54 protein-coding genes (2 of these 54 cut by a window edge) are annotated in these 54680 nt (G+C 69.5%); 25 read left to right on the top strand and 29 right to left on the bottom strand.

What is annotated here, in order from left to right:
* A protein-coding gene (locus tag FBZ83_RS27475) for an MMPL family transporter (RefSeq protein WP_145689960.1) crosses the window boundary here: on the top strand, nucleotides 1-1723 show its 3' portion. It extends 965 nt beyond the left edge of the window; the window shows 1723 of its 2688 coding nt (coding positions 966-2688); its start codon lies off the left edge, out of view; it ends in the stop codon at nucleotides 1721-1723.
* Here the strand turns inward: FBZ83_RS27475 and FBZ83_RS27470 are convergent.
* Both FBZ83_RS27470 and FBZ83_RS27465 read right to left on the bottom strand, forming a co-directional pair.
* Nucleotides 1635-2651, bottom strand: a complete 1017-nt coding sequence (locus tag FBZ83_RS27470) for a hypothetical protein (protein WP_145689959.1) — start codon at nucleotides 2649-2651, stop codon at nucleotides 1635-1637. The genes FBZ83_RS27475 and FBZ83_RS27470 overlap by 89 nt on opposite strands.
* Before the next feature lie 113 nt (nucleotides 2652-2764).
* Nucleotides 2765-3859 carry a sulfotransferase family protein gene (locus FBZ83_RS27465; protein ID WP_145689958.1) on the bottom strand — a complete coding sequence of 365 codons (1095 nt, stop codon included), beginning with the start codon at nucleotides 3857-3859 and terminating at the stop codon, nucleotides 2765-2767.
* Between the two features lie 171 nt (nucleotides 3860-4030).
* On the opposite strand from FBZ83_RS27465, the gene FBZ83_RS27460 reads away from it, so the two are divergent.
* On the top strand, nucleotides 4031-4696 hold the full coding sequence (locus tag FBZ83_RS27460; RefSeq protein ID WP_247888503.1) for an ABC transporter substrate-binding protein: 666 nt from the start codon (nucleotides 4031-4033) through the stop codon (nucleotides 4694-4696).
* A gap of 18 nt (nucleotides 4697-4714) precedes the next feature.
* On the top strand, nucleotides 4715-5680 hold the full coding sequence (locus tag FBZ83_RS27455) for an NAD-dependent epimerase/dehydratase family protein (RefSeq protein ID WP_145689957.1): 966 nt from the start codon (nucleotides 4715-4717) through the stop codon (nucleotides 5678-5680).
* A gap of 78 nt (nucleotides 5681-5758) precedes the next feature.
* Here the strand turns inward: FBZ83_RS27455 and cueR are convergent, their stop codons facing one another.
* From cueR to FBZ83_RS27440, 3 genes are all read right to left on the bottom strand, one after another.
* Nucleotides 5759-6178 carry a Cu(I)-responsive transcriptional regulator gene (gene cueR / locus FBZ83_RS27450; RefSeq protein ID WP_186466206.1) on the bottom strand — a complete coding sequence of 140 codons (420 nt, stop codon included), beginning with the start codon at nucleotides 6176-6178 and terminating at the stop codon, nucleotides 5759-5761.
* An 11-nt stretch (nucleotides 6179-6189) separates the two neighbouring features.
* Nucleotides 6190-8589, bottom strand: coding sequence for a heavy metal translocating P-type ATPase (locus FBZ83_RS27445; protein ID WP_145689955.1), 2400 nt, complete (start codon nucleotides 8587-8589; stop codon nucleotides 6190-6192).
* Between the two features lie 310 nt (nucleotides 8590-8899).
* Nucleotides 8900-9106: a heavy-metal-associated domain-containing protein gene (locus FBZ83_RS27440; protein WP_145689954.1), complete on the bottom strand. Its 207-nt coding sequence runs from the start codon at nucleotides 9104-9106 to the stop codon at nucleotides 8900-8902.
* A gap of 162 nt (nucleotides 9107-9268) precedes the next feature.
* Here FBZ83_RS27440 and FBZ83_RS27435 point away from each other — a divergent pair, with 162 nt between their 5' ends.
* Nucleotides 9269-10108 (top strand): TIGR02587 family membrane protein, encoded by an 840-nt coding sequence (locus tag FBZ83_RS27435; RefSeq protein ID WP_014198258.1) that lies wholly within the window; start codon nucleotides 9269-9271, stop codon nucleotides 10106-10108.
* 14 nt (nucleotides 10109-10122) lie between these two features.
* Nucleotides 10123-10560 carry a hypothetical protein gene (locus FBZ83_RS27430; protein ID WP_145689953.1) on the top strand — a complete coding sequence of 146 codons (438 nt, stop codon included), beginning with the start codon at nucleotides 10123-10125 and terminating at the stop codon, nucleotides 10558-10560.
* Between the two features lie 278 nt (nucleotides 10561-10838).
* Here FBZ83_RS27430 and FBZ83_RS27425 read toward each other — a convergent pair whose 3' ends face one another.
* Nucleotides 10839-11537: a pirin family protein gene (locus FBZ83_RS27425; RefSeq protein ID WP_145689952.1), complete on the bottom strand. Its 699-nt coding sequence runs from the start codon at nucleotides 11535-11537 to the stop codon at nucleotides 10839-10841.
* Between the two features lie 168 nt (nucleotides 11538-11705).
* Here FBZ83_RS27425 and FBZ83_RS27420 point away from each other — a divergent pair, with 168 nt between their 5' ends.
* Together FBZ83_RS27420 and FBZ83_RS27415 are read left to right on the top strand one after the other, a co-directional pair.
* Nucleotides 11706-12350 (top strand): trimeric intracellular cation channel family protein, encoded by a 645-nt coding sequence (locus FBZ83_RS27420; RefSeq protein ID WP_145689951.1) that lies wholly within the window; start codon nucleotides 11706-11708, stop codon nucleotides 12348-12350.
* A gap of 43 nt (nucleotides 12351-12393) precedes the next feature.
* Entirely contained in the window at nucleotides 12394-12672 is a 279-nt protein-coding gene (locus FBZ83_RS27415) for a GNAT family N-acetyltransferase (protein ID WP_035678432.1), read from the top strand.
* Nucleotides 12673-12675: 3 nt separating this feature from the next.
* Here the strand turns inward: FBZ83_RS27415 and FBZ83_RS27410 are convergent, their stop codons facing one another.
* The 5 genes from FBZ83_RS27410 to FBZ83_RS27390 form a co-directional block, all read right to left on the bottom strand.
* Nucleotides 12676-13104 carry a carboxymuconolactone decarboxylase family protein gene (locus FBZ83_RS27410; protein WP_145689950.1) on the bottom strand — a complete coding sequence of 143 codons (429 nt, stop codon included), beginning with the start codon at nucleotides 13102-13104 and terminating at the stop codon, nucleotides 12676-12678.
* Entirely contained in the window at nucleotides 13055-13468 is a 414-nt protein-coding gene (locus FBZ83_RS27405) for a MerR family transcriptional regulator (protein ID WP_145689949.1), read from the bottom strand. The genes FBZ83_RS27410 and FBZ83_RS27405 overlap by 50 nt, the downstream gene beginning before the upstream one ends.
* A 91-nt stretch (nucleotides 13469-13559) precedes the next feature.
* On the bottom strand, nucleotides 13560-14264 hold the full coding sequence (locus FBZ83_RS27400; protein ID WP_040134500.1) for an ABC transporter ATP-binding protein: 705 nt from the start codon (nucleotides 14262-14264) through the stop codon (nucleotides 13560-13562).
* Between the two features lie 92 nt (nucleotides 14265-14356).
* The gene (locus tag FBZ83_RS27395; RefSeq protein WP_145689948.1) at nucleotides 14357-15100 is read right to left on the bottom strand and encodes a sulfite exporter TauE/SafE family protein; all 744 of its coding nucleotides are present in this window, start codon (nucleotides 15098-15100) and stop codon (nucleotides 14357-14359) included.
* A gap of 185 nt (nucleotides 15101-15285) precedes the next feature.
* Nucleotides 15286-16902, bottom strand: coding sequence for an acyl-CoA synthetase (locus FBZ83_RS27390; protein ID WP_145689947.1), 1617 nt, complete (start codon nucleotides 16900-16902; stop codon nucleotides 15286-15288).
* Nucleotides 16903-17054: 152 nt separating this feature from the next.
* On the opposite strand from FBZ83_RS27390, the gene FBZ83_RS27385 reads away from it, so the two are divergent.
* The 3 genes from FBZ83_RS27385 (at nucleotide 17055) to FBZ83_RS27375 (ending at nucleotide 20180) form a co-directional block, all read left to right on the top strand.
* Nucleotides 17055-17612 (top strand): RT0821/Lpp0805 family surface protein, encoded by a 558-nt coding sequence (locus FBZ83_RS27385; protein WP_137104767.1) that lies wholly within the window; start codon nucleotides 17055-17057, stop codon nucleotides 17610-17612.
* A 45-nt stretch (nucleotides 17613-17657) separates the two neighbouring features.
* Nucleotides 17658-19820: a tetratricopeptide repeat protein gene (locus tag FBZ83_RS27380; RefSeq protein ID WP_145689946.1), complete on the top strand. Its 2163-nt coding sequence runs from the start codon at nucleotides 17658-17660 to the stop codon at nucleotides 19818-19820.
* A 114-nt stretch (nucleotides 19821-19934) separates the two neighbouring features.
* Nucleotides 19935-20180 (top strand): hypothetical protein, encoded by a 246-nt coding sequence (locus FBZ83_RS27375; protein ID WP_145679279.1) that lies wholly within the window; start codon nucleotides 19935-19937, stop codon nucleotides 20178-20180.
* Nucleotide 20181: 1 nt separating this feature from the next.
* Here FBZ83_RS27375 and FBZ83_RS27370 read toward each other — a convergent pair whose 3' ends face one another.
* Entirely contained in the window at nucleotides 20182-21882 is a 1701-nt protein-coding gene (locus FBZ83_RS27370) for a tetratricopeptide repeat protein (protein WP_145689945.1), read from the bottom strand.
* Nucleotides 21883-21962: 80 nt separating this feature from the next.
* Here FBZ83_RS27370 and FBZ83_RS27365 point away from each other — a divergent pair, with 80 nt between their 5' ends.
* On the top strand, nucleotides 21963-22727 hold the full coding sequence (locus tag FBZ83_RS27365) for a glycosyltransferase family 2 protein (RefSeq protein ID WP_145689944.1): 765 nt from the start codon (nucleotides 21963-21965) through the stop codon (nucleotides 22725-22727).
* Here the strand turns inward: FBZ83_RS27365 and FBZ83_RS27360 are convergent.
* The 6 genes from FBZ83_RS27360 to FBZ83_RS27335 form a co-directional block, all read right to left on the bottom strand.
* Nucleotides 22718-22951, bottom strand: coding sequence for a hypothetical protein (locus FBZ83_RS27360; protein ID WP_035678364.1), 234 nt, complete (start codon nucleotides 22949-22951; stop codon nucleotides 22718-22720). The two genes, FBZ83_RS27365 and FBZ83_RS27360, sit on opposite strands and share 10 nt — an antisense overlap.
* 280 nt (nucleotides 22952-23231) lie before the next feature.
* Nucleotides 23232-23438: a DUF1656 domain-containing protein gene (locus FBZ83_RS27355; RefSeq protein ID WP_014198238.1), complete on the bottom strand. Its 207-nt coding sequence runs from the start codon at nucleotides 23436-23438 to the stop codon at nucleotides 23232-23234.
* Nucleotides 23435-25537 carry an FUSC family protein gene (locus FBZ83_RS27350; protein WP_145689943.1) on the bottom strand — a complete coding sequence of 701 codons (2103 nt, stop codon included), beginning with the start codon at nucleotides 25535-25537 and terminating at the stop codon, nucleotides 23435-23437. The genes FBZ83_RS27355 and FBZ83_RS27350 overlap by 4 nt, the downstream gene beginning before the upstream one ends.
* Nucleotides 25534-26439 carry an efflux RND transporter periplasmic adaptor subunit gene (locus tag FBZ83_RS27345; protein ID WP_145689942.1) on the bottom strand — a complete coding sequence of 302 codons (906 nt, stop codon included), beginning with the start codon at nucleotides 26437-26439 and terminating at the stop codon, nucleotides 25534-25536. Before FBZ83_RS27345 ends, FBZ83_RS27350 begins: the two co-directional genes overlap by 4 nt.
* A 279-nt stretch (nucleotides 26440-26718) precedes the next feature.
* Nucleotides 26719-27195: a MarR family winged helix-turn-helix transcriptional regulator gene (locus FBZ83_RS27340; protein WP_145689941.1), complete on the bottom strand. Its 477-nt coding sequence runs from the start codon at nucleotides 27193-27195 to the stop codon at nucleotides 26719-26721.
* Nucleotides 27196-27252: 57 nt separating this feature from the next.
* Nucleotides 27253-28152 carry a LysR substrate-binding domain-containing protein gene (locus FBZ83_RS27335; RefSeq protein ID WP_145689940.1) on the bottom strand — a complete coding sequence of 300 codons (900 nt, stop codon included), beginning with the start codon at nucleotides 28150-28152 and terminating at the stop codon, nucleotides 27253-27255.
* Between the two features lie 129 nt (nucleotides 28153-28281).
* Here FBZ83_RS27335 and FBZ83_RS27330 point away from each other — a divergent pair, with 129 nt between their 5' ends.
* Both FBZ83_RS27330 and FBZ83_RS27325 read left to right on the top strand, forming a co-directional pair.
* On the top strand, nucleotides 28282-29475 hold the full coding sequence (locus tag FBZ83_RS27330) for an MFS transporter (RefSeq protein WP_145689939.1): 1194 nt from the start codon (nucleotides 28282-28284) through the stop codon (nucleotides 29473-29475).
* A gap of 39 nt (nucleotides 29476-29514) precedes the next feature.
* Nucleotides 29515-30339 carry an aldo/keto reductase gene (locus FBZ83_RS27325; protein ID WP_145689938.1) on the top strand — a complete coding sequence of 275 codons (825 nt, stop codon included), beginning with the start codon at nucleotides 29515-29517 and terminating at the stop codon, nucleotides 30337-30339.
* Between the two features lie 46 nt (nucleotides 30340-30385).
* Here the strand turns inward: FBZ83_RS27325 and FBZ83_RS27320 are convergent, their stop codons facing one another.
* Together FBZ83_RS27320 and FBZ83_RS27315 are read right to left on the bottom strand one after the other, a co-directional pair.
* Nucleotides 30386-32167, bottom strand: coding sequence for an SLC13 family permease (locus tag FBZ83_RS27320; protein WP_145689937.1), 1782 nt, complete (start codon nucleotides 32165-32167; stop codon nucleotides 30386-30388).
* 33 nt (nucleotides 32168-32200) lie between these two features.
* On the bottom strand, nucleotides 32201-34219 hold the full coding sequence (locus FBZ83_RS27315) for an AsmA family protein (RefSeq protein ID WP_145689936.1): 2019 nt from the start codon (nucleotides 34217-34219) through the stop codon (nucleotides 32201-32203).
* A gap of 189 nt (nucleotides 34220-34408) precedes the next feature.
* Between FBZ83_RS27315 and FBZ83_RS27310 the strand changes: the two genes are divergently transcribed.
* The 3 genes from FBZ83_RS27310 to FBZ83_RS27300 are packed head-to-tail and all read left to right on the top strand — an operon-like array spanning nucleotide 34409 to nucleotide 37225.
* Nucleotides 34409-35512 carry a hypothetical protein gene (locus tag FBZ83_RS27310; protein WP_145689935.1) on the top strand — a complete coding sequence of 368 codons (1104 nt, stop codon included), beginning with the start codon at nucleotides 34409-34411 and terminating at the stop codon, nucleotides 35510-35512.
* A 3-nt stretch (nucleotides 35513-35515) separates the two neighbouring features.
* Nucleotides 35516-36826, top strand: coding sequence for a hypothetical protein (locus FBZ83_RS27305; protein WP_145689934.1), 1311 nt, complete (start codon nucleotides 35516-35518; stop codon nucleotides 36824-36826).
* An 18-nt stretch (nucleotides 36827-36844) separates the two neighbouring features.
* Nucleotides 36845-37225 (top strand): hypothetical protein, encoded by a 381-nt coding sequence (locus tag FBZ83_RS27300; protein WP_145689933.1) that lies wholly within the window; start codon nucleotides 36845-36847, stop codon nucleotides 37223-37225.
* A gap of 9 nt (nucleotides 37226-37234) precedes the next feature.
* Here FBZ83_RS27300 and FBZ83_RS27295 read toward each other — a convergent pair whose 3' ends face one another.
* From FBZ83_RS27295 to FBZ83_RS27285, 3 genes are all read right to left on the bottom strand, one after another.
* Nucleotides 37235-38161: a DMT family transporter gene (locus FBZ83_RS27295; RefSeq protein WP_145689932.1), complete on the bottom strand. Its 927-nt coding sequence runs from the start codon at nucleotides 38159-38161 to the stop codon at nucleotides 37235-37237.
* Nucleotides 38162-38246: 85 nt separating this feature from the next.
* Nucleotides 38247-39449, bottom strand: a complete 1203-nt coding sequence (locus FBZ83_RS27290) for a CaiB/BaiF CoA transferase family protein (protein WP_145689931.1) — start codon at nucleotides 39447-39449, stop codon at nucleotides 38247-38249.
* 185 nt (nucleotides 39450-39634) lie between these two features.
* Nucleotides 39635-40837: an acyl-CoA dehydrogenase gene (locus tag FBZ83_RS27285; RefSeq protein WP_145689930.1), complete on the bottom strand. Its 1203-nt coding sequence runs from the start codon at nucleotides 40835-40837 to the stop codon at nucleotides 39635-39637.
* A 107-nt stretch (nucleotides 40838-40944) separates the two neighbouring features.
* Between FBZ83_RS27285 and FBZ83_RS27280 the strand changes: the two genes are divergently transcribed.
* The 5 genes from FBZ83_RS27280 to FBZ83_RS27260 all read left to right on the top strand — a co-directional run bounded on the left by FBZ83_RS27280 (nucleotide 40945) and on the right by FBZ83_RS27260 (nucleotide 46664).
* Nucleotides 40945-41862, top strand: a complete 918-nt coding sequence (locus tag FBZ83_RS27280) for a LysR substrate-binding domain-containing protein (RefSeq protein ID WP_145689929.1) — start codon at nucleotides 40945-40947, stop codon at nucleotides 41860-41862.
* Nucleotides 41863-42163: 301 nt separating this feature from the next.
* A complete protein-coding gene (locus FBZ83_RS27275; protein ID WP_244947760.1) occupies nucleotides 42164-43261 on the top strand; it encodes an ABC transporter ATP-binding protein in 1098 nt (365 codons plus the stop codon).
* 96 nt (nucleotides 43262-43357) lie between these two features.
* Nucleotides 43358-44404: an ABC transporter substrate-binding protein gene (locus tag FBZ83_RS27270; protein WP_145679243.1), complete on the top strand. Its 1047-nt coding sequence runs from the start codon at nucleotides 43358-43360 to the stop codon at nucleotides 44402-44404.
* Nucleotides 44405-44574: 170 nt separating this feature from the next.
* Entirely contained in the window at nucleotides 44575-45837 is a 1263-nt protein-coding gene (locus FBZ83_RS27265; RefSeq protein ID WP_145689928.1) for an ABC transporter permease, read from the top strand.
* Complete coding sequence (locus FBZ83_RS27260) at nucleotides 45834-46664, top strand: ABC transporter permease (protein ID WP_186466205.1); 831 nt, start codon at nucleotides 45834-45836, stop codon at nucleotides 46662-46664. Before FBZ83_RS27265 ends, FBZ83_RS27260 begins: the two co-directional genes overlap by 4 nt.
* 158 nt (nucleotides 46665-46822) lie before the next feature.
* On the opposite strand, the gene FBZ83_RS27255 is transcribed toward FBZ83_RS27260, so the two are convergent.
* Entirely contained in the window at nucleotides 46823-47407 is a 585-nt protein-coding gene (locus FBZ83_RS27255) for a cupin domain-containing protein (RefSeq protein WP_014198218.1), read from the bottom strand.
* Nucleotides 47408-47547: 140 nt separating this feature from the next.
* Between FBZ83_RS27255 and gabD the strand changes: the two genes are divergently transcribed.
* The 3 genes from gabD (at nucleotide 47548) to FBZ83_RS27240 (ending at nucleotide 51353) form a co-directional block, all read left to right on the top strand.
* A complete protein-coding gene (gene gabD / locus FBZ83_RS27250) occupies nucleotides 47548-49008 on the top strand; it encodes an NADP-dependent succinate-semialdehyde dehydrogenase (protein WP_186466204.1) in 1461 nt (486 codons plus the stop codon).
* 28 nt (nucleotides 49009-49036) lie between these two features.
* Nucleotides 49037-50323: a 4-aminobutyrate--2-oxoglutarate transaminase gene (gabT, locus tag FBZ83_RS27245; RefSeq protein ID WP_145689927.1), complete on the top strand. Its 1287-nt coding sequence runs from the start codon at nucleotides 49037-49039 to the stop codon at nucleotides 50321-50323.
* A 145-nt stretch (nucleotides 50324-50468) separates the two neighbouring features.
* Nucleotides 50469-51353: a hypothetical protein gene (locus FBZ83_RS27240; protein ID WP_145689926.1), complete on the top strand. Its 885-nt coding sequence runs from the start codon at nucleotides 50469-50471 to the stop codon at nucleotides 51351-51353.
* A gap of 9 nt (nucleotides 51354-51362) precedes the next feature.
* Here the strand turns inward: FBZ83_RS27240 and FBZ83_RS27235 are convergent, their stop codons facing one another.
* From FBZ83_RS27235 to FBZ83_RS32425, 5 genes are all read right to left on the bottom strand, one after another.
* Complete coding sequence (locus FBZ83_RS27235; RefSeq protein ID WP_145689925.1) at nucleotides 51363-51728, bottom strand: DUF1428 domain-containing protein; 366 nt, start codon at nucleotides 51726-51728, stop codon at nucleotides 51363-51365.
* Between the two features lie 42 nt (nucleotides 51729-51770).
* Nucleotides 51771-52205 (bottom strand): VOC family protein, encoded by a 435-nt coding sequence (locus FBZ83_RS27230; RefSeq protein ID WP_145689924.1) that lies wholly within the window; start codon nucleotides 52203-52205, stop codon nucleotides 51771-51773.
* Between the two features lie 34 nt (nucleotides 52206-52239).
* Nucleotides 52240-52704, bottom strand: coding sequence for an SRPBCC family protein (locus FBZ83_RS27225; RefSeq protein WP_145689923.1), 465 nt, complete (start codon nucleotides 52702-52704; stop codon nucleotides 52240-52242).
* Nucleotides 52691-53341 carry a TetR/AcrR family transcriptional regulator gene (locus FBZ83_RS27220; RefSeq protein ID WP_145689922.1) on the bottom strand — a complete coding sequence of 217 codons (651 nt, stop codon included), beginning with the start codon at nucleotides 53339-53341 and terminating at the stop codon, nucleotides 52691-52693. Before FBZ83_RS27220 ends, FBZ83_RS27225 begins: the two co-directional genes overlap by 14 nt.
* Before the next feature lie 121 nt (nucleotides 53342-53462).
* Complete coding sequence (locus FBZ83_RS32425) at nucleotides 53463-54101, bottom strand: calcium-binding protein (protein ID WP_282186916.1); 639 nt, start codon at nucleotides 54099-54101, stop codon at nucleotides 53463-53465.
* Between the two features lie 276 nt (nucleotides 54102-54377).
* Between FBZ83_RS32425 and FBZ83_RS32115 the strand changes: the two genes are divergently transcribed.
* Nucleotides 54378-54680, top strand: the 5' end (the start) of a protein-coding gene (locus FBZ83_RS32115; protein WP_247888502.1) for a hypothetical protein. 456 nt of this gene lie beyond the right edge of the window; only the first 303 of its 759 coding nucleotides appear in the window; its start codon is at nucleotides 54378-54380; the stop codon falls past the right edge of the window.

Below are 54680 nucleotides of genomic sequence, written 5' to 3'. Positions count from 1 at the left end.
GGGCCTGACGCTGAGCGCCGGGGCGGCGGCGCTGACCGTGGGGCGGCTGAACCTGATCTCCGTTACCTGCGCGGTGATGTTCTTCGGGCTGGGCGACGATTACGGCGGCCATCTCGGGCTGCGCTATCAGGAGGAGCTGCGCCGCGGCCTGCCGCCGCTGGCCGCGGCCATCGAGGCGGTGCGGGCGGTCGGCCCGGCGCTGGTCCTCAGCACCCTGTGCGCCATCATCGGCTTCCTGTCCTTCGTGCCGACCGCCTATCTGGGGCTGGCGGAGTTCGGCGTCATCTCCGCCGTCGGCATGGTGGTGGCTCTGCTCATCAGCCTGAGCCTGCTTCCCGCCCTGATCGTCCTGCTGCGCCCCGGCCCTGGTGTCCCCGCGCCGGAGCGCGAGGATCGCGGCTTCGCCGGCTGGGTGAGCCGCCACCACCGCGCCATCCTCGGTCTGGCCGGGGCCAGCGCCGTCCTGTCGATGGCGGCGTTGCCGCTGGTGCGGCTGGACGTCAACCCGCTGAACTTGCAGGACGAAAAGACGGAGGCCGTCGCCACCTACCGCGATCTGGCGACCACTCCGCGCACCTCGCCCTATTCCGTCAACGTCCTGACGCCCGACCTTGCGGCGGCGCAGGCGCTGGCCGACCGGCTGCGCGCCCTGCCGGAATCCGGCGGCGTGCGGACCTTCGCCAGCTTCATCCCCAAGGACCAGGACGCCAAGCTGCCCATCCTGGCGGACCTGTCGCTTCTGCTCGGCCCCAGCCTGACCGCCCCCGCCGCCACGGCGGCGCTGGGCCAGGGCGGGCTGGAGCGGGCCTTCGCCACGCTGACGGGTGTGCTGGGAGGGTATCTGGCCGACAAGCGCGACGGTCCGCCCGACCTGCGCACCGCCGTGCAGGGTTTCGGCAACGCCCTGGCCCGCATCCAGCCGGCGCAGCTCGCGACACTCGACGCGGCGCTGACCGGGGGGGTGCCGCCGCTGCTCGACCGGCTGCGCGAGGGCATGGCGGTGGAGCGGCCGGTCACCGCCGCCGACGTGCCGGACAGCCTGAGGTCCCGCTGGATTGCCGCGGACGGGCGCGCCCGGGTCGAGGTGCTGCCCACCCACGACATTTCCGACAGCCGCGCGATGGCCGACTTCGCCGACGCCGTGCTGGCCGTGGCCCCCAACGCCACCGGCGCCCCGGTGACGGTGACGGAGGCGGCCCGGGTCGTCGGTTCCTCCTTCCTGGAGGCGACGGCGCTGACTCTGGTGCTGATGGTGCTGCTGCTGGTCGCGGTCCAGCGCTCGGTGACCGGGATGGTGCTGATCCTGGCGCCGCTGGTCCTGGCCGCCCTGTGGACGATGGCAACCGCCGGGCTGCTGGACATCCCCTTCAACTTCGCCAACGTGATCGTCATCCCGCTGCTGTTCGCGCTCGGCGTGTCGAGCAGCATCCACATGGTCTCCCGCGGGCAGGATCTGGTGCGGGAGGGGGCATCGGACAGCGATTTCGGCATCGAGCTTCTGGTGACCAGCACGCCGCGCGCCGTCCTGGTCAGCACCCTGACCACCAGCACCGCCTTCGCCACGTTGGCATTGTCCAGCCACCGCGGGTTGTCCAGCATGGGGGTTCTGCTGGCGGTGTCGATCACTTACACCGTCATCTCGTCCCTGGTGGTCCTGCCAGCTCTGATGATCCTGTGGCACCGCTGGCGGCTTCGTCGCAGACCAGCAGCCCCGGCGCGGTGACCGAGCCGACGATCAGCCGACCGTTCCACGAGACGGCAACCGTGGCGGCGGAAAAGCGTTGTCCGTCCTCGTCCAGCAGGATCGCCGTTCCGGCGGGGCCGACCGCCGCGATCCGGGTCGGTACCGCCGCCCCGCCCGGCCAGCCGTAGCGGTGCAGCGCCAGCCGGAACGGCGACGGGTGCAGCGCCACCAGCAGGCGGCCGTCCGGGGCCATCGTCAGGTTGTCCGGCCCGCCCGGCACGGCGATGCGTTGCGGCGGGGACTGCGGCTCGGACAGGCGGTAGACGAGCAGAGCGTCCTCCCGCGTGGCGGCGACGGTCAGCCGGTCGTGGCTCGGGTCGGGGAACAGGCCGTTGGCGAAGCCGATCCCGCCGATCAGGACGCGGGGCTCGTTGGTCTCGACGAGGCCGACGAACCCGTGCCGCCCGCCGAGGACGTTGTCCTGGATCACCGCGCCCCAGCCGCAACCGCCATGGCTGCTGGTGAAGAGGAAGCGGTCGCCATCGAGGAAGGCCACGTCGTTGGCCCGGCAGAGCAAGGGACCGGCGGTGGTGCCCTGGTGGGTCAGGGTGGCGCCGTCCAGGCGGTAGCGCTCGACCGTGGCGGACCCGTCCTCGCGGCGGCTGATGACGAGCAGGGAGCGCGTGCCGTCCGGCTCCGCGCGCAGGTCGATGCCCGCCGGGCTCAGGCCGGTGGCGAGCGGGATGGCGGCGACAGCCGGGGCGTCGAGGGTGTGCAGGTCCAGGAGGTAAAGGCCGCCCCTGGTCCCGGCCCGGCGGTCGTAGGCCGACAGCACCGCCTGACCGCGCGCCGCGTCGAGCGCCATGTCCTCGATGCCGATGACGGGGGCGCCGTTCGCGGTGACGGAGACGGCGCGGCAGGCGGATTGGGCGGGGTGGGCGAGGAGCGTGAGGAGGAGGAAGGTCATTGCCCCCTCCCTAACCCTCCCTCGCTTTCGCGGGAGAGGGGACTGCCGCCGCGCCGCCCAGAATTCCCTCCCTCGCCAGAGGCGGGGGAGGGTTAGGGAGGGGGCAAAAGCCCTCACGCCACACCGGCCCCCCAGCGCGCGACGAAAGGTGCCCATTCGCGGTCCACCCGCTCCCGCCCCTCGTCGGACAGGCGGTGGCGGTTCTTCGCGTAATCGCTCACCGCCCCCAGATACGCCTCGAACTTCGGCCGCGCCACCGTGTATCCCGGCAACTCCAGCGTTTGGTACAGCCGCTCCGCCTCCTCCAGCGGCGCTTGCTCGAACCGTTCGAAGGGCACCTCGGCGAAGCGGTTCGCCGGCAGATCGGCCGTGTCGTCGATCAGCGCCTGCATGATGCGTGGATAGTGGTCCAGCACCACCCGTTCCACGTCGATGTGCCCGTGCGGCTGGAGCGCCAGCCGCGCCAGCAGCGTCCGGTAGAAGCCCACCGTCGACACGAACACCGCCCGCGGGTCGCGGTGGATGTGGATGAAGCGCGCGTCGGGCCAGATCTCCCGCATCATGGCGACCCGCGCGCTGTAGACCGGGTTCTTCAGCAGGATGCAGCGCCCGCTCTGGGCGATCGACACTTTCTCCAGGAAATAGAGGAAACGGCGCTTCCAGGCCTCCCGCTCCGCCGCCGTGCAGCCGTCGAAATAGAGGCCGCGGCGCAGATTCTCGTCGAACCGCTCCGGAAAATAGAGCCCGTGGTAGAAGGAGACCGGCGACATGTTCGCCAGCGCGATCTCGTCCTCCTGCGGGCTGTCGGCCTTGACCGGCACGTTGTCGATGTAGCGCCGCTCCGGCAGGGCGCGGGCCAGCAGAGGCCGCAGGACCGAGCCCAGCCCCAGCATGTCCCAGGGCAGGCCGACCGCGAAGGGGTCGATGATGCCGAATTGCGGGTCGCGGCTCAGCACGTTGTAGAGATGGGTGGTGCCGCTGCGCCAATGGCCGAGGATGAAGACCGGCGGCGGCAGGCCGGCGTCCTTCCGGCGCCGCGCCGCGACCCACCCGGCCTCGGCCAGGGAGAAGGGCGCGCGCCCGACCGCCGAGGCCAGCGCCGCCAGCGCCGTCGGCCAGCCGGCACCCCGCGGACCGCCGTTGCGCGCCAGGACGGTCAGCAGCGTGACGGCGTCGCAGCCGTACAGCGGATGGTCCGGGATCGGCATCCATCCCTGTCGCCCCTTCGTCGGCCCACCCATCCGGACACCTCCCTTCGACAGCGTCGCGCAGGAGGATAGACCGGGCCGGACGCTGTTACATCCCACACGGACGGTTGAATCCACCTGCCCCGAACGGGCAGATTTCCACGACCAATGCAGGAGCATGGGAACGCCGCGATGATTGGTTCTTTCTCACGCCGGGCGTGGATGCGCGCCGCGCTCGCGCTGGCCGTCGTGGCGGCCGGCCTGCTGCCGGTGCCCGCCGTGGCCCAGCAAGCCCCCGGCACCACAGCCGGCACCACCCCGGGCGCCCGCGCCACGGTGGCCCGGCTGAACGAGGCCATCCTGTCCCTGATGCGGGAGGCCGCGGGACGGGAGTCGGCGCGGGCGCGGCTTCAGCGCTTCCTGCCGGTGATGCTCGACACCTTCGACCTGGAGGCGGCGCTCCGCGTCGCCGCCGCCCCCTATTTCGACCAGTCGGCGGAGCCGGAGAAGCGGCAGGCGCTGGACGCCTTCGCCCGGCGCAGCGCCGCCCAGTATGTCGACCGCTTCGACAGCTACGACGGCCAGCGGCTCGAGATCGTCGGCGAGCGGCCCGCCCCGCGCGGGATGCTGCTGGTCGACACCGATCTGGTGCGCGCCGGCAAGGCGCCGGTCCGGCTGAGCTACCTGCTGCGACCGGAGGGCGACCGCTGGCGTATCCTCGATGTGCTGGCGAAGGGCACGGTGAGCCAGCTCGCCACCCAGCGCTCGGAGTTCCAGAACACGCTGCGCGGCGGCGGGCTGGCCGCCCTGACCCGCGACCTTAACAGCAACGCCGACCGCATCCTCGGCGGGGCCTAGAGGCGGGGGCGTAGGCGCATGGGCATCACCCTCGTCACCGGGGGCTGCGGCTTCATCGGCGGGCATCTGGTGGCGGCGCTGGCGGCGCGGGGCGAGCGGGTGCGCATCCTCGACCTCCAGGACCCGCCGGACGACCTGCCGCCGGGCGTGGAGGTCCAGCGCGGCTCCATCCTCGACGCGTCGGCGGTGGCCCGCGCGCTGGAGGGGGTGGAGCGGGTCCATCACCTCGCCGCCGTCGCCACGTTGTGGGACCGCGACCCGAGCGTCTTCGACCGGGTCAACCGGCAAGGCACGCGGGTGGTCCTGGACGCGGCGGCGCGGGCGCCGGCGTTGCGGCGCTTCGTCCATTGCTCGACCGAGGCCGTGATGATCGGCCACCCGCCGCCGCGCCGCCTCGATGAGCGCGCCGATCCGGGGCTGGACGCGCTGGCCGGTCCCTACTGCCGGTCGAAGTATCTGGCCGAGAAGGACGCGCTGGCCGCCGCGGCGCAGGGGCTGCCGATGGTGGTGGTCAACCCCACGGCGCCCATCGGCCCCGGCGACCGGCTGCCCACCCCGCCGAACGCCATGCTGCGTCTGTTCCGGCGCGGCGGGCCGCGGCTGATCCTCGACTGCGTGCTGAACCTCGTGGACGTGCGCGACGTGGCTCAGGGGATGATCCTGGCCGCCGAGCGCGGGCGGATCGGCGAGCGCTACATCCTGGGGGGAATGGACATCGGGTTGGGCGATCTGGCGGAGCGGATCGACCGGCTGTGCGGCCGGGTGCCGCTCCTCCGCCATTCCGTGCCGCCCGCCCTGGCGCTGGCCGCCGCGCGGGTGGAGGAATGGCTGTCCGACCATGTGACGCGCCGACCGCCCACCGCGCCGGTGACGGGCGTCCGCTTGGCGCTGGGCGGTGGTGGGTTCGACAGCGGCAAGGCGGTGCGGGAGCTGGGCTACACGGTCCGGCCGCTGGAGGCGAGCCTGAGGGCGGCGCTGGGGTAGCGGGTTGCCCCCACCCTTCCCTCCCCCGCTGTCGCAGGAGAGGGAGGCTGTCCCCTCCCCTGCGTCAGCGGGGGAGGATTAGGGAGGGGGCTCGTCGCAGCAATGTCCCCCACCCTCCTCCAGATCCCGCAGGATCGGGCAATCCGGCCGCTCGTCGCCGTGGCAGGCGTGGGCCAGATGCGTCAGCGTGTCGCTCATCGCGCGCAGCTCGGCGATCTTGGCCTCCAGCTCCGCCACATGGTCGAGCGCCACGCGCTTCACCTCGGCGCTGGAGCGGCTGCGGTCCTGCCACAGCCCGACCAGGATCTGGATGCGCTCGATGCTGAAGCCCAGCGTCCGCGCCCGCTTGACGAAGCGCAGGACGTTGACGTCGCTCGGCGAATAGACGCGGTAGCCGGACGCCGTCCGCCCGGCCTCCGGGATCAGGCCGATGGATTCGTAGTAGCGGATCAGCTTGGCGTTGACGCCGGACGCCTTCGCCGCGTCCCCGATGGTCATGCCGCCCACGCTCATGGCTTCCACCCCCGCAGCGACAGGGCGTTCAGGACGACGCTGACCGAACTCAGCGCCATCGCCGCCCCGGCCAGCACCGGGCTGAGCAGGCCCGAGGCCGCCAGCGGGATGCCCACCAGATTGTAGATGAAGGCCCAGAACAGCCCCTGGCGGATCTTGGAGTAGGTGCGGCGCGACACGTCGATGGCGCCGGCGACCAGCGCCGGGTCGCCGCGCATCAGCGTCACCCCGGCGGTGTGCATCGCCACGTCGGTGCCGGTCGCCATCGCGATGCCGACATCGGCGGCGGCCAGCGCCGGCGCGTCGTTGATGCCGTCGCCGACCATGCCGACGACCTTGCCCTCCGCCTTCAGCGTCGCCACCACATCGGCCTTGCCGTCCGGCAGCACCTCCGCGAAGACGCGGTCGATGCCCAGGTCGGCGGCCACCGCGCGGGCGGCCCCGGCGCCGTCGCCGGTGACCATCACCGTCTCCACCCCCTGCGCCTTCAGGGAGCGCACGGCGGCGCGGGCGCTTTCCTTCACCGTGTCGCCGAAGGCGACGAGGCCCAGCACGCGCCGCTCCGGCACCGTTTCGGCCAGCCAGGACACGGTGCGCCCGGCGGATTCCAGCGCCGCCGCCCGCGCCTCCAGCCTCGCGTCGGACAAGCCGCTTTCCGCGATCAGCCGCTTGCTGCCCAGCAGCAGGGCACGGCCCTCCACGCCAGCGGACACGCCGCGCCCGGCCAGCGCCTTGAAGCCCTCCGGAGCCGTCGCCGACACGCCCTGTTCCGCCGCGCGGTCGCGGACGGCGCGGGCCAGCGGATGCTCGCTGCCGGATTGGAGCGCGGCGGCCAGCCGCAGCAACTCCGCGTCGTTGACGCCATCCGCCGGCACCAGATCGGTGACGCGGGGCTTGCCCTCGGTCAGCGTGCCGGTCTTGTCGAAGGCGACGGCGGTGATGGCGTGCGCGCGCTCCAGCGCCTCCGCGTCCTTGATGAGGATGCCGTGGCGGGCCGCCGCCCCGGTGCCGACCATGATCGCGGTCGGCGTGGCGAGGCCCAGCGCGCAGGGGCAGGCGATGACCAGGACCGACACCGCCGTGATGATCGCCGTTTCCGCGTTCCCCGTGCCGATCCACCAGCCGGCGAGCGTCACCGCGGCGATGCCCAGCACCACCGGCACGAAGACCGCCGCCACCCTGTCGACCAGCCGCTGGATCGGCGCCTTGGACGCCTGCGCGCCTTCGACCATGCGGACGATCTTGGCGAGCATCGTTTCGGCGCCCACCGCCACCGTCTCGACCAGCAGCAGCCCATCCACGTTGATGGAGCCGCCGGTGACGCGGGAGCCCGGCGTCTTCTCCACCGGCAGGCTTTCGCCGGTCAGCATGGATTCGTCGACGCTGCCCGCCCCCTCCGCCACGCGCCCGTCCACCGGGATGCGCTCGCCGGGGCGGACCGCCACGCGGTCGCCGACGCGCACCTGGGCGATGGGCAGGTCCACCTCCACGCCGTCACGGCGGACGCGGGCGGTGTCGGGGCGAAGCTGCATCAGGGCGCGGATCGCCGCCGCCGTCCGGCCCTTGGCGCGGGCCTCCAGCCACTTGCCGAGCAGCACGAAGGTGATGAGCACCGCCGACGCCTCGAAATAGAGGTGCGGCGTGTGGCCCGGATGCGCCGTCAGCATCATGTAGACGCTGAGCCCCCAGGCCGCGGAGGTGCCGAGCGCCACCAGCAGATCCATGTTGCCGGACCCGGCGCGCGCCGCCATGAAGCCCGCCCGGTAGAAGCGCCAGCCCAGCCAGAACTGCACCGGGGTCGCCAGCAGGAACTGCGCCCAGGGCGGCAGCATCAGCTTCAGCCCCAGCAGGTCCCCCACCATGCCGAGCACCAGCGGCGCCGACAGCGCGGCGGCGATCAGCACATGGTGGAGGTCCCGCCGGTTGCGGTCCCGCGCCGGGTCTTCCGCCGTCGCCGCGGATTCGGTGTCGGCGACGGGGGCGGCGGTGAAGCCGGTCATCTCCACCGCCTCGGCCAACCGTGCGGCGTCCACCGTCCCGGCGTAGGCGGTGACGTGCGCCCGCTCCGTCGCGAGGTTGACGGCAGCGGACTCCACCCCCGGCACGCGCAGCAGCGCCTTTTCGACGCGCGCGACGCAGGAGGCGCAGGTCATCCCGCCGACCGTCAGGTCAAAGTCCTGCCTCTGCGGTTCGAAACCGACATTTTCGATGGCCTCCGCCACCGCCCGCGGATCGGGATCGCCCGCAAAGGCGACCCGCGCCCGCTCGGTGGCGAGGTTGACCGACACGCCGGTGACGCCCGGCAGGCGCGACAGCGCCTTTTCCACGCGCCCCACGCAGGAGGCGCAGGTCATGCCGGAAATGCCGATGTCGAGGTCGGTGGTGGTGGCGGACATGATCGTCCTTTCTTCGTCGTCAACCGGCTTCCCCAGATAAGGCTTCCAATGATTGGAAGGTCAAGGGTCCCGTTGCACCAGCCTTGGCTGCCATCCCCTCTCCCGCCTTTCGCGCCCGCTTGCGGGCGCTGACGGCGTCAGGCGGCCTATGGCCGCTGAGAGCCCCGGGAGAGGGTGCCCGCGAAGCGGGCGGGTGAGGGGCGTTCGAGGATCGAGGCGCTGGTCCTGTGCCGATACCCTCACCCTTCCCACGCCTTCGGCGCGGGCCCCTTCCCTCTCCCGAGGCGGGAGAGGGAAATTGGAGTTTCCGTTAGGCGACCGGAAGCCCTTCGGCTTCGAAGCCGGCCTTGTCCAGGGCCGTCCGCAGGGCATCGGCGCTGGGCGCGCCGTCGACGCGGACATCCTTCGACTCCAGATCGATCTCCACACCCTCGACCCCGGCGACGGCGCCGAGCGCACGGCGGACAGACGCGGCGCAGCCGCCGCAGGTCATGCCGGGAACCTTGAACGCAACCATGACGAATTCCTTCCCAGGGAATGGCAACGGAATCAGCTTCCGCCTTCCAGCGATTGGAAGGTCAAGAGGAAAGTCGCCGTCCTGATCACGGCTTCGATCACGGCCACGGTCACCACCGTGGTACCGCCGGAACCAACCGCTCCGCTCGCGCATTCATGGGCCATGGACATCACCCGCCAGCGCAGCTTTCTCCATGACGAAGCTCAATTCGCCCGCGCTTTGGCCCGCGCGTCGGCGGGGGCGATCATTTTCGCCCTGCCGCTGCTGATGACCATGGAGATGTGGGAGCTGGGATTCTACATGGACCGCTTCCGGCTGGCCCTGTTCATCCTGGTGACCCTGCCGGTGCTGTTCGGCCTGTCCTACTTCGCCGGGTTCGAAGAGACCTTCTGCTGGCAGGACGACCTGATCGACGCGCTGTCGGCCTTCGCGGTCGGCTTCCTGATGTCGGCGGCGCTGCTGACCGTCTTCGCCATCGTGCGCCTGGACCAGCCGTTGCCGGAGATCATCGGCAAGATCGCTCTCCAGTCCGTGCCGGCCAGCATCGGCGCCATGCTGGCGCGCAAGCAGCTCGGCCAGCAGGACGACGCCGATAGGGAGCGGCGCATCCGCTCAAGCTATCCGGGGGAACTGTTCCTGATGGGGGCGGGAGCGCTGTTCGTCGGCTTCAACGTCGCCCCGACCGAGGAGATGATCCTGATCTCCTACAAGATGTCGCCCTGGCACGCGGTGGCCCTGGCGGTGCTGTCGCTGGGGCTGCTGCACATCTTCGTCTACACGGTCGGCTTCGCCGGGCAGGAGAGCGCCGGGGACGACGGGTTCCTGTCCGTCTTCCTGCGCTTCTCGGTCGCCGGCTACGGCATCGCCCTGCTCATCAGCCTCTATCTTCTGTGGACCTTCGAGCGGATCGCCGGCCTGTCGATGATGGAGCTGGTGACCGCCACGGTGGTGCTGGGCTTCCCCAGCGCGCTGGGGGCCGCCACCGCCCGCCTGATCGTGTGACGGGAGGACCGCCGATGGCCGATATCCGGCAGAACGACATCGAGTCCAGGAGCGCCCCCCGGGACGAGGACGGCAGCGCGTCGGTGTCGCGGCTGGCCTGGGTCTCGTCGGGGCTGGGGTTGCTGCTGTTCCTGGGCTCGGTCGGGGTTCTGGGTTACGAGGGAGTCACCCGCGGCAGCGGCCCCCCGGTGATCACCGCCGTGGTGGAGGCGGTGGTTCCCGCCGGGCCACGCTGGCTCGCCCACATCCAGGTCACCAACGACGGCGGCAAGACCGGCGCGAAGGTCCAGGTGGAAGGGCAGTTGATGGCGGGAGACGAGGCGCTCGAAACCGCGACGGCGGAGTTCGACTATGTGCCCGCCGGCTCCGAACAGAAGGGCGGGCTGTTCTTCGACCGCGACCCAAGGGCGCACACGCTGCGCCTGCGCGTGCTGGGCTACGTGGAGCCCTGAACCAGGCGGACCCCGGCCTGTCGTCGGCTTGGCCCCGGCAACAGACGACACCGAGCCCGTGACGATCCGCCCGACCGGCGGCATTGCGGAGGCCCACCGCCCCGCAGGGGATATGAAGGCATCCGACAATCCCTCTCCCGCCCCGGGAGAGGGAGGGACCCGCCGCGCAAGCGGCGGGAGGGTGAGGGTACGGCCGAGAATTAGTGCATCAATCCTCGCACGACCCTCACCCGGCCCTCCGGGCCACCCTCTCCCGAGACGGGAGAGGGGTTCATGCCTCAGGCCAGATCGAACAGCAGCACCTCGGCGCTGACCACGCCGTCCAGCGTCAGGGATTCCTCCTTGCTGATCGCGGCGCCGTCGCCTTCCTTCAGGATCTCACCGTTCAGCCGGACCTGACCGCGGGCAACCTGCACCCAGGCGTGGCGGCCCGGACTCAGCTCGTGGGTCACGCTGTCGCCCTCGTCCAGAAGCGTGGCGTAGAGGTCCACGTCCTGGTGGATGACCACGCTGCCGTCGCGCCCGTCCTGGGAGCCGACGAGGCGCAGGCGGCCCTGCTTCTCCTCCCGCTCGAAGGCCTTCTGCTCATAGCCGGGGACCATGCCCTCCTCGTTGGGCAGGATCCAGATCTGCAGGAAGTGCACCGGGTCCTTCTTGGACGCGTTGTACTCGCTGTGCCGGATGCCCGACCCGGCGCTCATCCGCTGCACGTCGCCGGGGCGGATGACCGAGCTGGTGCCCAACGTGTCCTTGTGCTCCAGCGCGCCGTCCAGCACATAGGACACGATCTCCATGTCGGCGTGCCCATGGGTGGGGAAGCCGGCGCCGGGGATCACCCGGTCGTCGTTGATGACGCGCAGCGCGCGGAAGCCCATGTGGGCCGGGTCGTAGTAGTGGCCGAACGAGAAGCTGTGCTTGCTGTTCAGCCAGCCCATGTTGACGGCGCCCCGTTCGTCGCGGTTGCGGATCGTGATCATCTCTGCTCCTCCTCGTCCTGTGCGAGGCCCTGTGGCCCCTCGTCTGGAGAGGAATGTGCTCCCGTTTCCGCAAAACAACAATTGCCGGAGTTGCGGCTTATCTGTTCCATGAGACGCAACAAACGGCTATGATGGCGGCTCCCTCAACCAGCGTCGCCGACCGCCATCATGCCCGCCATCCTGCCCACCGTATTGCCCGATGTTTCGCCCCTTCTCCTCGCCATGGACCTGACCGGGATCTTCATCTTCGGGCTGACGGGAGGGACGCTGGCCGTGCGGCACCGTCTGGACATCTTCGGCGTGATGGTGCTGGCGCTGGTCACGGCGCTGGCGGGCGGCGTGCTGCGCGACCTGCTGATCGGGGCGATCCCGCCGGCCACCATGCAGGACGAGCGGTACCTGATCACGGCGCTGGCTTCGGGCCTGTTCGCCTTCTTCTTTCACCCCTTCATCAACCGTCTGGTCAAGCCGGTGATGGTGCTGGACGCCGCCGGCCTCGGCATCTTCGCGGTGGCCGGCTGCGGCAAGGCGCTGGCCTATGGGCTGGGTCCGCTGCCCGCGGTCCTGCTCGGCGTGCTGACCGCCTGCGGCGGCGGGCTGGTGCGCGACGTGCTGGTGGCCGAGGTGCCGCGGGTGCTGCGCGAGGAGATCTACGCGGTGGCCGCCCTGCTGGGCGCGGCGATCGTCATCGCCGGGGCCATGCTGGACCTGCCGAAGGCGCCGGTCGCCATCGCCGGGGCGGCGGCGGCCTTCCTGCTGCGGGTGGTCAGCGTGCTGCGCGGCTGGAGCGCGCCGCGCGCCCCCGGTTCCTGACATTTGCGGTGAACAACCAAAGGCTTCGGCTGTTGGAATGGGCATGAGCGACACCGTGACCGACAACCCGGCCATGAGCCGGTTCGAACTGGACGTGAACGGCCAGACGGTCTTCGCGACCTACCGCCGCCGCGGCACCATCCTGCACATCCCGTATGTGGAGGCGCCACCGTCCCTGCGCGGCACCGGGGCGGCCGGGCGGCTGCTGGAGGGGGTGATGGCCATCGCCCGCGCCGAGGGGCTGACCATCGTCCCGATCTGCGGCTACGCCGCCAACTGGATGCACCGCCACCGCGAGCATCACGACCTGCTGGCGCGGTAGGTCTCAGGACGGTCCCTGCGGCCGTTGCCCCTCGGTCGCCGCGAAGACCTCCTTGGCCGCGAACAGCCCGTTGAGAGCGGCCGGGAAACCCGCATAGACCGCCATCTGGATGAGGATCTCAACGATCTCGTCGCGGGTCAGCCCGACATTCAACCCGGCCTCGATGTGCACCTTGAGCTGGGGTGCCGCGTTGCCCATGGCGGCGAGCGCCGCGATGGTGGCGATCTCGCGGGACCGAAGATCGAGGCCGGGCCGCGAATAGATGTCGCCAAAAGGAAATTCAAACAGATAGGTCGCGAAGTCCGGCGCGATGTCGGCAAGCGCCGCCACCACCTTGTGCCCGGCCTCCCCGTCGATCTCGGCAAGCGCCCGTTGCCCGCGCTCAAGCCGGCTTTCTTCGACCCCGGATGCGATGTTGTTCAGGTGCGTCATCGTCAATCTTCCTCTGTTCCGTTTCGACGTAGCCGTCGATCTTGGTATCGAGGACGAGAAGGCAGGCGTTCAGCTCATCGACTTGGGCACGCACACGCTCGCGGTGCTGCTCCAGCAAGGCCCGCCGTTCCGCTTCGGTGCCGGCGCCCGCCTCGCGAAGCGCGGCGTAGCGGAGCATGTCGCGGATCGGCATCCCGGTCGTCTTCAGCCGGCCGAGAAACTCGATCCAGGTCAGGATCGAGGCGTCGTAATCGCGGTGGCGGGACTGGTTCCGGTCGGCGTAGGGCAGCAGCCCGATCCGCTCATAATATCGGATGGTGTGGGCCGTCAGTCCCGAGCGTTTCGCGAGGTCCCCGATCTTCATGCGCGTCTGCTTCTCATCACGATGCACAGGACGCTACGGGTTCGAGCGCGCTCTAAGTCAAGAGGGATTCGGTCACCGCGACCGCCAAGGCTCACAGGCCGAGATAGGCCTGCTTCACCGCGGGATCGGCCAGCAGTTCCTCGCCCGTGCCGGCCAGAACGACGCGCCCGTTCTCCAGCACATAGGCGCGCTGCGCCAGCTTCAGCGAGGCGGCGACGTTCTGTTCCACCAGGATGATCGTCATGCCCTCGGCGGCCAGCGCGCGGATGGTGCGGAACAGCTCCTGCACCATGGTCGGGGAGAGGCCGAGCGACGGCTCGTCGAACATGATCAGGTCGGGCTTGCCCATCAGGCAGCGCCCGATGGCCAGCATCTGCTGCTCGCCGCCCGACAGGGTGCCGGCGGCCTGTTCCAGACGCTCCTGCAGGCGGGGGAAGAGGGTCAGCACGCGCTCGAACGTGTCCTTGGCCCCGGCGCGGGCGCGCGGAATGACGGCGCCCATCTCCAGATTCTCGCGGATGCTGAGCGTCGGGAAAATCTGGCGCCCCTCCGCCACCTGCCCGATGCCGAGGTCGCAGACAACGTGGCTGGGCAGGCCGGCGATGTCCTTGCCACGGAAGCGGATGGTGCCGCGGGCCGGCTTCAGGATGCCGGAGATGGTGCGGATCAGCGAGGTCTTGCCCGCCCCGTTGGCGCCGACGATGGCCGTCGTCGTGCCCTCCGCCACCGCGATGGACACGCCGTCGAGCGCCTGGGCGTCGCCGTAGAAGAGGTCGAGGTCGGATACGGTCAGCATGCGGGGTCTTGCGTCGTGGCGGCCTTGGGAGAAGGGCCGCCACCTTAGCGCAGGCACCGCCGGAACCGAACGGCTTTTGCTTCAGCCCGCCCTTACTTCAGGAAGAAGAGGACGCTCATCGCCAAGCCCACGGCGATGATGCCCGCGCGCAGGATGCGCGAGGGGATCTTGCGCCCGACCCGCGCCCCGACATAGCCGCCGGCCACCGCCGCCACGGTCATCAGCGCGGCGTGGGACCACTCCACCGCCCCGCCGACCGCGTAGGCGGCGACCGCGATGGCGGTCAGCACGGCGGAGAACAGGTTCTTCAGCGCGTTCATGGCGTTCAGGTTGGTCATCCCGAACAGGCTCAGCTGCGCCAGCAGCAGGATGCCGAGGCCGCCGTTGAAATAGCCGCCATAGACCGACACCGCGAACAGCGTGGCGAGCATCGCCCCCGTCCCGTGCAGCCCCACCGCCCGCAGCCGGGCTGCCAGCATGCCGCCGAAGGCGAACAGCGCGGTGGCGACCAGCAGCAGCCAGGGCACGATGCTGCGGAACACCGAATCCGGGGTCACCAGCAGCAACGCCGCCCCGATCAGCCCGCCGGTCAGGCTGACCACCGACAGCGTGACCAGCCCGACCCCGCCCACCGGCTCCAGGTCGTGGCGGTAGCCGTAGACGCCGCTGGCGTAGCCGGGCAGCAGCGCCACCGTGCCGGTGGCGTTCGCCGCCACGGGTGGAACCCCGGCGTAGATCAGCGCGGGAAGGGTCAGGAAACTGCCGCCGCCGGCGACCGCGTTCATCGCCCCGGCCAGGAAGGCCGCGGCGAGCAGAAGAAGGGATATCGTCACCATCGTTCGGGTCGTTGTCTTTTCTTGTTGTTTTTCATCCCTCTCCCGCCCCGGGAGAGGGTGGCGCCGAAGGCGCCGGGTGAGGGTCGCGCGAGGATCGATGCCGTATTCTCGGCCGCACCCTCACCCTCCCGCCGCGGTGCGGCGGGCCCCTCCCTCTCCCGGGACGGGAGAGGGGTTTGGGAAGCCTATCCCCTCCCCCTCAACTCGCGGCGGATGATCTTGCCGGTGGTGGTCATCGGCAGGCTGTCCACGAACTCCACGGCGCGCGGGTATTCGTGGGCAGCCAGCCGCGTCTTCACATGGGCCTGGATCTCCGCGGCCAACGCGTCGCTGGGGCGCACGCCATCCTGGAGGACGATGAAGGCCTTGACGATCTCGGTGCGCAGGGGGTCGGGCACACCGACCACGGCGGCCATGCGGACGGCGGGGTGGCCGATCAGGCAATCCTCGATCTCGCCGGGGCCGATGCGGTAGCCGGCCGACGTGATCACGTCGTCGTCCCGCCCGACGAAGCGGATGTAGCCGTCCGCGTCCAACTCGCCCTGGTCGCCGGTGACCAGCCAGTCGCCGATGAACTTCGCCGCCGTGGCCTCCGGGTTGTTCCAGTATTGCAGGAACATCACCGGGTCCGGGCGGTGCACGGCGATCAGGCCGATCTCACCGGGAGGAAGGCGCTTGCCGTCCCCGTCGATCACCGCCACGTCGTGGCCGGGCGCCGGACGGCCCATGACGCCGGGCTTGGGCGGCATGACCGTGGCGCAGGAGGACACGATCATGTTGCACTCGGTCTGGCCGTAGAACTCGTTGATGGTCAGCCCGAAGGTCTGACGGCCCCAATCGAGAAGCTCCGCCCCCAAGGTCTCGCCGCCGCTGGCGACGGAGCGCATGCTGTAAGTCCAGCGCGTCTGCGGGTCCTTCACCGCGCGCATCATCTTCAGCGCTGTCGGCGGCAGGAAGGCGTTGCGCACCTGGAAATCGGCGATCAGGCGGAAGGCCTCCTCGGCGTCGAACTTCTCGAAACGGTGGGAGACGACGGTCACGCCATGGTGCCAGGCGGGCATCAGCACGTCGAGCAGGCCGCCGATCCACGCCCAGTCCGCCGGGGTCCAGATGCGGTCGCCCGGCTGCGGGAACAGGTCGTGGGAAATCTCCACCCCCGGCAGATGGCCGAGCAGCACCCGGTGCGCGTGCAGCGCGCCCTTGGGCTGGCCGGTGGTGCCGGAGGTGTAGATGATGACCGCCGGATCGTCTGCCGCCGTGTCCACCGGCGTGAAGTCGTCGGACGCCGCATCGACCAGCGCGTGCCAGTCCAGCTCGCCCTCCCCGGCCTCGTCGATGCGCAGGACGAGTTTCAGCTCGGGCAGGCGGTCGCGGATCTGGGCGATCTTGGCCGCACCCACGGCGTCGGTCACCACCGCCCGCGCCCCGCAATTGCCGAGCCGGTATTCGAGAGCCTCAACGCCGAACAGCGAGAAGAGGGGAACGGCGACGCCGCCCATCTTGTAGACGGCGACGTGGCTGACCGCGGTCTCCGGCGCCTGGGGCAGCAGGATGCCCACCCGGTCGCCGCGCGCCACTCCATGGGCGGCCAGCGCGTTGGCGAGGCGGTTCGACAGGCGGCGGATGTCGGCGAAGCTGTAGGTCTCCACCGCGCCGTCGCGGCGCTTGTGGATCAGGGCGGTGCGGTCCGGGTCGCGCTCCGCCCACGTGTCGCAGACGTCCACGCCGATGTTGTAACGCTCCGGCACCGACCAGACGAAACGGTCGCGCAGGCCCTCGTAGCTGTCCGCTTCCGGCAGCATGCTTTTCCTCCCGACAGGTTCTTGCCGGCCGCTTGGACGCGGCCATTTGGTTTCATCATAGGGGCAACGGCGGCGTTCCGTCACGCGGACGGAATAGTTTGCGGGGCTGCCATGTTCATGGACAGAGGGTTCATCAGCACAGGTTCCGTTCCGTGGGGTTCGAGATGAAGGCCAAGGGGATCGTTGCGGTTGTGTTGTCCGTGGGCCTGCTGGCCGGCTGCGCCAGCCCCTATGGCTATGGGTATGGCGCCGGGTATGGTGGTGGCGGGTACGGGGCCAACTATGGCGGCGGCTACGCCCCCGGCTATGGCAACAAGGCGACGGCGGGCACCCTGCTGGGCGGCGTGGTCGGCGGCCTCGCCGGGTCGCGCTTCGGGGGCGGCACCGGCAAGCTGGTGGCGGTCGGCGTCGGTACCCTGCTCGGCGCCGCGCTGGGCAACGCCGCCGGCCAGTCGATGGACCGCGCCGACCTGATGTACGCGCAGCAGGCCGCGGGGCAGGCCTACATGGCGCCGACCGGCGCCACCGTGCAGTGGAACAACCCGCAGACCGGCAACTGGGGCACCTACACCCCGACCCGCGACGGCACCGGCCCCTATGGCGAGCCGTGCCGGGAGTTCCAGACCAGCATCGTGGTCGGCGGGCAGCTTCAGCAGGGCTATGGCACCGCCTGCCGCCAAGCGGACGGAAGCTGGCGCATGGTGAGCTGACGCGCGCTCTTCAGCCCTGCGGTGAAATGCTCTACACAAGCGGGCATGGCGACGATCAAGGACGTGCTGGCCGCGGCGCTGGCCCATCATCAGGCCGGACGGCTGGCGCAGGCCGCCGCCGGCTATCAGGCCGTCCTCGACACGCTGCCCGACCATCCCGACGCGCTGCATCTGCTGGGCGTCGTCTATCTCCAGGCCGGACACCCGGCGGAGGCCGAGCCGCGCATCCGCGCCGCCATCCGCGCCGACGCGACCGTCGCCGACTATCACGACAATCTGGGCAGCGCGCTGCGCGCCCTGGACCGCGCCGCGGAGGCGGCCGACGCCCACCGCGCGGCGATCCGCCTGCGCCCGGCCTTCGCGCAGGCCCATTACAACCTCGGCAACGCGCTGGACCGGCTGGGCCGGCTGGAGGAGGCGGCGGATGCCTACCGGCAGGCCGCCGCGCTGCGCCCCGGCTACGCGCGGGCGCGCTTCAACCTCGGCAACACGCTGACGGCGCTCGGCCGGCTGGGCGAGGCGGACGAGGCCTTCTGCGCCGCCCTGGCCGACGATCCCGGATTCGGGGAGGCGCACGCCAACCGCGCCTCGCTGATGTTGCAACGCGGCCGGGCGGCTGAGGCGGAGCGGGCCTTGCGCCGGGCGTTGGCCTTGCGCCCCGACCACGCCACGGCGCTCGCCAACCTGTCGGCCGCCTTGCTGGCCCTCGACGCTCCCATGGATGCCGAGCGGGCGGCCCGCCGCGCCGAATCCGTGCGCCCGGACTTTGCGGAGGCGGCGCTGCGCCGGGGCGACGCCTTGCAGAAGCGCAACCGTCTCGCCGAGGCCGCCTGCGCCTGCGCCCGCGCCACCACCTTGTGTCCCGATCTGGCGGAGGCTTACGCGAACCTCGCGCTGGTGCGCCAGACGCAGGGCGATCTGGATGCTGCTGAGGCCGGCTACCGCCGCGCGCTGGCGCTGCGGCCCGATCTCGCGGAGGTGCGCTCCAACCTCGCCTATCTGGAGCTGTTCCGGCCCGGCGTGACTCTGGCCCGCGTGCTGGAGGCGCACCGCGGCTGGGACGCCGTGCACGGCGCGCCGTTGCGCGCCGAATGGGCGCCGCGCACTCCGGCGGTTCGGGACGACTCCCGTCCGCTGCGCGTCGGCATCCTGTCCGGCGACTTCCGCCGCCACCCGGCGGGGCAGTTCGCGGTGCGGGCGGTGGAGGCGCTGCCGGACTTCGGCATCGAATTGACCCTCTACGCCAACCAGTTGGAGTCGGACGACCTGACCGACCGCTTCCGCGCCGCGGCGGCGCGCTGGGTGCCGGTCGCCGACCGGACCGACGCTGAACTCGCAACGCTGATCCGTGACGACCGGCTGGACGCGCTGATCGACCTCGCCGGGCACAACGCCCGCGGACGGCTGGGGGTCTTCGCCCGCAAGCCGGCGCCGCTGCAGGTGGCGTGGTCGGGCTACATGGCGACCACCGGGCTCGCCGCCATGGACGCGCTGGTCGCCGACGCCCACCATGTGCCGGAGGGGGCGGAGCGCTTTTACAGCGAACGCATCCTGCGCATGCCCGGCGCCTTCATCGCCTACGACCCGCCGCCGGACGCGCCGGAGCCCGGCCCGCCGCCCTGCCTGACCGGCCAGCCCGTCACCTTCGGCGTCTTCAACATCCTGACCAAGCTGACCGACGAGGTCCTCGCCACCTGGGCTGCCCTGCTCGCCCGGGTGCCCGAGTCGCGCCTGCTGCTGAAGACCAAGGCGCTGTCCTGCCCGGAAACCGCCGCCCGGTGGCGCGGGCGGCTGGCCGCGGCGGGCGTCGCGCCGGAGCGGCTGATCCTGGCCGGGGCGACCACCAGCCGGGAGCATATGGGCTGGTGCGCCCGCGTCGACGTGGCGCTGGACCCCTTCCCCTTCGCCGGCAGCACGACGACGCTGGAGACGCTGTGGATGGGCGTGCCGGTCGTCACCTTGCCGGGCGAGACCTTCTCCAGCCGCCATTCCCTGGCGTTCCTGAGCGTGGCGGGGGTGGAGGGCTGCGTCGCCCGCGACCCGGCTCATTATGTGGACCTCGCCGCCGGCTGGGCCGCCGACCCGGCGCGGCTGGCGGACCTGCGCCGCACCCTGCGCCCACGTTTGGCGGCCGGACCGCTCTGCGACGGGCGGCGCCTCGCCGAAGCCCTGGCAAAGGCGCTGCGGGACCTGTCGCAACGCACCTAGCCTTTCCGGATAGGACACCACCAACTCCTAAATTAGGGGTTGTTTGGTCTCCGAATTTTCGTCACATGTTGTATATCAGATTCATCAAGGGTCGTGACGCCCAGGGGGTCCTGGATGCTGAACCTTTCGGCTGTCCGCACGGCCATCGAGGACGTGGAACAAGCCATCGCCGCCGTGCTGGCACCGGAAGCGCTGACCGCCAAGACGGTGGCCGCCAACCGGCGGGCGCTGGCCCGGCTCTACACCGCCTATGCCCAGGGAATGCTGAAGCGGCACGGCATCGCCGTGGATCTCGACGACATTTGCGGGCAATGCTGCCGCAACTGCCCGGACGGACGCTGCGCCCGGCTTCCCTGCTGACTCACTTCTCCCCGATGAAGCGGACCCAGGGGAAGTCCAACACGTCGAACCAGCGCACCCGCAACCCGTCCTCCCGCCCCTCCCCTTCCCGTCGTCTCAGAGCGTCGAGCACCGCGAAGGGCGCCGCCTGATCAAGCATCCAGAACCCGCGCCCGTCGCGCAGGAAGGCCCCGATGTAGGCGGCGGTCAGCGCCAGGAAGGCCCGGCCGAGCGGGGTCGGCTGGAATCCGACGAAGCAGACGGTGATTTCCCGCGTCGGTCCGCGCCAGCGGGCGTCACGCAGCAGCCCGACGTCGCTCCCCTCCAACAGCGCCGCCAGTCCATCGAGCCCCCCGGCCATCTCCCCGGCCAGCGTGCAGTCGGCGTCCACATGCAGCAGGGGCCGCCCCCAGCGCATCATCAACTGATGCCAGCGCAGGAAGCGGATGCAGGCGTAGTAGGTGGTGCGCCGGTGGTCGTCCCAGCCCGTGAAATCCACCTCCTCCCGGCTGGTGCCCAGCGGCAGGCGCTCCCTCCGCCGCGCGAGGTCGGCCAGGGTGTCCGGCGAGGGGTTTACGACATGCACATGGACCACCACGCCGCCGCCCGTCGCCTCCACCGAATCGAGCAGGCCGGTGGCGAAGCGCCGGTAATAGCCGTCGTCGCAGGACACCGCCAGCAACGGGCCGCGGCCCGCCGGCGGCTCGGCCAGAACCTCCAGCGGCGGAAAGGCGTCCAGCAGCGAGGCGGCGTCGGGCAGCCCGTCGAGCGCCCGAGCCCCGGCGCGCACCATCGACCACAGGCCCAACTCGAAATCCGCCGCGACCTCCGCCGCGGTGAAGCGCCGGGAGACGCGCCGCATGAAGTGGCTGGCGAGATCGGTCCGCCCCCGCCGGTAGAAGCGGTAGGCAACCACCGCCGCCGCCCGCGCGTCGCGTGGGTTGCGGCGCAGGACCATCAGGGCGGTGGCGGCGGCGCGCTCCAGCAGCCATACCGGCGCCTGCCCGGCCTGGACAAGCGAAAGCGCCGTCCCGAGCAGCGCGTCCGCCGCCGCCCCGTGCCGCGGGTCGGCGGCGAGCGCGTGGGTGAGGGCGAGGCCCGCGCGCTCCACCCGCGCCGGGTCGAGGCGCCGGGCGTGCGAGACGGGGCGGTCCAGCCCAGCCTCGGCGAGCGCGCTCACCGCGGCGTTGTGCAGCGCGTCGGGATGGGCGGGCGCCAGGGCCACCGCCTGCCGGCGCAGCCGCGCCGCGTCCTCCGCCCGGCCCAGCGCCGCCAGGGCGTTGGCGCGGTTGATGCGCGCCTCCGCGAAGTCGGGCCGCCCGGCCAGCGCCTGGGCGAAGGCCGCAGCAGCCCCCGCCGCGTCCCCGCGCTCCGCCCGCAACGAGCCCAGTGTGAAGGCGGCTTGGACATCCGCCGGGTCGAGCGCCACCGTTCGGGCGAAGGCGTGCTCCGCCGCGTCGGGCTGCCCCGCCGCGCGCAGGGTCCGCGCCAGATTGCCGAGGAAATCCGCGTCGCCGGGCAGCAGGGCCACGGCGCGGCGCAACAGCGGCAGCGCCGCGCCCGGCCGGCCGCTCTGGCTTTCCAGGACGCCCAGCAGGTGAAGTGCGTCGGGATGGCCCGGCTGGCTGCGCAGGATGCTATGATAGAGCGGCCGGGCCGCGTCCAGCCGGCCCGCCTGATGGTGGCCGACCGCGGCGGCCAAGGCATCCCGAAGTGTCACCATGCCGCCTGTCTACACGCGCCGCCGGGCCGGAGTCCATGCGGCGCAGCGGTGGGGGCACCGCCTGTTGCGAAGGAGAGACCATGGCCGACCGGCCGCTCGTCAGCATCATCACGCCAAGCTGGGGACGGGAGGATGTCCTGCCGCTGTGCCACGCGCGCGTCCTGACGCAGACCGTTCCCGACATCGAGTGGCTGGTGTTCGACGACAGCCCGCGCCCGTCCGCCTATCTCCAGCCGCTCGCCGGGCCGCGGCTGAAGTATTTCTATGCGCCGCGCCGCTACGCCATCGGGGAGAAGCGCAACATCCTGGCCGAGCACGCGCGCGGCGAAATCATCGTCCATTTCGACGACGACGACTTCTACGCGCCCACCTATGTGGAGCGGCTGCTCGGCTGGCTGGAGGCGGGGCACGACGCGGTGACTCTTTCCGGCTGGTTCCTGCACAGCGCGGTGCACGGGACCTTCGGCTATTGGGACACGGCGCGCGGCGGCTCCCATCACCGCTGGGGCCGCACGGCGCGGTCCTATGTCGAGGCGGCGGAGACGCCGCCCTCCGACGACAATCTGCTGGGCTACGGCTTCTCCTACGCCTACCGGCGGTCGGTGTGGGAGGCGGTGCGCTTCCCGCCGGTCAACGCCTGCGAGGACGCGCCCTTCATGAAGGCGGCGCGGGAGCGCTTCCGCGTCGCCGCCTTTCCGGACGCCGAGGGGCTGTGCCTGCACACCCTGCACGCCCGGAGCACCAGCCTGTGCCTGCCGCAATACGAATTGCCGTCCCTGCTGCTGGAGCGCCTGTTCGGACCGGAGATCGCAGCCTACACGGGAAGCGGCGTGGGTCAGACCTGAACGTCGAGATACATGCCGCGGCGGTAATTGCGCGGCAGCGTCAGGATGCCGTTGACCAGAAGGCTGGCCAGTTCGCGGACGCTGGGGATGCGCTGGCGCCCGCCGCCGACCTGCTCCGCCCGGTTGCGGACGCCGACCGCACCCGGCGACGCGACTCGCCCGCCCCCGACCTCGGAGCGGATCGGTTCGTTGGAGCGGTCACCGGTGCGTCGCGTTTCAACCATGGCCGATATTTACCGCGAAAGCCGCCCCGCCGGCAAGGCGGAGCCGGCGCGGTCCATCCGTTGTCGCGCTGCGTTCCACACACCCTCTTCCGGGGCGGGTGAGGGAATCGAGCCCAACCGCCCCATCGCTTGACAAACTGTTATATCAGCGGTAACCGATACGTCTCTAAACCTTACGGTTTGGATGGGTATAGGTGGTTCGGGGCGTCGGAGGGAAGTCCATAACAATAAGCGCCCCGACCCGCCTTTCCTCAGCCAGCGCCGCCGCCGCCGCTGCCGCTCAGCGCAACCACGCGGTCAGCGCTGTCAGCGCGCTCAGCACCAGCACGTAGAGCGCCAGATCGAACAGCGGCGGGTGCCAGACCCAGCCGTAGAAGCCCACCGCCCGCAGGCCGCGCCGCAGCAGGCCCGAGACGAACCACGCGGCGATCGCCAGGATCAGCAGTGGCGGGATGAACAGCCCGTAGATGTCGATTTCGCCGATCATGCGGTCACCGGTTCGCGAAGCGATTCGCTGGAGGATTCAGGCGCGGCGAAGGTCAGATGCGGGAACAGGGCGCGGCGCAGGCCGGCCAGCGCGATCACCGCCCGGTCGCGCTCCGCCGACCGCGGCTCGGCCGACAGGTTGGACAGGGCGGCGTCCATCATCGGCAGGACCTCCGCCGGGGGGGTGCCGAGGCGGCGGCTGGACAGGCCGCGGAAATGCTGCCCCACCGCCCCCAGGAGCCGCGCCACATGGGGAGCCGCCGGGCCACCCAGCGCACGGCGGGCGCGCTGCAGTTCCGCGAGGTTCAGCCCGACGCGCAGGTCGTTCACCGCGTCTGCGGCGGCGAGGTCCTGCTGCGGACCGGCCAGCGCCAGACGGGAGGAGAGCAGCCCGACGCGGTCGAGCATCCGGTTCTCGAAGCTGCCCACCGGAATGCCGGAGCGGGCGGCGGTCATCGCCGCGATCTCCCGCCAGCCGGCGCGGAGCAGGCGGCGGGCGCTCCACGCCGCGCCGACCGAGCGGCAGAGCTGGGTGACCAGAAGCGCCGTGGTGATTCCGACCACCTGGGCCACGTTGCTGTTCAGGAAGGACGCGAAGTCCCCCGACCCGAGGTCGAGCAGGCTGAGCGAGCCGACCACCCCCATCAGCAGGGCCATCGCCTTGCCCATGGTCGCCGGGCGGGCGATGAAGACCCCCAGCGTCAGGAAGGTCGGGGCGAGGCCCAGCACCAGCATGGGGAAGCTGTCGAAGGACGGCAGCACGACCAGCAGGTAGAAGGCGGCCAGCGGCACCGACAGCAGGGTGAAGACCAGGAACAGCCGGATGCCCGGCGCCGGATCGTCCAGCGAAGCGAAGAAGCAGCAGAAGACCGCCGTCATCATCGCCGCCGTCGATCCCGACGACCAGCCGGTGCCGATCCAGAAGGCGCAGACCACCGCGATCCCGAGCAGCGCCGCGAAGCCCGACCACAGCGCCATGCCAGCGTCGAGATGGAAGACGTCGCGCGAGCGGCGGCGGGTCAGCGGATCGAGACGCTCCGGCAGGCTGCCCTTGCCGTCGCGGATGTGCGCCCGCAGATCGCGGCAATCCTGGTGGATGTCCACCAGCGAGCGCAGCCGGGTCAGCAGGTTGAGAAGGGTCGCCTCCTTCCAGCCGGTGCCCGCGCCGATGACCGGGGACAGCCGGGCGATCTCGGCGCGCAGGCGCTCGGCGCCGCCCTCCTCATCATCGCCCCCAACTGGATCACCACCCACCCAGCGGTCGAGATCGGCCAGCAGGGCGGAGACCTCGGCGGGCAGTTCGCCGCGCAGGGCGTCCAGCCGGTCCTCGATGCCCGCGGTCAGCGGCAGCAGATAGGCCATGCGGTCCTGCATCGCCCGCACCGCCCGCGTCATCCAGCGCACCTCCGACGTGTCGTAGGGCAGATGGGTCGCCATGACGCGCAGTTCGGTGATGTCGCGGGCGAGCTTCTGGCGCTCCTGCGCGTTGGCCGCGCCCTCCGGCGCCCGCTCGCGCGACAGGGCCTCACGGGTCCAGCGCTCCGCGTCGCGCAGCGTAGCGTCCAGCCGGCCGAGCAGCGCCGGCCCGACGCTCTGCGGGAAGACCACGCTATGCACCACGGTGGCGCAGAGGATGCCGATCAGGATCTCCTCGACGCGGGCCAGACCGGTGTCGAAGATGGTCGACGGGTCGGTCACCGCGGGAAAGCCGATCAGGCCGATGGTGTAGCCGGCCAGCATGAACAGATAGCTGCGCGGCGTGCGGTCGAGCAGCGAGATGAACAGGCAGACCGCGACCCACAGCCCCAGCGCCAAAGTCAGCAGCTCCGGCGAATCAGCCAAAGCCGGCACCAGGGCGATGGCCCCGGCGCAGCCCAGCGCCGTCCCGACGACGCGGAAGACCGCTTTCGAGCGCACGGCGCCCGAAAGCGGGCCGGAGACGATGTAGGCGGTCGCCATCGCCCAGAAGGGCCGCGGCAGTCCCATGGAAAAGGCGATGTAGAGCGCCGCCATGGCCGCCGCGAAGGCCTTGACCGAGAACAGCGCCTCGTTGAGTGAGAGCAGTTTCAGCGAGACCAGTTTCAGGACGGGCGTCTTCATTGCCCGGCCACCCGCTCGGCGGGCGCCTCCTGCTCCGCCCCCCGCACCACCTCGACGGTGACGGTGCGCCCGGCGACGAGGTCGCGCGGGTCGGGGACCTGCTCCAGCGCGACGCGCACGGGGATGCGCTGGGCCAGACGGACCCAGTTGAAGGTGGGGTTGACGTTGGGCAGCAGGCCGGTGCCTTCGGTGCGGTCGCGGTCGACGATGGCGTGGGTCACGCTGTCCACCCGGCCGGCCAGCCGCTCCGGCTCGCCCATGATGGTGACGCGGACCGGGTCGCCGACGCGGATGCGCGGCAGCTTGGTCTCTTCGAAATAGCCGACGACGTAGAAGGAATGGCGGTCGATCACCGCGACCACCGGCTGGCCCGCCGTCACGTAGTTGCCGGCCTTGAGCTGGAGGTTGGTGACGAAGCCGTCCACCGTCGCCTGCACCTCCGTCCGCTCCAGGTTGAAGCGGGCGAGGTCGAGCGCCGCCTCCATCTGGCGGGCGGCGGCGGCGGCTTTGGCCTGGGCGGAGGCGACCTCCTGCCGCTGGGCGGTGGAGACGACGTTGTTGCCGAGCTGCGCGTAGCGGTCGGCCTCGGCCTTGCGGAAGGACAGCTCGGCGCGGGCGCTTTCCAGGTTGGCCTCGGCCTGATCGACGGCGAGGCGGTAGCGGCTGGGATCGACGACGAACAGGACGTCGCCCTTGCGGACCGCCTGGTTGTCGATGACCCGCACCTCGGTCACCAGACCGGCGACGTCGGAGGACACCTGCACCACGTCGGCCCGCACCCGCCCGTCGCGGGTCCAGGGCTCGTTCATGTAGTAGTCCCACAGCCACCAGCCGCCGCCGACGGCGCCGAGCGTGACGACCAGCGTGACCGTGATCCGAATGAGGAGGGAGAAGAGTTTCACCGTGGTTCGTCCTTGCGCTCGACCGGCGCGGCCGGGAGCGATGTTTGCGAATCCAACCCTCTCCCGCCTCTCGCGCCCGCTTGCGGGCGCTGACGGCGTCAGGCGGCCTATGGCCGCCGAGAGCCCCGGGAGAGGGTACCCGCGAAGCGGGCGGGTGAGGGTCGCACGAGGATCGTGGCGCTGATCCTTGGCGGCCCCCTCACCCTTCCCACGCCTGCGGCGCGGGCCCCTTCCCTCTCCCGGGGCGGGAGAGGGGAATTCCATTGCCATAAACCCCCGTCAGCCCTTCATGGCTCGGGCGTTCGACTCAATCGCCGCCATGGCCCGCATGGCGCCGGCGATCTCCGGACCCGAGGCGCCTTCGAGCAGGCGGCGGCGCACGTCGTTCAGCGCGGCGTTCACACGGACCAGCAGGTCGCGGCCCTCGTCGGTCAGGTGCAGGGTCTTGGCCCGCCGGTCGTCCGGCGCCTCCCGACGCTCGACCAGCTTCGCGGCCTCCAGGCTGTCGAGCAGCCGGACCAGCGACGGCCCCTCCACCCCCATCTCCTCGGCCAGCTCGCGCTGGCGCATCCCGTCACCCAGTTCGTTGAGGAGCATCAGCGGCGAGATGACGGAAGAGGAGAAGCCGCTCTCCGCCAGCACCTTGTTCGCCTCCCGCCGCCACAGATGGGCGGCGCGGAACAGGTGGATGCCGAAGTTGGACGGAAAGTCCGGGGCGGGAGTGGGAGCGGGGGTGGGCGGGCCGTTCGATTGCATGCCTATTTAATAGCTTTGCTATCTATTTTCGGCAAGACGCCCTACCCCGCCACTCGGTCATTGCAGGCATGCGCGCATCCGCGGCGTCATATGGTCGAGGAAGGCGCGGACCCGGTGCGGCACCCGTTCCCGCCCGGTGTAGACGGCGTGGATCTCCTCGCGGTCGACCAGCACGTCGTCGAGCACGCTGACCAGCCGCCCGACGGCGAGGTCGTTGCGGATGTGGTACTCGGCCAGCCGGGCCAGACCGAGGCCGAGCAGGGCCATGTGGCGCACCGTCTCGCCGTTGTTGGCGACGATGCGCGTGTCGATCTCGCGGTCGACCAACCGCCCGCCGGACTTCAGCGGCCACACCGCGGCGGCGCGGCGGAAGTTGAAGCCCAGGCAGTCGTGACGCTCCAGATCGGCGGCGCTCTCCGGCCTCCCCTTGCGCTCCAGATAGTCCGACGACGCCACGATGCGCCGCCGCACGTCGCCCAGCCGCACCGCCAGCAGCGCCGAGTCGGACAGCCGACCGGCGCGGAAGGCCACGTCGGTCCGCGCCGCGTAGAGGTCCACCACCTCGTCGGTCAGGGTCAGGTCCAGGCGGATGCCGGGATAGTCCCGCGTGAAGTCGGGCAGCAGCGGCAGCAGGCAATGCCGCCCGAAGGGCACCGACACGCTGATGCGGATCAGGCCGGTGGGCGAGCGGGCGCCGCCCGCCACCTCCGCCTCCATGGCGTCGAGGTCGCCCAGCAGGCTTTCGGCCCGCTCGCGGTACAGCTCGCCCTCCGCGGTCAGGCGCAGCCGGCGGGTGGAGCGCTCAATCAGCCGCACGCCGAGCCGCTCCTCCAGCCGGGTCACCAGCTTGGCGGTGGAGGACGGGGTCATGCCGACCTCGCGCCCGGCGGCGCTGAAGCTGCCGAGTGCGGCGACGCGCAGGAAGACCCTCATGTCCCAAGCCCGGCTGTCGCTCATCGGGTGTGCCCTTTCGCCGATCTTGTCATTGAATGACACGATCATGCGAAAACGGACGGCATTCCGCATCCTGGCTTTTTGGCTCATCTGATGTGTCCTGCACAGCTCGCATGGATGGAGCCTTCAGTCATGCCACTCGCACTGCTGGCGCTGGCGATCAGCGCCTACGCCATCGGGACGACGGAGTTCGTCATCGTCGGCCTGCTGCCGACCGTCGCCACCGATCTGAACGTCAGCCTGCCGATGGCCGGCATGGTGGTCAGCGTCTACGCCCTGGGGGTCACCGTCGGCGCCCCGGTCCTGACCGCGCTGACCGGCCGGCTGCGGCGCAAGCCGCTGCTGCTCGGCCTGATGGGCCTCTTCATCGCCGGCAACCTGCTGGCCGGGGTCAGCCCCAACTACGAGACGCTGCTGGCCGCCCGCGTGCTCAGCGCCTTCGCGCACGGCGTCTTCTTCTCGGTCGGCGCGACCATCGCCGCCGATCTGGTGCCGGAGGACAAGCGCGCCTCGGCCATCGCCATGATGTTCTCCGGCCTGACCATCGCCATCGTCACCGGCGTGCCGATGGGCACCTGGATCGGCCAGAATTTCGGCTGGCGCGCCACCTTCCTGGCGGTGTCCGCGCTGGGCGTGATCGGCGCGCTGGGCGTCGCGGCTCTGGTCCCGGCGAAGCTCAGCCAGCCGCCCGCCGCCGGCCTCGGCACGCAGGTTCGCGTGCTGGCCAAGCCGCGCCTGCTGCTGGCCTTCGCCATCACGGCGCTGGGTTATGGCGGGACCTTCGTCGCCTTCACCTACTTGGCGCCGATCCTGGAGACGATCACCGGCTTCTCCAGCGGCACGGTCAGCCTCGTCCTGGTGCTCTACGGGGCGGCCATCGCGGTCGGCAACATGGTGGGCGGCAAGCTCGCCAACCGCAACCCGGTCCGCGCGCTGGCGTGGCTGTTCGCCCTCCAGGCGGTGGTGCTGATCGTCTTCACCTTCACCGCCTCCAGCCCGGTTCCGGCGCTGGTGACGCTGGCCGGCATGGGCGCGTTGGCCTTCGCCAACGTGCCGGGGCTCCAGCTCTACGTCGTGCAGTTGGCGCAGCGCCACGCGCCGGGCGCGGTGGACGTCGCCTCGGCCCTGAACATCGCCGCCTTCAACCTGGGCATCGCCGCCGGCGCCTTCTTCGGCGGGCGGGTGGTGGACAGCGCGCTCGGCCTCGCGGCAACACCGTGGGTGGGTGGGCTGTTCGTCCTGGGTGGGCTGGCGCTGACCCTGCTCAGCGGCGCGCTCGACCGCAAGGACGGGCGCCACGGCGCCGCCATTGCGCAATCCGCCTGATACACTGACAAAAACACAGCCCTCGAGAGGATCAGACCCATGCACACCGTGAGCGCCAACGGCGCCTCCATCCCCGCCCTCGGCTTCGGCACCTTCCGCATGAGCGGCCCCGACGTGCTGCGCATGGTGCCGGAGGTCCTGAAGCTCGGCTTCCGCCACATCGACACCGCGCAGATCTACGGCAACGAGAGCGAGGTCGGCGAGGCCATCAAGGCGTCCGGCCTGCCGCGCGGCGAGATCTTCCTGACCACCAAGGTCTGGGTCAGCAACTACAAGGCCGACGACTTCCGCCGCTCGGTGGACGAGAGTCTGGCGAAGCTGCGGACCGACTGCGTGGACCTGCTGCTGCTCCACTGGCCGAACGAGGCCGTGCCGCTCGCCGAGCAGATCGAGTCGCTGAACGCCGTCCGGGCCGCCGGCAAGACCCGCCACATCGGCGTCAGCAACTTCAACCGGGCGCTGCTGGACGAGTCCGTGCGCCTCAGCAAAGCGCCGATCGTGACCAACCAGATCGAGTATCACCCCTATCTCGACCAGTCGGTGATGCTGGAGGCGGCGCGCCGCCATGGCCAGTCGGTCACCGCCTATTACGCCATGGCCGACGGCAAGGTTTTCAAGGACCCGGTGCTGACCGACATCGCCGCCCGGCTGGGCCGGAGCCCCGCCCAGGTGGTCCTGCGCTGGCTGGTGCAGCAGGAGGGGGTGATCGCCCTGTCGAAGACGGTCGGCGAGAAGCGTGCCGCCGAGAACCTTGCCGTCTTCGACTTCGAACTGTCGGAGGCGGACATGGCGGCCATCCACGGCCTCGCCCGCCCCGACGGGCGGATCGTCAGCCCGGACGGTCTGGCCCCCGCCTGGGATTGAGGGAGCATTCCTCTCCCTCTCCCGGGGCGGGAGAGGGAGAGGGCGCCTAATGCGGCACCATGGGCCAGAACAGCGCGATCGCACCGGTGCCCAGCACGATCACGATCAGCGACAGCGGCAGGCCGAGGCGCGCGTAGTCGCTGAAGCGGTAGCCGCCCGGCCCCATGACCAGCGTGTTGCACTGGTGCCCGATGGGGGTGAGGAAGTCGCAGCCAGCCCCCACGGCCACCGCCATCAGGAAGGCGTCGGGCCGCAGGCCCAGATGGTTGGCGAGGCTGGCCGCGATGGGGGCCATCACCAGCACGGTGGCCGCGTTGTTCAGGAAGGGCGTCACCGCCATCGCCGCCACCAGCATCATCGCCAGCGCGCCGATGGGCGGCATCCCCTGCGCCGCGATGGACAGCCAGCCGGCGATCAGCTCCGTCCCGCCGGTGGTGCGCAACGCTTCGCTGACCGGGATCAGGGCGCCCAGCAGCACCAGGATCGGCCACTCGATCGACTCGTAGGCCTCCTTCAGCGTGATCACCCGCAGCGCCGTCATGGCGACCGCCGCACCGAAGAAGGCGAGCGTCACCGGGACGAGGCTGGTCGCCACCAGACCGATGGTCACCGCCATCACGGCCAGCGCGATCCGCCGCTTGCGCCGCCGCCCGATGGACAGGTTGCGCTCCGCCAGCGGCAGGCAGCCCAGTTCGTTCAGCGTGTCCGACAACCCCGCCGCCCGCGCCTGGAGAACGACCAGATCGCCCGGCTGGAAGCGGACGCGGCGCAGCCTCTGGCGGATCGGCCGGCCGCGCCGGCTGAGCGCCAGCAGGTTGGCGCCGTAGCGCTCGCGCAGCTCGACATCCTCGACGTTGCTGCCGATCAGGGGGGAGCGCGGCTCCACCACCGCTTCGAGGACCGCCAGATCCTCGTCGCTTTCCACCCCCTCCAGCTCCTTCTCGTGCATCAGCTCCAGGCCGGCGTGCTTCACGAGGTCGCCCAGCGCCTGGGTGTCGGCCTCCAGCACCAGCACGTCGCCCGCGAGCAGCACCCAGTGGCCGGACGGGATGTGGCGGCGGTGCCGGCCGCGGATGATCGCCGCCACCGTCACGTCGCCCTCGCCATAGGCCTCCAGGTCGGCCACCGTCTTTCCGACGAAGGGCGACTTCTCCGGCAGCAGCGCCTCCGCCGTGTAGTCGTCGATGGAGAAGCCCCCGGCACTGCCCGACGCCGCCTGCCGGCCGGTGGGCAGAAGGCGGTAGCCGACGGTCAGGAAGGCCACCCCCGCCACCGCGACGGTCAGGCCGACCGGCGTGAAGTCGAACATGCCGAAGGGTTCCCCAACCATCTCGTTGCGCAGGCGGCTGACGATGATGTTGGGGGAGGTGCCGACCAGCGTCATCAGCCCGCCGAGAAGCGAGCCGAAGGCCATCGGCATCAGCAGAGACGACACCTTCGTCCCGTTGCGCCGCGCCACCTGCATGGCGATGGGCATGAAGATGGCGAGCGCCCCGATGTTCTTGACCACCGCGGAGAGCAGCGTCACCGCCCCCGTCAACACGATGATCTGCGCCGGCACGGTCTTCATGCGGGCGCTGAGCGGGCGCATCACCTCCTCGACGATGCCGGAGCGGCCGACCGCCGCGCTGACCACCAGCGCGGAGCCGACGATGATGACGATGTCGTCGGAAAAGCCGGCGAAAGCGTCCTTTGGCTTGACGATCCCGACGGCCACCGCCGCCAGCAGCGCCAACATGGCGACGAGATCGTAGCGCAGCTTGTCCCAGATCAGCAGCGCGATCACCGCGCCGATGATGCCGAAGGCGAGTCCCTGGTCGAGCGTCATGCAGCCCTTTTTTCGGGAATTGTTGGTGCGTCGTTACTGGGATTTGCCGGAGGATGAGCCCGATGGCGCCGCGTCGCGCCCCTTGCCGGCCCCGCTGGAGCCGGTGTTGGCGTTCGACGGCGACCGGGCGTTCCGGACAAGTTCGCCGCAGTGTGGCTGCTCGTCACTGCCTGGGTCAAGAAAAGGCAGGACGCTGGCGAGCGGAGTCAGCAGGACGCCCAGCGCCACCGCCGCCGCGCCGCGCGCCGCCGACTCCGCCGCGTTCACCCCGATGTCCGGCGCCCCCAGGGTGCCGCGGACATGGACCGGGACATGGGTGGCAAAGATCTGGGGGCTTTTGGCCCGCCCCAGCACGGTCAGGTCCATCGCCTCGCTGCGCAGGTTGATCGTGCCGTCGGCCGTCACCAGCGTTTCCGGCGTGTCGAGCACCAACGCGCGGCTTTCCACCAGCCCGTCCTTCACCGCCACGTCGGCGACCAGACAGTTGAAGGGCAAGGGTTTGTCGCCGGACAGGACCACGCCCAGCGTTTCCAGGATGTTGGTCTTCAGCCCCTTGACCGCGTAGCTGGTGATCCGGCCGCCGTCCACGGCAACGCCCAGCTTGCCGTCGGAGGACCCCAGGATGTTGGCGACCGTGGTCCCCTGCCCCTTCAGCTGGATGCGCCCGCTGGCCGTGCCGCCCATCTCCTGCGCGAAGGCCGTCTCGCGGAACAGGCGGGCCAGCTTGATCTGCCGAACGTCCAGGTTCACGTCCAACGCCGGGGTCTTCCGCCCGCCGTCGAGCACCGCCGTCCCGGCCACCCGCCCGCCGCCGACGCCGAGCGACAGCGGGTCGAGCACCAGCCGCCCGTTCTCCAGCTTCGCCCGCGCGTCGAGCGCGTCCAGCGTGGAGAAGGGCGCCTCCACATGCTCGCCACGGAACTTCACGTCCATGTCGGCGGTGCGCAGCTTCTCCAGCGGCACCTCGGTGGCCGGGATGATCCGCTCCCGCCCCTTGGTCGGGTAGTCGCCGCGGCCTTCCGGCGAGGCGCCGATGAAGCCCGCCAGATCGATCGCCGCCAGCTTGCGCGACGTGAGGTCGCCGGTGATCCGCGGACGCTCGCCACCCAGATCGACCGCCACCTGTCCGGACAGGTCGCTTTCGCCGACCTTGCCCTTCATCCCCTCGAACCGCCAGACGTCGCCCTCCCGCCCGAGATGGCCGGAAATGGCGTAGGGCCGCGTTGTCGGCACCGGAATGCCCAGGATCGGGAAGACGTCGGCCAGATCGTCGCCGCGCAGTTCCACCGACAGGTCGACGCCCTGGAGCAGCACCGGCTCGGCGATCGAGCCCTCGATCTTGCCGCGCGTCTTGCCGATGGCCGTCTCGACGCGCAGCGGATAGGGCTTGGGATCGTCGCGCAGATACTCCAGCGAGCCGCCGGCCGCCGTCAGGGTGAAGGGCTTGCCGGCGAAGTCACCCTTGCCCTCCAGCCGGACCTCCTGGTCGCCGTTGCCGCCGACCGCCGTGTTGACGCCGCTGTCGATGTCGATCTTGCGGGTCGGGTCGCGGAAGCGCATACGCCCCTCCTCGACCACCAGCGTCTCGATGATCGGCAGGTCGGTGCGGTCTTCCGGCTTCACCGTCTCCTTCGCCGCCTCCTTGCGCGGGTCCGGCCCGCCGAAGTCCCAGTTGGCGGCGCCCTCGCGGTTCTTCTCCAGAAGCAGCCTGGGACCGGTGAGGCGGATTTCCGGAAACTCGAAATCGCCGCGCAGCAGCGGCCAGGGGCGGAGTTGAAGATCCAGCACCCGCAGCTCCGCCATCGTCTTGTCGTCGCTCCACTCCGCGTTGGCGACCCGAAGCCCCTCGACGCGGATGCGCAGCGGGTCCCCCAACCGGACGTGGAGATCGCCGTCGATGGCGACCTCGCGGTTCAGCGCCTTGGACGCCTGCCGGGCGATGAAGCCGCGGGCGTCGTTCCAGTCGAAGACGGCCAGGGCGATGCCGACGCCCGCCGCCACCGTCACCACCAGCCCCAACAGGCCGTAGCCGATCCATTTCACCACGGCCATCCGCCACGCCCCCTTGCCTGTCCGCACCGCACCCTCTGGCTGAATAACGGGCAAATGACCGCCGGTGTGGCGCCTTACCTCCAAAGGGCTGAGGAAAGGATGATCTTGTGCGGATTTAACGAAAAATTGAGCGAATCATGCTAGGGGTGGTACCGCACGGCGTTCCACTTCCCTCCCGACCCGAGAACCATGCGTTCACTTACGAATTTTGCTCCCTCCACCTTCGAGGAGCGCGGCGCCGCCGTGGCCTTCACCACCCCGGTGCTGGCGCAGACGCGGGTGCGCAAGGACGACCGGGACAAGCTGGAGGTTCTGATTCCCAACCTGTCGGACGGGCACGGCGTCTATGTGGTGCCGTGGAAGGGTCTGCCGCTCGCCTTCCCGATGACCGTCCACGACCGCATGCTGCAGGACCTGATCCGCAAGGCGGACGGCTGCTCGCCGGACGACATCCGCAAGGCGGTGCTCCAGGCGGCGCGCTGCGGCCTCGCCGGACCGCTGGCCGTCGAGGCGGCGGAGGCGGCGCTGCGCGACGAGGACGAGCAGCGGCTGCTCATCAACTACCAGCTCATCGTCGAGGTGCTGAAGGCGGTCGGGCTGGAATCGACCGACATCCTGCGCGCCGGCCTCGGCTCGGAAAAGGGCGAGCAGCTGACCCGCAGCTACATGACCAAGGCGGCCCAGAGCCTCGCCCTGGAGCCGACCGAACTCTACGCGCGCGTGGCCGAGCTGGCGACCTTCATGGAGCCGGTGGGCATCGCCACCTCGCCGAAGCCGGCGCGGCTCCGCCGTCTGGCCCGCGACCTGCTGCAGTTCCGCGACAGCTTGACCGACTGGGCGAACGGCAGCGTGTCGGAGGCCGCCCCCATCGGCACCTTCTGCGCGGAGGTGGCGGAGCACACGCTCAACCAGGTCCGCAACGTGGTGAACCAGCTCGACCAGTCGGTCGCCGCTTTTGAAACGCTGCTGCGCCAGTGGGACACCAAGCGCACGCTGGTGCGCAGGTCGACCACCCGGCTGTCCTGGCTGCTCGACGGCTGGGACTTCATCATCACGAGCTGGGCGGAGGCCCAGACCCGGAGCAAGCACGAGCAGGACATGACCGTGCACGAGCTGTTCCGCGTCCTGCCCCTGCTGCCCAAGGACGAGGAGAAGTCCGACCACGCGCTGCTGGCCGACCGGCTTCTCGCCTCGAACCGCCGCACGGTACGGGCCTATGTGGACTGGCGCAGCGGCCAGCTCGACATGGACCTCGTGATGCGGATCGAGGCGATCAAGGCGAAGGCGGCCTGACCCATGACCACCGATCCCAAGGCCCTTCTCAGCCTCGGCACCAAGCTGCTGGACATCGACGAGGCCCGGTTCCGGCAGGTGGTCGACCTGCTCCAGCAGATCGGCGACCATCCGGAGGTCCGGCACACCTTCTCGCTGATCCGCCCCCGTCTGGCCGAGGTGCGGCCCAGGCGGCGCGCGACCTTCAAGCGGCTGTTCTGCGAGCCGTTCGAGGACCTGTTCCAGCTTCCCACCGGCAACCAGCCGGCGCCGCTGAACAAGGTGGACCGCGACGCCGTCAACGCCCTGTGGCCGCTGGTGGAGGGTCAGATCGGCAAGGAGCGGCTGCGCGGCGTCACGGGCGCGCTGGGCGACGGCGCGTCGCGGGCAGAGCCGGCCCGCGCCTTCTGGTCCATGGCCTCCGCCGCCGTGGCCGGCATTCTGGAGCAGACGGAGACGGGGCGCTTCGCCGACGAGCTAGGGCTGCGGCTGAACCCCGACCGCATCCGGACCCTTGAGGACATCGCCCGCATCCTGACCATCGCCCAGCCGGTGGCGGAGCTGAAGGCCGTCCTGTCGCCCAAGCCGATTCAGAAGCTGCACAAGGACCATCTGGACGGCATCCAGGCCATCGGGCGGCAGGTCGCGCGCTCCCGCCCGGAGGCGCTGAAACTGTTCATCCTTCTGGCCGCGGCCCGCCTGTCCGACCCGTCGATCCTGCTGGGCAGCCTGTGGGACATGGACCTGGGCCAGAAGTCCAGCGACCGGGCCGCCCTGTTCCTGGACCTCGGCGGCACGGTGGTGGCGCAGATCGAGGAACGGTCGCGCGGCGTCGCCTCGGCCTCCGGCGGCACGGTGGACCGCATGGCCGCCGCCACCCTCGCGGTCGATCTGGTGGCCAGCCTGGAGGCCACGCGCAACGCCATGGAACACAGCCGCAACAAGGACTTCGACCAGCGGCTGAAGACCATCCGGAACTCGGTGCACGAGCTGGTGCGCACCCAGGTGCTCGACGGCGCGGACACCGAAATCCTCACCGCGGTGGAGACGCTGGTCCCCGGCACCGACACGGCGCGGATGGCGCAGGCCGAGAATCAGGCGCGCGCCCTGCGCAAATGCTCGACCATCGCCGACACGCTGGGCCTGCGCGGCGAGCTGAAGAGCGTGACCCAGCAGGCCACCGCCTCGCTGACCGGCACGGCACGGCAGTCGCTGGCGGACGGGGTCGGCGACGCACGGACCGGCTACACCGCCATCCGCATGATCGAGCTGATTGCCGGACCGGCGGAGGCCAACCAGGTTATGGACGACATCCTGCGGGGTGGACGCCGCTGAGGGCACCGGGGAGATCGCATGACGCGCCGCGGAGGCTATGTCGGCTGGGCGCTGCCGGAGGCGGAGCGCGCCCGCCTGCTGGCGCGGTTCCCGGCGCGCTACGCCCGCACCGTCGCCCATCACATCACGTTGGCCCACGGCGTCGGAGCGGGACATCCGCTGCCCACGGAACGTGAGGGAACGGTCCTCGGGCTGGCCGACGACGGCGAAGGCGTTCAGGCGCTGGTCGTCGCCATCGCCGGGACGACCGGCCGGCCCGGCGGCGGCATCTACCACATCACATGGTCGCTGGGACCGGGGCGCCGGGCGGTGGAGTCGAACGCGGTGATCGCGCGCCTCGGCTGGACCCCGGTGGAGCCCGTCGCCGTCCGGCTTGAGCCGCGCTTCTTCCCGCTTTAGGCGCCGTTTTTAAGCGCCGGGGCCGCCGCTGGCGTTGGCCTCGGCCGCGGCACCGCGGTTCAACGCCTGCTCGCGGTGGAAGACGAACAGGCCGCTGCCGATGATGAGCAGCGCACCGACGATGATGCGCAGGGTCGGCGCCGTGCCCCAGACCAGCAGGTCGAGCACCACCGCCCAGATGATCGAGACATACTGGAACGGCACGACGACCGCCGCCGGGCTGAGCTGGAGCGAACGGTTCATCGCCGCGTGCCCGACCAGCGCCGTGACGCCGAGCGCGCCCAGCAGCAGGAAGTCCAACCCCGGCGGCGGCACCCAGACCAGCGGCAGCGCCGCACTGCCGAGCAGGCCGGTGCCGAAGGTCTGGAAGCTGACCAGAGACAGGTTGCTCGAATCGCGCAGCAGCCGGGTGGAGATCAGGCCCGTGGAGAAGACCAGCGTGCCGAACAGGGCGACCAGCGACGGCACCGCGTCGAACTGGCCCGTCGGGTTCAGCACGATCACCACCCCGGCGAAGCCGACCACCACCGCGGCCCAGCGGCGCCAGCCCACCTTCTCGCCGAGCAGCGGCACCGACAGGGCGGTGACGATCAGCGGGGCGGCCATGTAGATGGTCATGACGTTGGCCAGCGGCAGCGACCGCACCGCCCAATAGAAGCAGGCGACCTCGCCCGCCACGCAGCCGACGCGCAGAAGATGCAACGGCAGCCGCTTCACCGCGAAGACCGACCACACCCCTTCGCGCAGGATCAGCGGGGCCAGCAGCATCGCGCCGAACAGGCTGCGGATGGCCAGCAGCATCGCCACCGGATAGTCGGCGACCAGCCATTTGCCGAGCGCGTCGTTGACGGTGAACAGCGACATGCCCAGCAGCATCAGCAGGATGCCCAGGCGGGTGTCGGTGGCGGCGGAGGACGGGGTGCTGGAGGCGATCATCTCGGTTCACGCAAAAAATCCCTCCCCCCGCGCACGGCGGGGGAAGGGATGGGATCGGGGCGGCAAAATGACGGGTGCGCGCGGTTCAGACCACGCCCTTCTCCCGCAGGGCGGCGATGTCCGCCGCGCATAGGCCCAGCGCCTCCTCCAGCACGGCGTCGGTGTGCTGGCCGAGCGTCGGTGGGGCGACCGTATGCTCGATGGGGGTCGCGGAGTAGCGGATCGGGCTCGCCACCGTCGGCACCGTCCCGGCGGTCGGGTGCGGCAGGTCTTGGTGGATGTGGCGGGCCTGCACGTGGGGGTCGGCAAAGACCTGGGACACGTCGTTGATCGGCCCGCAGGGCACGCCCACCGCCTCCAGAGCCGACAGCCAGTCGCGGCTGGTCCGCTGCTCCAGCAGCAGTTCCAGGATCGGCACCAGCTCCTTGCGGTTGGCGACGCGGGCCGGGTTGGTGGCGTAGCGCGGGTCCTGCGCCAGCTCCGGACGGCCGGCGACCTGACAGAACTTGGTGAACTGCCCGTCGTTGCCGACCGCCAGGATGATGTGGCCGTCCAACGTGGCGAAGGCTTGGTAGGGCACGATGTTCGGGTGGGCGTTGCCCAGCCGCTGCGGCGCCTTGCCACCGACCAGATAGTTCATGGCCTGGTTCGCCAGCACCGCCACCTGGACGTCGAGCAGGGCGAGGTTCACCCACTGCCCCTCCCCCGTCCGGTCGCGGTGGGCCAGAGCGCCGAGCACGCCGATGGTGGCGTAGAGGCCGGTGAAGACGTCGGTGACCGCGACGCCGACCTTGACCGGCCCGCCGCCCGCCTCGGCGTCGGGCTGGCCGGTGATGCTCATCAGCCCGCCCATGCCCTGGATCATGAAATCGTAGCCGGCGCGCTTGGCGTAGGGGCCGTCCTGCCCGAATCCGGTGATCGAGCAGTAGACGAGGCCGGGGTTGATCGCCTTCAGGCTGTCATAGTCCAGCCCGTACTTGACCAGCCCGCCAACCTTGAAGTTCTCGATGACGACGTCGGCCTGGGCGGCCAGCTTGCGCACCAGCTCCTGGCCTTCCGGGCGTTCGAAGTCGATGGTGATCGACCGCTTGCCACGGTTGGTGGAGAGGAAATAGGCCGACTCCTCGCCCGCCCAGGGGGGACCCCAGGCGCGCGTGTCGTCCCCGGCGCCGGGCCGTTCGACCTTGATGACGTCGGCGCCGAGATCAGCCAGCGTCTGCGCCGCCCACGGCCCGGCGAGCACGCGGGAGAGTTCCAGGACACGGACATGGGAAAGCGGGCCGGGCATGGTGGGGTCCTCATGGAAAAGCGCCTGATTCCCCTCTCCCGCCCCGGGAGAGGGTGCCCGCGTCAGCGGGCGGGTGAGGGTCGTACGAGGATCGTCGCGCTGATCCTTGGCGGCACCCTCACCCTTCCCACGCCGGGGGCGTGGGCCCCTTCCCTCTCCCGAGGCGGGAGAGGGACAACATCACCTCACGCGAAGGCCTGGATGCCGGTGATGGCGCGGCCCAGGATCAGGGCGTGGATGTCGTGCGTGCCCTCGTAGGTGTTCACCGCCTCCAGGTTCATCACGTGGCGGATGACGTGGAACTCGTCGGCGATGCCGTTGCCGCCGTGCATGTCACGGGCGACGCGGGCGATGTCCAGGGCCTTGCCGCAGTTGTTGCGCTTGATGAGCGAGATCATCTCCGGCGCCGCCTTGCCCTCGTCGAGGAGGCGGCCGACCTGCAGCGCGGCCTGCAGGCCGAGCGCGATCTCCGTCTGCATGTTGGCGAGCTTGAGCTGCGGGATCTGGTTCGCGGCCAGCGGACGGCCGAACTGCTTGCGGTCGATCTGGTACTGGCGGGCGGCGTGGAAGCAGAACTCCGCGGCGCCCATGGCGCCCCAGGCGATGCCGTAGCGGGCGCGGTTCAGGCAGCCGAACGGGCCGACGATGCCCTCGATGTTCGGCAGGCGGTTCTCCTCCGGCACGAACACCTCGTCCATGACGATCTCGCCGGTGGCCGAGGCGCGCAGCGAGAACTTGCCCTCGATCTTCGGCGCCGACAGGCCCTTCATGCCCTTTTCGAGCACGAAACCGTTGATCTTGCCCTCGTCGTTCTTCGCCCAGACGACGAAGACGTCGGCGACCGGCGAGTTGGTGATCCACATCTTCGCGCCGCTGACGATGTAACCGTCCGCGACCTTCTTGGCGCGGGTCTTCATGCCGGCGGGGTCGGAGCCGGCGTCCGGCTCGGTCAGGCCGAAGCAGCCGATCCATTCGCCGGTGGCGAGCTTCGGCAGGTACTTCTCGCGCTGCGCCTCGCTGCCGTAGGCGTAGATCGGGTGCATGACCAGCGAGGACTGCACCGACATGGCGGAGCGGTAGCCGCTGTCCACCCGCTCGACCTCGCGGGCGACCAGACCGTAGGAGACGTAGTTGACCCCGGCGCAGCCGTAGCCGTCGATGGTGGAGCCGAGGAAGCCCAGCTCGCCCATCTCGTTCATGATCTCGCGGTGGAAGATCTCGTGCCGGTTGGCCTCGGTCACGCGCGGCAGCAGCTTGTCCTGGCAATAGCTGCGCGCGGCGTCGCGGATCATCCGCTCGTCCTCGGTCAGCTGCTCGTCGAGGAGCAGCGGGTCTTCCCAGGCGAAGGAAGCGAGCTTGGCGGAGGCGGCTCCGGTCTTGGCGGCCATGTTTAAAATCTCCCTAGGTCCGATGCGCCCAACATGGCGCGGTCGCTTTCATGGTTCAAATACATTTATCAGGGGACTTTAATATGATCCTCATATAAGACACTGCCATGGACCTGCGCCATCTCCGCCATTTCGTGGCCGTCGCCGAGGAGCTGCATTTCAGCCGCGCCGCCGCCCGGCTGGGCATCGGGCAGCCGCCGCTCAGCCAGTCGATCCAGGCGCTGGAGGCCGAGCTGGGCGCCCGCCTGTTCGAGCGCACCAAGCGTAGGGTCGAGCTGACCGAACCGGGCCAGCTCCTGCTGGGCGAGGCGCGGGAGATCCTGGCGCGGGCGGAGCGCGCCGCCGTGCTGACCCGCCGCGCCGCCAAGGGCGAGGTCGGCGAACTGCGCGTCGGCTTCACCGCGGCGGCCCCCTTCCTGCCGATGGTGCCGCGGATCATCGACGCCTACCGCCGGGCCCATCCCGACGTGCATCTGACTCTGGTCGAGCTGCCGTCCAAGCAGCAGTTGACGGCGCTGGCCGACCGCCGGCTCGACGTCGGCTTCATCCGGGAGCCGCGCTTCGTCCCCGAGCCCGAGTCCTTTCGCTTCCACGACGTGGTGCGGGAACCGCTGCTGGCGGTGATGCGCGCCGACCATCCGCTGGCCGGGCGGGAGGTGGTGCCGCTGGCCGCGCTGCGCGACGAGCCCTTCGTCTTCTACCCCGCCGATTTCGGCACCAGCACGCACGAGCAGGTCTTCGCCCTGTGCGCCGCCGCCGGATTCCGCCCCAACGTGACCCAGGACGCGCGCGAGGCCTTCACCATCATCGGGCTGATCGCCGCCGGGCTGGGCGTGTCGATTCTTCCCGGCCAGCTTCGGCAGGTGGCGCTGGAGGGAGTGGTGTACCGGCCGCTCGACACGCCGGACGCCGTCACCACCCTGCAACTGGCCCAACGGAGCAACGAAAGTTCGCCCCTGGTGAAAAAATTCACCGGTCTCGTCGAACGGATCGTTCCGTTTGTTCCACCGATCCCCGGCACCTGACCGGCGACTCGGGAAAAATCGCCCGTCCGGACCCCGAACCTCCCAAAGTCTGGGTTTTCAAGCGGTCAAGGAAGGAGCAAACTCCCGTTCAAACCGCGTGCACGGCCTTCGCAGATGCACAAAATTTCGTCAGACCGACGCCGAACCGTTGAATTGATCACAATGCGAGCGTCGGGCTTGTCGAATTTATTAAACGGGTATACCGTCTGACCCATTGCATAGGTCCTGTGTCGGGAACGCAACCCTGACCCCGGACCGCGCTCGGGACACCTCGGACGGGGGGAGGATGATGGACGGCGGCATGGTCACGACCGCACAGGCACTGGTGCGCTTCGTCGGGGTCCAGAAGACCTATGACGGCGAACACCTCGTGGTGAAGAACCTCGACCTCGACATCAAGAAGGGCGAGTTCGTCACCCTGCTCGGCCCTTCGGGCTCGGGCAAGACGACCACGCTGATGATGCTGGCCGGCTTCGAGGTCCCCACCCACGGCGATATCTATCTCGCCGACCGGCCGATCAAGAACATGCCGCCGCACAAGCGCGACATCGGCATGGTCTTCCAGAACTACGCGCTGTTCCCCCACCTGACGATCGAAGAGAACGTCGCCTTCCCGCTGACCGTGCGCAAGATGCCGCGGTCCGAGGTGAAGGAGCGGGTGCGCTCGGCGCTGCGCATGATCAAGCTGGAGAATCTGGCGCACCGCCATCCCGGCCAGCTGTCGGGCGGCCAGCAGCAGCGCGTGGCGCTCGCCCGCGCGCTGGTCTTCAACCCGCAGCTCGTCCTGATGGACGAGCCGCTGGGCGCGCTGGACAAGCGGCTGCGCGAGCACATGCAGCTCGAGATCAAGCAGCTGCACGAGACGATGGGCATCACCGTCGTCTACGTCACGCACGACCAGAGCGAGGCGCTGACCATGTCGGACCGCATCGCGGTGTTCAACGACGGCATCGTGCAGCAGATCGACAAGCCGGACGCGCTGTACGAACGCCCGGTCAACAGCTTCGTCGCCAACTTCATCGGCGAGAACAACGTGCTGAGCGGCACCGTCGAGAATATCGAACAGGGCTTCTGCCGCGTGGCCCTGGCGTCGGGCGGTTCGGTCGTGGCCCAGGCGGTCAATGTCGCAGGCGCCGGGGCCGCCACCGCGCTGTCGGTCCGGCCGGAGCGCATCAGCATCCTGACCGACGGGCAGGCCCCGGACGGCATGAACGCCCTGCCCGCCCAGGTGCAGGACACCATCTATCTCGGCGACCACGCACTGGCCGTGCTGAAGGTCGCCGGCAACGGGGAATTCATGGTCAAGCTGCCGCCGGGCGCCCACGCGGGCCTCAGCCACGGCCAGAGCGTGTCCATCGGCTTCCGCCCCGAGGACTGCCGGGCGCTCGATCCCGTGTGATCGGCAGCGACCCGTCCGTCCGGTCTCTCCGGGAGGGGGGACCGGGGGCGCGCACCACCTCCTGACGCAACCACACATAATGAAGGAACGGGGACGATGTCGAAGCTTAAGGTGGCAGTTGGGTTCCTTGCGACGTTCACCGCCGGTGTGGCGCTGGCCACCGCCGCGCAGGCCCGCGACCTGACGGTCGTGTCCTGGGGCGGCGCCTATCAGGAAGCCCAGAAGAAGGTCTATTTCGAGCCGTTCAAGAAGGCCGGCACCCCGATGAACGACGAGTCCTGGGACGGCGGCATCGGCGTGCTGCGCGCCAAGGTCCAGGGCGGTGCGGCGACCTGGGACGTCGTCCAGGTCGAGAGCGAGGAGCTGGCCGTCGGTTGCGAAGAGGGCCTGTTCGAGACGATGGAGTTCAGCAAGATCGGCGGCGAGCAGGCCTACCTGCCGCAGACCGTCGATGCCTGCGGCGTCGGCGCGATCGTGTACGACTTCGTGCTCGGCTACGACAAGGACAAGCTCAAGGACGCGCCGAAGAGCTGGGCCGACTTCTTCGACACCACCAAGTATCCGGGCAAGCGCGGTCTGCGCCAGGGCGCCAAGACCACCCTTGAGATCGCCCTGATGGCCGACGGTGTCGCGCCGAAGGACGTCTACAAGGTCCTGGGCACCGAAGAGGGTCTGGAGCGCGCCTTCAAGAAGCTGGACACCATCAAGAACGACATCGTCTGGTGGAAGGCCGGCGCCCAGCCGCCGCAGCTGCTGGCCTCGGGCGAGGTGGCGATGACCTCGGTCTACAACGGCCGCATCGACGCCGCCAACAAGGCCGAGAAGAAGAACTTCGGCATGGTGTGGAACGGCGCGCTCTACACCATCGACAGCTGGGTGATCCTGAAGGGCAGCCCGAACAAGGACGCCGCCTACAAGTTCCTCGACTTCGTCGGCAAGGCGGAGAACCAGGCCAAGCTGTCCGAGAACATCGCCTACGGCACCTCCAACAAGGACGCCCCGTCCAAGCTGGCTCCGGCGGTTCTGACGGACCTGCCGACCGCTCCGGAGAACATGAAGAACGCGGTCGAGATCAGCGTTCCCTTCTGGCTGGAGAACATCGACCGCCTGACCGAGCGCTTCAACAAGTGGGCGGCGAAGTAAGCCGCTTCCGTCTCTGAGTGGTTGCGACGGGCCCCCTCCCCGGCCCTTCCCCGCTGACGCGGGGGAGGGAGATTGGTCCCCTCCCCTGCGAAGCGGGGGAGGGTTAGGGAGGGGGCCCTCCTCGACCACCTACACACAATCTCTACCGCATTTTTCGAAATAGGCCGCCCATGACAGCCGCGTTCGTCGCCGGCGCCGATGCGTCGTCCGAGGTGCCTCTCAAGCGCCGCCTGAAACGGGCGGAGCGGACGCGCCGGCTCAAGGCCCTGGCGCTGATCCTGCCGCTCCTCCTCTTCCTGCTGTTCACCTTCCTCGGTCCCATCGCCGGCATGCTCTGGCGGTCGGTCGACGACTGGGAGGTGCGTCAGGTCATGCCCCACACCGTCGCGGCCCTGGCCGACTGGGACGGCAAGGACGTTCCGGGCGAGCCGGCCTTCGCCGCGCTGGCCGGCGACATCCGCACGGCGCGTGACGCCGGCACCGTCGCCATCGCGTCCAAGCGGCTGAACTACGCGCTGAACGGCTTCCGCACCATCATGTCGGGCACGGCGCGCAACCTGAAGACCCTGCCCGAACCCGGCAACGCCAAGGACACGCTGATCGCCATCAACCCGGCCTGGGGCGAACGCGCCACCTGGGCGGCGATCAAGGGCGCCAGCGGGCCGCTCACCAGCTTCTACCTGCTGGGCGCACTGGACCTGACGCGCAACGTGGACGGCGCCATCGTCGCCGCCCCCGAGGAGCAGGCGATCTACCGCGACGTCTTCGGGCGCACCTTCACCATCAGCCTGGGCGTCACGGTCCTCTGCCTCATCCTGGGCTTTCCGGTCGCCTACATGCTGGCGACGCTGCCCACGGGCCAGTCGAACGTCCTGATGATCTTCGTGCTGCTGCCCTTCTGGACCTCGCTTCTGGTGCGCACCTGCGCCTGGATCGTCGTGTTGCAGAGCGAGGGCATCGTCAACGATAGCCTGCGCTGGATCGGCCTGATCGACGAGCCGCTGCGGCTGATCTACAACCGCTTCGGCGTCTATGTGGCGATGACGCATGTGCTGCTGCCCTTCATGATCCTGCCGCTCTACAGCAGCATGCGCTCGATCTCGCCGGCCTACATGCGGGCCGCGGCGTCGCTCGGCGCCTCGCCGGTCACCGCCTTCCTGCGCATCTACCTGCCGCAGACCGTGCCCGGCATCGGGGCGGGCAGCCTGCTCGTCTTCATCCTGGCCATCGGCTACTACATCACGCCGGCCCTGGTGGGCGGCGCCGCCGACCAGATGATCAGCTACTTCATCGCCTTCTACACGACGGAAACCGTCAACTGGGGTCTGGCCTCGGCGCTGGGCGCGGTGCTCCTGCTCGCCACGCTGCTGCTCGCCGTCGTCTATGGAAAGCTGGTCCACGGCCAGCAGGTCACGGGAGGGATGAAGAATTGAGCGACAACCACGCCCCCCGCACCGCCAGCCAGCGCGTCGCCTGGATCACCACCGTGGTCGTCGCCTCGCTGGTGCTGGTCTTCCTGATGGCGCCGATCCTGGCGATCATGCCGCTGTCCTTCAGCTCCGGCTCCTACCTGACCTACCCGCTGCCCGGCTTCTCGCTGCGCTGGTACGAGGATTTCCTGAACTCCCCGCGCTGGGTGTCGTCGCTGAAGAACAGCGTCATCATCGGGGTGGCCTCGACCATCCTGTCGATGGTGCTGGGCACCCTCGCCTCGCTCGGCCTCGCCCAGTGGAAAAGCAAGTTCAAGCCGCTGGTGCTGGCCATCGTGCTGTCGCCGGTGGTCGTGCCGGGCGTCATCACCGCGGTCGGCCTGTACTTCTTCTTCGCGCCGCTGGGCCTGACCGGCAGCTACGCCGGGCTGATCCTGGCGCACACCGCGCTCTCCACGCCCTTCGTGGTCATCACGGTCAGTGCGACGCTGCAGAGCTTCGACATGAATCTGGCGCGGGCCGCGGCCTCGCTCGGCGCCTCGCCGATCTACGCCTTCCGCCGGGTGATCCTGCCGCTGATCCTGCCGGGCCTGGCCTCGGGCGCCCTGTTCGCCTTCGCCACCAGCTTCGACGAGGTGGTGGTGGTGCTGTTCATGGCCGGTCCGGAGCAGCGCACCCTGCCGCGCGAGATGTTCAGCGGCATCCGCGAGAACATCAGCCCGACCATCACGGCGGCGGCGGTGATCCTGACGACCATCTCGGTCATCCTGCTCGCCACGCTGGAGGCGCTGCGCCGCCGCAACGAGCGGCTGAAGGGCAACCTGCGCTGAGCCTCATTCTGGGGAATTCAACCCTCTCCCCTCTGGGGAGAGGGTGGCCCGAAGGGCCGGTGAGGGGGGTGCGCGTGGCGGTACATCCGGCAACAGCGCACCCCCCTCATCCTACCCCTCTCCCCAGAGGGGAGAGGGAACGGACTATGAAGAGGGAATTACAGGTACGGCGGGGTGCAGGCGCTGATGATTTCGCATTCCTCGTCGCCGAGGTTGCGGAAGCGGTGCGGGATGCGGCTGTCGAACAGATAGGCGTCGCCGGGGCCGAGGATCTCCTTGCGGTCGCCGACCGTCAGCTCGATCCGGCCCTTGATGACGATGCCGCCCTCCTCCGATTCGTGCTGGAGCATGGTGCGGCCGCCGGTGTCGGCGCCGGGGGCGTATTTCTCGTGCAGCACCTGGAGGTTGCGGCCGCGCAGGTCGCCCACCTGCCGGAAGGAGATGGAGCCGACCCGGCTTTTCACCAGCCCGGTCAGCTCGACCAGATCGCCGCCCTTGAAGAAGATCTGCTCGCGCGGCGGCAGGTCGTCGGACGAGAAGAACTCCGCCAGGGTCATCGGAATGCCCTGGAGCACCTTGCGCAACGAGGAGACGGACGGGCTGCACCGATTCTGCTCGATCAGGGAAATGGTGCCGTTGGTCACGCCCGCCCGTTGCGCCAACTGGCGCTGGGACAGGGCGTGCGCTTCGCGAACCTGCTTGAGGCGCGCGCCCACGTTGAAATCGACAGCGTCCACATCCATGGATCGGTTCCTCGCTCCTGACCGGAAGGCATACCGGATTCGCGTGTGTGCGTCATCAAAAACTCAACACCCGATTAGGGTTGTTTAATTTATTAAACATGGGTACGCTCCCTTCACATTGCAAATCGAGGCTGATTCCCATGCTGTCGCTGAACGACCAGAGCCTTCTTCGGACGCAAGCCTATGTGAACGGCGCGTGGCGCGACGCTTTCTCCGGCAAGACCTTCGCGGTGACCAACCCGGCGACGGGCGAGGAACTGGCCCGGGTCGCCGACGTCGGCGCGGAAGAGACGCGGCAGGCCATCAATGCCGCCGACGCCGCCCTGCCCGCCTGGCGCGCCAAGACCGCGAAGGAGCGCGCGGCGATCCTGCGCCGCTGGTTCGAGCTGATCATGGCGGCGCAGGAGGATCTGGCCGTCCTGATGACCCTGGAGCAGGGCAAGCCGCTGGCCGAAGCCCGTGGCGAGGTCGCCTACGGCGCCAGCTTCATCGAGTGGTTCGCCGAGGAGGGCAAGCGGGTCTACGGCGACGTGATCCCCAGCTTCGCCGGCAACAAGCGCATCGTCGTCCTGAAGGAGCCGATCGGGGTCGTCGCGGCGATCACCCCGTGGAACTTCCCCAACGCGATGATCACCCGCAAGGTCGGCCCGGCGCTGGCCGCCGGCTGCACCATCGTGGTCAAGCCGGCCGAGGACACCCCGCTGTCCGCCCTGGCGCTGGCCGAGCTGGCCGAGCGCGCGGGCGTCCCGGCGGGGGTGTTTAACATCGTCACCGGGTCCGACCCGGTTGCCATCGGCGGCGAGCTGACCGCCAGCCCGATCGTGCGCAAGCTGTCCTTCACCGGCTCGACCGAGGTCGGCAAGATCCTGATGCGCCAGTCGGCCGACACGGTGAAGAAGGTGTCGCTGGAGCTGGGCGGCAACGCGCCCTTCATCGTGTTCGACGACGCCGACCTGGACGAGGCGGTCAAGGGTGCCTTGGCGTCCAAGTACCGCAACTCCGGCCAGACCTGCGTCTGCGCGAACCGGCTGCTGGTCCAGGCCGGCGTCTACGACGCCTTCGCCGCCAAGCTGGCCGAGGCGGTGAGGCAGATCCGCGTCGGCAACGGCATGGAGGCCGGGATCACCCAGGGCCCGATGATCAACGGCCAGGCCGTCGAGAAGGTCGAGGAGCTGATGGGCGACGCGCTGGCCAAGGGCGCCACGGTGGCGCTCGGCGGCAAGCGGCATGGCCTGGGCGGCACCTTCTTCGAGCCGACGATCCTGACCGGCGTCACCACCGAGATGCGCGTGGCCCGCGAGGAGATCTTCGGCCCGGTGGCCCCGCTGTTCAAGTTCGAGACGGAAGCCGACGCCATCCGCATGGCCAACGACACCGAGTTCGGTCTGGCCGCCTATTTCTACAGCCGGGACATCGGCCGGGTGTGGCGCGTGGCCGAGCAGCTCGAATACGGCATGGTCGGCATCAACGAAGGCATCCTGTCGACCGAGGTCGCGCCGTTCGGCGGCATCAAGCAGTCGGGCATCGGGCGGGAAGGCTCCAAGTACGGTGTGGAGGACTTCCTGGAGATCAAGTACCTGTGCGTCGGCCTGGGCGCCTGACGCCATCCTTTCCAATCGGGGGTTTGAGATGAGCAACCAGTCCTTCCAGGATCGTCGCAACGCCGCCGTTCCGCGCGGCCTCGCCAACGCCATGCCGGTCTATGTCGACCGCGCCGAGAACGCCGAGCTGTGGGACGTCGAGGGCAACCGCTTCATCGACTTCGCGGGCGGCATCGCGGTGCTGAACACCGGCCACCGCCATCCGAAGATCATCGAGGCGGTGAAGGCCCAGCTCGACCGCTTCACCCACACCTGCGCGATGGTCACGCCCTACGAGTCCTTCGTGACCCTGGCAGAGCGGCTGAACGCGCTGGTTCCGGGCGCCACGCCGAAGAAGACCGCCTTCTTCACCACCGGTGCCGAAGCCGTCGAGAACGCCGTGAAGATCGCCCGCGCCCACACGGGCCGTCCGGGTGTGATCGCCTTCAGCGGCGCCTTCCACGGCCGCACGCTGCTGGCGATGGCGCTGACCGGCAAGGTCGTGCCCTACAAGGTCGGCTTCGGCCCCTTCCCGGCCGAGGTCTACCACGCACCCTTCCCCAACGCCTACCGCGGGGTCAGCGTCCAGGACAGCCTGAAGGCGCTGGAGCAGCTCTTCAAGTCGGACGTCGACGCCACCCGCGTCGCCGCGATCATCGTGGAGCCGGTGCAGGGTGAGGGCGGCTTCAACATCGCCCCGCCGGAGTTCCTGCAGGCACTGCGCAAGATTTGCGACGACAACGGCATCCTGCTGATCATCGACGAGATCCAGACCGGCTTCGCCCGCACCGGCAAGATGTTCGCCATCGAGCATTCCGGCGTCGAGCCCGACCTGATGACCATGGCGAAGAGCCTGGCCGGCGGTTTCCCGCTGTCGGCGGTCACCGGCAAGGCGGAGATCATGGACGCCCCGATCCCCGGCGGCATCGGCGGCACCTACGCCGGCAGCCCGCTGGCGACCACCGCGGCTCTGGCCGTGCTGGACGTCATCGAGGAGGAGAAGCTGATCCAGCGCTCCAACGACCTGGGCGAGCGCATCGCCGGCCGCTTCCGCACCATGGCCCAGCGCAACACGCTGTCGGTGATCGGCGACGTGCGCAACCTGGGCGGCATGATCGCCATGGAGCTGGTGAAGGACCGCGGCACCAAGGAGCCGGCGCCGGAGCTGACCAAGGCGCTGGTCGCCAAGGCGGCGGAGAAGGGCCTCGTCCTGCTGTCCTGCGGCACCTACGGCAACGTGATCCGCATCCTGGTTCCGCTGACCGCGTCGGACGCGCTGGTGGACGAGGGCCTGGACATCATCGAGCGCTCCCTGGAGGAGCTGGTCTCTGCGTAAGGCTGGGGCCTGATCCGTCAGTCCCGATTTATCAGTGAAGTCCCCTGACTGCACGCCCTCCTTCCCGCAAGGGAAGGAGGGTTTCTTTTTGTGCGCCCGCCCGCCCGCGCTTTAGGATGGGCGCGCGGGGCGGAGGGGCGATCGCATGGCCGACGGGATCGACATCGTCATCATCAAGAAGAACGGGCTGGGCGACGCTGGGGCCAGCGTCTTTTCGGAGGTCGCGGAAACCCTGCGTTTCGCGCTGCGCCGCCTGGGCATCGACGCGCAGATCGTGTGGAACCGCGTCGGCCGCCGGCGCCGCGCCATCGTGCTGGGCGGGCATGACCTGACGCCGGAGGAAGGCGACCGCCTGCCCAGCGGCACCATCCTCTACAATCTGGAGCAGATCGCCACGCTCCACCCGCGCAACGCCCATTATCTGGACCTGTTGCGCCGCTGCCGGGTGTGGGACTACAGCCCGCGCAACATCGCCGATCTGGCCGGCCAGGGCATCCGGGCGCGCCTCGTTCCCATCGGGCATGTGGACGAGATGACCCGCATCCCCAACAGCCCATCCCCCGGCATCGACGTGCTGTTCTACGGCGCCGTGAACCCGCGGCGCCGCGCCGTCCTCGACGCGCTGGGCGAGTGCGGGCTGACCGTGGTCAGCCTCCAGCATTATTACGGGGCGCTGCGCGACCGCTTCGTCGCCGACGCCAAGCTGGTGCTGAACCTGCATTACCACGAGGCGGGCATTTTCGAGATCGTCCGCGTCTCGCACCTGCTGTCGAACCGCAAGGCGGTGCTGGCCGAGCGCCACCCCAACACCGAAATCGACCCCGACCTGCTGGACGCCATGGCCTTCGCCCCCTACGACGGGCTGGTCGAGGCCGCCTGCGCGCTGGTCGCCGACGATGCGCGGCGGGCGGCGCTGGCTGAGGCGGGCTACCGGCGCATGAGAAACCGGGACGCGGTGGCGGTGATGCGCGGCGCCGCCGCGGACCTCGGGGTTTCAAACAGCGGGGTCGGCGCGCTCACCGGCTCCTGACGCGCCCGCTCACACCTCGACGACCGGCGTGAAGCCGCCGAAGATCATCCGCTTGCCGTCGAAGGGCATCGGGTTTTTCTCCGGGCTGAACCGCTCATCGGTCTTCATCAGCTCCTCGATCCGCCCCATCCCGGCGTCCCGCGTCGCCTTGTCCGGCCATTCGATCCAGGAGAAGGCGACCGTCTCGTCCTCCGTCGCCTGCACCGCCCGGCGGAAGTCGGTGAGCTTGCCGTTGGGCACGTCGTCGCCCCAGCATTCGATGACGCGCGTCGCGCCAAGCTCCTTGAACAGAACGTCGATCTTGTTGGCGTGGTCGATGAAGGCCTGCTTGTTGGCCGTCGGAACCGCGATGACGAACCCGTCGATGTACGCCATGTCCTTCCTCCCATTGTTTGTTTGAAGCTTCGGCCCCGTCCGTCAGGACGCCGCCGCGTCCGGGCACTTCGCGCCGGTGTGGTTCAACATCCAGGGCGTGCCGAAGCGGTCGGTAAACATGGCGAAGCGCTCGGCCCAGAAGGTCTCGCCCGGCGGCATCTCCACGGCGCGGGCGTCCTTCGCCAGCACCTCGAAGATACGGTCGAATTCGGCGAGCGACGGCGGGGCGATCTGCACCCGGAATCCCTGCGGCTTGCTGTACATGCTGTCCGGCGAGTCGGATGCCATCACCGTGGTCGCCCCCAGCTTCACCATCATGTTCATCACGAGGTCATCGCCCCCGGTCATCCGGCTGTCCGCATCCGGGGCGTCGCCGTTGCGGAACACATAGACGACCTCGCCACCGAGGGTCTCGGCGTAATGGGTCATCGCTTCCAGGCAGGTCCCGTTGAAGAACAGGTAGATCGTCGGTTCCATGGTGTCGTTTCCTCCCGGTCGGATTGTTCTGGGGTCAGAGCGTCTTGGCGAGGGCTTCGAGCTGGTCGGTCGCTTTGCCCCAGCCTTCGTGGAACCCCATCTTCTCGTGCTCGTCGCGCGCCTCGGCGCTCCAGTGCATGGCGCGCGCGGTGTAGAGGGTCCGGCCGTCGCCCGCGTCCTCGAAGCGCACGTCGGCGGTCATGAAGGCCCGGCCCGACGGCCGCCAGCCGGGGCGGAAGGCGTCGGTGAAGACCAGACGCCGCCCCTCCTCCACGTCGAGGAAGACGCCGGGCTCGCCGAAGGATTCGCCGTTCGGACCGTTCATCAGCGTGAAGAACTCGCCGCCCGGCCGCAGGTCCATCCGCGCCTCGGACACGAACCAGGGCTTGGGGCAGAACCACTGTTTCAGCAACTCGGGTTCGGTCCAGCAGCGCCACAGCGCGCCGCGCGGCGCGTCGAGGCTGCGGGTCAGAACGAGGTCGCGCTCACCTTCCGTCATGGGGATTCCCTTTCGAGCGGGGCTGTGAAAAGAGCAGCGTGAGGTAGCGTTTCAGGTGATCGACGCTGTCCAGCGCGTCCTCGCGCCCGCCCGTCGCCTTGGCGAGGATGAAGGCGCCCTGGAGCACGGCCTGGGTGTGCCGCGCGAGGCTCGCCGGGGTCCAGTCGGCCTCGATGCCGCGCGCCGCCATGGCCGCCGCGATGTCCGGTTCGAGCGTCGCCGCGTGGCCGAAGATGCTGGCGGCGCAGGCGTCGCGGATCGCCGGGTGCGACCCGTAGACCTCCTGAGTCATGGTCCCGACGAGGCAGGTGAACTCGGCGGGATCGCCGTCGATGATCGCCTTGCGGAATTCGACATAGCCGAACAGGCGGTCGAGCGGATCGTCGAGCCGGTGGTACGGCGCGTTCGCGAAGAAGGCCGAGGTGGTTTCCGCCCAATAGGCGGCGGCGGCGACGCCGAGCGCTTCCTTGGTCTCGAAATGATGGAAGAACGCGCCCTTGGTGACCCCCGCCGCCTTGCAGAGATCATCGACGGAGGTCGCCGCGAAGCCCTTGGCCCGGACGACGTCCCGCGCTGCATTGAGGAGCCGGGTGCGGGCATCGCCGCGTTCGGGGTGATGTTTGGCAGGTCTCGGCATAGGCTGAAACATACCGAACGGTTGGTATGCTTGTCAAACACGTTCGGGCGTTCGGATCAATTCAAAGAAGCTGGCGAGGATTCCCTTCGCCAGCTTCTTCGACCGCAAATGCATACCAAGCTTACGGCAGACCGAGGAAGCCCCAGAGGGAAGTGGTGTAGCTGCCCACCTGAATATACTCGACCTCTCCGGCGCCATGCCCGCCGCCGCTAAAGTAATCCTGAATCACCACGCCATCGCCGATACCGTTAACCGCGTCCGCATCGGTGTATATAACCAAGTTGTTGGCATTGCTCGAATCCAGAGCGAAACGGAGATCGTAGATGGATGAAACATCGTTGATTACGATCTTGTCACTTGACCCACTGCTGTCAGCGATCCAAGAGAGGCCGGTATCGTTGTAATAGTGAATGTATGTATCATTTCCATCGCCACCGAGGAGAACATCACGAAATCCCGAGGCGCCACCGTTGAGCGTGTCGTTGCCGGCCTCCCCTTCAAGCCAATCCTCGCCACTGCCCCCGATGAGATTGTCATCGCCGGTCCAGCCAAGCAGTGTATCGTTGCCGGTGCCACCATTGAGCGTATCATTACCGGGATTACCGTCTATCTTGTCATTCCCGGCACCACCGTCAATGTAATCACCAAGATTACCGCCAATAATATAGTTATCAAGGTTATTTCCGTACACAGACCACGACTCACTGACGTTGGTTGCGCTCCAGTTGTACTGCGTAGACGGAAGAACATAAACACCCATAACAACCCCCATCATCATAGTTATAGACGAATAATACAGCGACGCACCTATCCCACAAAAATTATAAATCGGCAACATATTTTTATTAATACGTTTGCATTGCTTAGAATTCAAATCATGAGAATACTACAGTATTCGACCATTTTAAGTTTTTATTAACAGCGCAATGAGAACATACAAGGCAGACGACGCGATCATTCGAAATCTAATACTTAGATATCGAAGAGACGCCCCCCGAAACGCCATTTGGCAATTTCGCAGACGAAGGAGATCGATATGATTGTCTCCGATTTATCGGGAGCCGCCAGCGCAGCAAAGACAATCCCGGCCACGCCCCCGCCCGGCGCTGCATCGACGAAAAGCGACGGCGCTCAGGCCTCCAGCCGCGCCGGCTCTCAACAGGACTCGGTTGTCCTCAGCCCTCTCGCCTCGGAATTGAAGGGAGACTCCCTTAAGGTCTTCTCACAGCTTTCAACCGAGGATCGCAGCAAACTCGGAAACTTGGTTTCCTCCGGAGCGATGAGCGCGCGGGATCTGGGACTTGCTCTGTCCAGTCATTTGAAGCAGCAACGCGCCAAC

Origin of the sequence: Azospirillum brasilense (genome assembly GCF_007827815.1) — a bacterium.
In the GTDB taxonomy this organism is placed as follows: domain Bacteria; phylum Pseudomonadota; class Alphaproteobacteria; order Azospirillales; family Azospirillaceae; genus Azospirillum; species Azospirillum brasilense_C.
Note: the sequence above shows the minus strand (reverse complement) of the source record. Positions and strands in the feature narration are given on the sequence as shown.

Bases quoted from the DNA above. Each gene is read 5' to 3' on its own strand.
- FBZ83_RS27470 (WP_145689959.1), bottom strand. From the start codon at position 2,651: ATGACCTTCCTCCTCCTCACGCTCCTCGCCCACCCCGCCCAATCCGCC.
- FBZ83_RS27465 (WP_145689958.1), bottom strand. From the start codon at position 3,859: ATGCCGATCCCGGACCATCCGCTGTACGGCTGCGACGCCGTCACGCTG.
- FBZ83_RS27460 (WP_247888503.1), top strand. From the start codon at position 4,031: ATGATTGGTTCTTTCTCACGCCGGGCGTGGATGCGCGCCGCGCTCGCG.
- FBZ83_RS27455 (WP_145689957.1), top strand. From the start codon at position 4,715: ATGGGCATCACCCTCGTCACCGGGGGCTGCGGCTTCATCGGCGGGCAT.
- cueR (WP_186466206.1), bottom strand. From the start codon at position 6,178: ATGACCATCGGGGACGCGGCGAAGGCGTCCGGCGTCAACGCCAAGCTG.
- FBZ83_RS27445 (WP_145689955.1), bottom strand. From the start codon at position 8,589: ATGTCCGCCACCACCACCGACCTCGACATCGGCATTTCCGGCATGACC.
- FBZ83_RS27440 (WP_145689954.1), bottom strand. From the start codon at position 9,106: ATGGTTGCGTTCAAGGTTCCCGGCATGACCTGCGGCGGCTGCGCCGCG.
- FBZ83_RS27435 (WP_014198258.1), top strand. From the start codon at position 9,269: ATGGACATCACCCGCCAGCGCAGCTTTCTCCATGACGAAGCTCAATTC.
- FBZ83_RS27430 (WP_145689953.1), top strand. From the start codon at position 10,123: ATGGCCGATATCCGGCAGAACGACATCGAGTCCAGGAGCGCCCCCCGG.
- FBZ83_RS27425 (WP_145689952.1), bottom strand. From the start codon at position 11,537: ATGATCACGATCCGCAACCGCGACGAACGGGGCGCCGTCAACATGGGC.
- FBZ83_RS27420 (WP_145689951.1), top strand. From the start codon at position 11,706: ATGCCCGCCATCCTGCCCACCGTATTGCCCGATGTTTCGCCCCTTCTC.
- FBZ83_RS27415 (WP_035678432.1), top strand. From the start codon at position 12,394: ATGAGCGACACCGTGACCGACAACCCGGCCATGAGCCGGTTCGAACTG.
- FBZ83_RS27410 (WP_145689950.1), bottom strand. From the start codon at position 13,104: ATGACGCACCTGAACAACATCGCATCCGGGGTCGAAGAAAGCCGGCTT.
- FBZ83_RS27405 (WP_145689949.1), bottom strand. From the start codon at position 13,468: ATGAAGATCGGGGACCTCGCGAAACGCTCGGGACTGACGGCCCACACC.
- FBZ83_RS27400 (WP_040134500.1), bottom strand. From the start codon at position 14,264: ATGCTGACCGTATCCGACCTCGACCTCTTCTACGGCGACGCCCAGGCG.
- FBZ83_RS27395 (WP_145689948.1), bottom strand. From the start codon at position 15,100: ATGGTGACGATATCCCTTCTTCTGCTCGCCGCGGCCTTCCTGGCCGGG.
- FBZ83_RS27390 (WP_145689947.1), bottom strand. From the start codon at position 16,902: ATGCTGCCGGAAGCGGACAGCTACGAGGGCCTGCGCGACCGTTTCGTC.
- FBZ83_RS27380 (WP_145689946.1), top strand. From the start codon at position 17,658: ATGGCGACGATCAAGGACGTGCTGGCCGCGGCGCTGGCCCATCATCAG.
- FBZ83_RS27375 (WP_145679279.1), top strand. From the start codon at position 19,935: ATGCTGAACCTTTCGGCTGTCCGCACGGCCATCGAGGACGTGGAACAA.
- FBZ83_RS27370 (WP_145689945.1), bottom strand. From the start codon at position 21,882: ATGGTGACACTTCGGGATGCCTTGGCCGCCGCGGTCGGCCACCATCAG.
- FBZ83_RS27365 (WP_145689944.1), top strand. From the start codon at position 21,963: ATGGCCGACCGGCCGCTCGTCAGCATCATCACGCCAAGCTGGGGACGG.
- FBZ83_RS27360 (WP_035678364.1), bottom strand. From the start codon at position 22,951: ATGGTTGAAACGCGACGCACCGGTGACCGCTCCAACGAACCGATCCGC.
- FBZ83_RS27355 (WP_014198238.1), bottom strand. From the start codon at position 23,438: ATGATCGGCGAAATCGACATCTACGGGCTGTTCATCCCGCCACTGCTG.
- FBZ83_RS27350 (WP_145689943.1), bottom strand. From the start codon at position 25,537: ATGAAGACGCCCGTCCTGAAACTGGTCTCGCTGAAACTGCTCTCACTC.
- FBZ83_RS27340 (WP_145689941.1), bottom strand. From the start codon at position 27,195: ATGCAATCGAACGGCCCGCCCACCCCCGCTCCCACTCCCGCCCCGGAC.
- FBZ83_RS27335 (WP_145689940.1), bottom strand. From the start codon at position 28,152: ATGAGCGACAGCCGGGCTTGGGACATGAGGGTCTTCCTGCGCGTCGCC.
- FBZ83_RS27330 (WP_145689939.1), top strand. From the start codon at position 28,282: ATGCCACTCGCACTGCTGGCGCTGGCGATCAGCGCCTACGCCATCGGG.
- FBZ83_RS27325 (WP_145689938.1), top strand. From the start codon at position 29,515: ATGCACACCGTGAGCGCCAACGGCGCCTCCATCCCCGCCCTCGGCTTC.
- FBZ83_RS27320 (WP_145689937.1), bottom strand. From the start codon at position 32,167: ATGACGCTCGACCAGGGACTCGCCTTCGGCATCATCGGCGCGGTGATC.
- FBZ83_RS27315 (WP_145689936.1), bottom strand. From the start codon at position 34,219: ATGGCCGTGGTGAAATGGATCGGCTACGGCCTGTTGGGGCTGGTGGTG.
- FBZ83_RS27310 (WP_145689935.1), top strand. From the start codon at position 34,409: ATGCGTTCACTTACGAATTTTGCTCCCTCCACCTTCGAGGAGCGCGGC.
- FBZ83_RS27305 (WP_145689934.1), top strand. From the start codon at position 35,516: ATGACCACCGATCCCAAGGCCCTTCTCAGCCTCGGCACCAAGCTGCTG.
- FBZ83_RS27300 (WP_145689933.1), top strand. From the start codon at position 36,845: ATGACGCGCCGCGGAGGCTATGTCGGCTGGGCGCTGCCGGAGGCGGAG.
- FBZ83_RS27295 (WP_145689932.1), bottom strand. From the start codon at position 38,161: ATGATCGCCTCCAGCACCCCGTCCTCCGCCGCCACCGACACCCGCCTG.
- FBZ83_RS27290 (WP_145689931.1), bottom strand. From the start codon at position 39,449: ATGCCCGGCCCGCTTTCCCATGTCCGTGTCCTGGAACTCTCCCGCGTG.
- FBZ83_RS27285 (WP_145689930.1), bottom strand. From the start codon at position 40,837: ATGGCCGCCAAGACCGGAGCCGCCTCCGCCAAGCTCGCTTCCTTCGCC.
- FBZ83_RS27280 (WP_145689929.1), top strand. From the start codon at position 40,945: ATGGACCTGCGCCATCTCCGCCATTTCGTGGCCGTCGCCGAGGAGCTG.
- FBZ83_RS27275 (WP_244947760.1), top strand. From the start codon at position 42,164: ATGGTCACGACCGCACAGGCACTGGTGCGCTTCGTCGGGGTCCAGAAG.
- FBZ83_RS27270 (WP_145679243.1), top strand. From the start codon at position 43,358: ATGTCGAAGCTTAAGGTGGCAGTTGGGTTCCTTGCGACGTTCACCGCC.
- FBZ83_RS27265 (WP_145689928.1), top strand. From the start codon at position 44,575: ATGACAGCCGCGTTCGTCGCCGGCGCCGATGCGTCGTCCGAGGTGCCT.
- FBZ83_RS27255 (WP_014198218.1), bottom strand. From the start codon at position 47,407: ATGGATGTGGACGCTGTCGATTTCAACGTGGGCGCGCGCCTCAAGCAG.
- gabD (WP_186466204.1), top strand. From the start codon at position 47,548: ATGCTGTCGCTGAACGACCAGAGCCTTCTTCGGACGCAAGCCTATGTG.
- gabT (WP_145689927.1), top strand. From the start codon at position 49,037: ATGAGCAACCAGTCCTTCCAGGATCGTCGCAACGCCGCCGTTCCGCGC.
- FBZ83_RS27240 (WP_145689926.1), top strand. From the start codon at position 50,469: ATGGCCGACGGGATCGACATCGTCATCATCAAGAAGAACGGGCTGGGC.
- FBZ83_RS27235 (WP_145689925.1), bottom strand. From the start codon at position 51,728: ATGGCGTACATCGACGGGTTCGTCATCGCGGTTCCGACGGCCAACAAG.
- FBZ83_RS27230 (WP_145689924.1), bottom strand. From the start codon at position 52,205: ATGGAACCGACGATCTACCTGTTCTTCAACGGGACCTGCCTGGAAGCG.
- FBZ83_RS27225 (WP_145689923.1), bottom strand. From the start codon at position 52,704: ATGACGGAAGGTGAGCGCGACCTCGTTCTGACCCGCAGCCTCGACGCG.
- FBZ83_RS27220 (WP_145689922.1), bottom strand. From the start codon at position 53,341: ATGCCGAGACCTGCCAAACATCACCCCGAACGCGGCGATGCCCGCACC.
- FBZ83_RS32425 (WP_282186916.1), bottom strand. From the start codon at position 54,101: ATGGGTGTTTATGTTCTTCCGTCTACGCAGTACAACTGGAGCGCAACC.